The sequence below is a fragment of the Bifidobacterium choladohabitans genome (assembly GCF_016102005.1).
GTDB classification, from domain to species: Bacteria; Actinomycetota; Actinomycetes; order Actinomycetales; family Bifidobacteriaceae; genus Bombiscardovia; species Bombiscardovia choladohabitans.
The window spans coordinates 518411-576081 of the sequence record NZ_JACFPL010000001.1 but is presented as its reverse complement, the minus strand read 5'-3'; the positions used below and the strand labels follow the sequence as shown (position 1 = coordinate 576081).

Here is a 57671-nt window from a genome sequence, read left to right as displayed (position 1 = left end):
ATTGGTCATTATTTGTTTCATTTAATGGGAGCTGGATATAAGGGGGAGCTACATACGGAAACTCAGAAGATGACGCTATATAATCCATTTCAAATATTGAAATAAACTCTTAAAACTAGAGTAATACAAGAATTAGTTTTGGGCTAAATAACTTACTGGTAGCGGGGTCAGGATTTGAACCTGTGACCTCTGGGTTACTGACCCAGAGGTCACAGGTTCACCGCCCCGGCGGCGAACCCTACGAGTTCATTCTAACGGCGTGATGACATGGCTTCATGTCAAGGAAGAAAGCCCCTGCGCCCCAATGGCGCGAATGCATAGATAAATGGATTGAAACCCTCCAGGCCGGCAGTCTCTCTGCCCTGAGTGTCGACACCAGGCGCCGGCAGCTCACGAAGCTCAGTAACGACTTGAGAGGGTCGCCGCAAAATGTCACCGCAGAAGAGCTGGTGCACTGGTTCGCGGCGGGAAACTGGAAGCCGGAGACCCGTAAAGGGTACAGGAACGCCGCCTCATCCTTCTTCGGATGGCTTTATAGGCCAGGCCGGGCCGAGCAGGACATATCCAAGGATCTGCCCAGTATCCGGCGGCCCCACGCCCATCCGAGACCATGCCCCGACCGGGTCATCCTGGTCGCGCTGAGCAAAGCCAACGAAACCGAGATGCTCATGATCAGGCTGGCCGCCGAATGCGGGTTGCGACGGGCCGAGATAGCCCAGGTGCGCAGCGACGACGTCATGGACGACCTGCTGGGCCGGACCCTCATAGTCCATGGCAAGGGCGGCAAGCAACGCCTGGTCCCCCTGCCTGACGACCTGGCCCAGAAGATCATCGACCGGCATGGCTGGCTGCTGCCCGGCCGCTGGTCAGGGCACGTAGAAGCCAGCTATGTAGGCAAGCACATCGCCCGCCTGCTGGGCGGCGAATGGACCGCCTACAGCCTCCGCCACCGGTACGCCACAATGATTTACCAGGAGACCCACGACCTGTATCTGGTCAGCAGGCTGCTGGGGCACGAGTCGGTCGAGACAACGCAGAGGTACGTAGCCATGCCCGATTCACGTCTCAGGGCCGCTCTGGCGAGTGCCAGGCTGGTCAGCTGACCTATTTGCCGGCCATGCGAATGGGGTTATAGACGACTCCGAAACCGGCGGCGAGATAGCCGCCCACCGTGGTCAGCCAGTCGCCCAGGGCAGGGTTGGCGAAGCTGTGTACCCCGCTGCCGATGATGACCAGGGCCATGGCCACGATATAGATGGCGGTCCTGGTCCGTTCGCTGAACAGCGGCTTATATTCCTCGGCGGGTCCTGCAGAATGCTTCGGGTCGCTCATGGCTTGACCTCCTCGACAGTGATATGCAGTTGGTCGAGCTTGTTCTTGACCGCCTGCTGGACTGTGGCAGCGATGTCGGCTGGATTCGCCCCGACTGCTCTGGTCAGGGTATCCATAGTCGCTCCTTGCGCTGTAATGAGGGTCTTAAACTCGGCGATTTCATTGCGGGCCTGGATGACACCGTCCAATACGTTACGACCGTCAAGAACGGTTTGCAGTATAAGTCCCTTTTGCGCCCCTTTCTGGACGCAACCCCGTATCCAGTTTGTGTGCCACTCGTTCGTCATTTTTTATCGATTGCCTTTTCTGCGCCCTTTTGGGCTCTGTTGCGAGTCCAAGCCGAGTCGAAGCTGTCATACTTCATTGTTTCTCCTCCGTATCGGAGATATGCATTCCAGGGATAGTTATAATAGGGCTTCACGTTTGTTTCGCTGCCAGTCTGATCGCCTGAAAGACCTTTAATTCCGCCATTCTCAGAGATAGGTGCTTGAGCCAACAAACCGTGGCCTAGATATATCGCCACATGTCGCTTGTCGTTGAGCAATAAGTCACCTGGTTTTGGATTGCCATCAGGGTGCAGACGCAACCAGCCTCTTACCGTAAGTTCAAAATTTAAATTCATGGTGGCAGCGGCGTTCCCGTGTCAAAACCCGCTTTTTGCAGGCAATGGACTACGAGACTGGAACAATCGCAGTTGCCTCCGGGGCGTATATTCCATCGGTCTATCCGGCTATATCCGAGACTCACGGATTCACACCAAGAGCGTATCCGGTCGGTTAATTTGTTAATATCGCATATTCTGATTTTTCAGTCATGATTGAGCAGTCCATCAGGAGGCCCTGGGGGAGGTGGAGGAGCTCGTCGATAGCTATGCTTTACAAGATTTCAGTTCCATCGTCAAAACAAGGCGTTAGGATTCTGCGTTCGTTGTGCTAAACGATAGGCTTTCAGCTTGTCGCGGACTGCTGACGCCACCGCTTTATGATTCCTCCCAACGCCACACCGGCCGATCCAAGGATTGCCGCCCACTGTCCCACTCATTGCGCTACAGGCCAGCAGATATCCGGCATCCCTACGCCTTTGCCGGCTGACCCATATATATTGTTAATTAGGCAAACCCCGTCTGAAGCTGACACTTTGATGAGCAGGGGTGTCGCGCCGTAGGCAGTGTATCCGAGAACATATCGATCGGATGCTGGTCTCGCTGGGGCCGGAATGGTAGTGAAGTCCCAGCCAGTATAGACTGGACTTGGAGAGTTAAATTGCCCTTCGATATGCACCATTCCGTGATTGATCAGGACTGAAGCTGTGGTGGGCTGGCTAAAATTCCTGGCTGGCAGCAGTTGTTTCGCCAACGTGATAGTAGTTTGTCCCCCTAGCAATGCTTGTTGGGCGTATCTGGATATTGTTAAATACCCATTATCATTCGGATGCATATCAAGTACTCCGCCGCCAAGGTCATAAGCCCATTCTGGATGCCCGTAAAGCCATGTCCATGCATCCCAAACAACATAGACACCAGTGTTATATGCAGCTGATCGTATCTCATCTGCGCGTGCAAGAGCATCTGTTGTGACTGCTGTGCAATCCCACATAATTGGGATTGTGACAACCTTGGCCGAAGGCCAAGAGTTATGCAAATAATCGAAAAGTTCTTGTGCTCTTCCTATAACATCGGCCTTTCCGTCATTACGGCCGCCAGCTACGATTATTACATCTGGTTCGAGCTTCTGCTCTCTAGCGTATTTAGCTTGGTCTAAAAAGGTGCGTCCTTCCAATCCTGGAAGGCTAAACCCGCTCCCTCCGGATGCGAAATTATATTCGTTCCAGCCCATGGCTTTTGCAAGAAGCGTACTCCATCTTCGCGAGCTGCTTGAAGCTCGTAAACCTTCGGTATATGAATCACCAATGAAAAGACAGCTCCTACCGTAAAGGGCTCCTCTCGTTTCTGATCCCACATCTCTGATCAATGTCGCTAGGCCAATATCTTGTAGATTGCCAGATGTGGCTGTGAAGGATGCTGTCTCATCTTGCCATTTCTTAGTATCCGTAGCAGTTGTCGTGTCAATATCAGTTACCTGGGAATGAAGATTATCGATATTATCATCGATGCTCTCTGCCATTGTCCGGAACTGGTTACTCGTATTTTTTGCGATGTTCGTTCTGGCAGGGTACGTGATGTGGTGTTGCGGGGTCTTCAACATGGTGTCTCCTTTTATCGTTGTTATTGTTGGAAGTAGGTGATTTGTGAGAACTCACTTCAGGCGATGGGTAGGGCTCTCCTATGCAAGTTGATGGGTTCCAGGTTCTGCGAGTGGCGATCGTATATGCTTTGTTCAGTGTTTTAGAGCGGTATCGAGCATGGGCTAGTGGACTCTTCAACGGCCTGGCGGGAGAAAGATGCGTAACCTCGCAAGTCTTGATGCCAGTGGTCTGGGTGCCAAACCTGATCTTGCCGAAGGGCTGGGCGCAGCCTCTGCCGCTCTGCTTGAAAGACTTCGGGGCGTCCCAAGTGTTGATAATGTTGCCGAACGGAGTCGGCAGCCCATCGGGCATGTCGTCTGGGCTTCCTCGCCCGGAGTCATCACCCTGCCTACAATCTTCACGCGTTGCCATAGACCCGTTCCGCTCATGGCACCAGTGATAGCCGTTCTGAAACGACTTAGCAAGGATACCGGGTTCAGCTAGATCCAGATGGTTCACAAGGGCGCAGGCAGGGTCAGCAAGTTTGAGGCGTCCAGATGGTGGCGGACTCGTCCAGCTCTTCATCGGTGGCGTGGAGTGCTATCCCGTTCTGTAAGCAGAATACGAAGGCCTAGCCGGCGGCCATGTAGTCGCCAACTGTCATTTGTGCGAACCGGATGGCAGGGTCACTCACCCGATCCGTCGTAGCTTCCAGCCGGCGTGCAGGTCGGTGTTCGGTCCTCGGTCATCCAGCACAGGGAGCATGACAGCAGATGCAGAAGTGGCGCATCTTGTCGGGAGTCCGGCACGGTGAGCAGTTGGTTGGCGGTAATGCCATCAATCCCGCGGATGTTGGCTACGGTGTCCTTGCCTCAAGGTGGCAGGGCCGGATGTGGCCGTCATCCTCGCAGTGGGTGGCGAAGTCCGGCAGGTCGATTCAGCATTCGTTGCCGTAAATCCTTATCACCTCAGCCTCTATGAGTAGGGTGATAGTCTACCGGCGGCCCATCAGTTGACCCTCTTGCGCCGGTCGGCAACCCTCTGGTCCAGCGTCCATAACTCATAACGGATCATACGGGACGGTTCAAGTCGGATGCATGCAGGCTCGGTTCGGCTAGCCCGTGTTCGCTTCATAGTCGATACCGATACACCGAGATAGATCGCCGCCTGCTTGGTGCTGGGCTTAGCTCTAGGGTTCATGATTGCCTTCCTAGAGCATCAGCTGCTGGCTAAAAGTCGATGACGGCTGATTGATTGTTTTGACTTGAATCTCGGCAACTCGGTCATTGATCCACCGGCGGAACTGCCGACCGTCTAGGCACCAATTTTCGCCACGTCTGTAGATCATAAGATCTTCAGCCTGCAATCCCCGGAATTCAATGAACAGTATTCAGCCCCAAAGGGCGACAGCATTCCCCGGCCGTTAATTCAGTGGAATCGCAGCGGCTCGCTGCCTTGTCAATTCTGTCAGCCAGTACCATTAGTGAGTGGACTTTATTAACCGGTTGTGAATATGGGCTCAATGCTTCGCCGATAGTTACTTTCGTTGCCATCAGCCCACCACTAGGTACTCGTAGGAGCGGCACCAGCGGGCCAGCATTCATAGTGTGGTCTCGACGTCATAGGCTTTCTGGCCGCGGACTTTCAAAGTGTGCCGGGACATGTGATTGTCCTGTATCAGCTTCTGGAGCTCGTTGTCGGACATACCAGATCGACGGATGATGGCCTGTCTGGTGAGATACTTGACGCCCTGCTGCTTGAGTGAGTCCAGATAGGGCAACAGGCTCCTGGTCTGCTGCCTGAGCGTTTCTTCGAAGGTGAGTTTTCAGATTCCAATGGTTCGGCTCCTTCCCTAGGTTGTGTTTGTGAGGACTCTTGGGCGGTGAGGTTAGAGAAGTCAAGACCTAGTCAGGCTCAGTAGCGATAGTTTCGGCTGGGTCTGACTGTGTAGGGCTTGGCAATGGCTTTCGGTATGGAGTCGGCCGTCGATTGCAAGAGCGTCCGAAGACGCCGGGAATGGTCCCGATGAGCAGACCACATGCATGGTAGAGCTGCCAGATTCCGCCTTAATCTGCGTTACCCACCGGTCTGGAGTAGAACTTCGTCTCGAAAATAGCGTGACTGCCACACGCCTGGCGTACCGGATGCTCAATCCCGGCTAAGCGCCTAGGGCTCCGCCACGCGGCCCATCAATGGCGTTCGGTTGTGCATCGCTCACAGCCGAACTCGGCTACTGAGGCACCCAGTGCCTCGGCCAGCCGCCATGGACCAGCCTGTTATTCTTTGCAATAGCGTCGCTGGACTGAGCATTGAACGCTTTCAACTGGTCCATCGTCAGGACCATCACCTGGCGAATATCGCCGATAAAAATCTCCACAGAACACATCAGGGTAATCCCGGTACATCGTTACATTCGTCTTCGTAGGCCTGGCTTATCGCCTTTCTCTCTCAGGCTTCAAAGCAATGACGATGGGAGTACACAGCGATCGCAGAAGTTTCTCCATGATTGTCAGGAGACGGCAATTCGTACCTGTCTTGTTCTCTATTTTGATATAGGAGCAACTAATGAGTTTATAACTAGTCTTCATGCCCGGCCTCCTGAAATTGAGACCTTCCTTCGCCGTACACTATGAGATGCATAAACAAATATCCGTCGTAGACGACGGAGGAAGGAAGGGTGCACATGTTGAAATTTGTAGGGGGCACTACTGAAATCGAAAATGTTAGTTATGAACTCACTTGCACGGAGGAAGAAATAAACCGCATACTTGGTGACGCAATTAGGAGTGCCACACAAAAAAGAGTTTATCGAGCAGGTACCGCTCCTGTCGTAAGAAATAGTAGCTATACGAATGGCATCATCCGCCTCCCGGTCGTTTATAAGGACGAAGATAAAGATATTGTCTTCGTAAATTTGAACCAGTTGTTGTGGTGGAAAATCGAGAAATCGTGAAGATGAGTAATCAATCCTCATCTTCGACTTCCGATCTAATCTGAACTTCACAGTCAAGTTGGGCAACAATGTCCTTCTTGGCTGTTTTCAGTTCCTTGGATGATTTGTTGTTACCAACAAATACCCGGACCTTGCCGGCGGCGTAAGAGAATAACTTGTGCCCGAAAGGTGAGCACTCGACTGTCACTTTTGCCATTATTTGGCCTCCATTGATTCACGACCGAGCAATGCGTCGACGCTGACATGAAATAGATCAGAAAGTTCTAGAACATCGACTAGGGTGAAACGAATTCGTCCCCTTCATTTTCTGTGTGATAAGCGAAGGTGTGCATCCCATCTCGTGTGCTAGATCTGTTCGCGACATACCTTGGCTGAGGAGTAGCTTATCTGGTCTTGCTATCAGACCTGTGTAATTACATTCATGTTCTTTAGCTACGCTAAAACTATAGAGCCTTTTTGCTTACTGGCAAACTATGAATGTCCGTTAGATTGAAGTTCATTTTTAATTATTGCTACAAAAGCTGTGGAGCAGAAAACAGCAAAAACATCGCTGGAGAGCATCATAAGCATCAACATGAAAGTCGCTCTCGCTGTACGCAACAAGAGCCAGGCAGACCTTGCTCGCGGCTTAGGAGTCTCTAGTGGTGTTATTTCTCAAAAATGCGTGGAAGGAGTACCTGGATAATTCCAGATATTGAAAAGGCCGGTGAATTCCTAAGGATTCAAGCGGCCAAGTTCCTCAAACCCAACGGACTTTTGGTAGCGGGGTCAGGATTTGAACCTGAGACCTCTGGGTTATGAGCCCAGCGAGCTACCGAACTGCTCCACCCCGCGTCGGCTGTTCAACACAGCAGTTATCTATGTTACGGATTCCAGCGCACTTGTCAAGTCCGTGTGTGGGAAGGCCTGCGCTGGGTCATAATAGAGTCATGCCTATCACCATCCCCACCGGATTGCCGGCCAGATCCATCCTGGATTCGGAGCGCATCTTCGCCCTGGAAAGCCACGAGGCGGAGCGCCAGGAGATGCGTCCGCTCAGGCTGGTCATCCTCAACCTGATGCCTACCAAGGTGGAGACCGAGACCCAGCTGCTGCGCCTGATCTCCAAGTCACCGCTTCAGGTGGAGATCGACTTCATGAAGACTTCCACCCATCAGGCCGTGCACACCAGCATGGATCACCTGGTCAAGTTCTACGAGAATCTGGACTCTTTCAAGGACAACTGTTATGACGGTCTTGTCGTGACGGGCGCCCCGGTGGAGCAGATGGACTTCGAGCAAGTCGACTACTGGGATGAACTGACCCGCATTCTGGATTGGGCCTCTACCCACGTCTTCTCCACTATGTATCTGTGCTGGGGGGCCATGGCCGGGCTCTACTACCGCCACGGCATCGCCAAGCGCGACCTGGATCGCAAGGTCTTTGGGGTCTTTCCCCAGTATCTGCAGGACGAGTACTGCTTCATCACCAATGGCTTCGACGAAATCGCCCTGCAGCCCCACTCCCGCTGGGCCGGGGTGGACCAGGACCAGGTGCGGGCCTGTCCGGATCTACAGGTGCTGACCTGGGGTCCCCAGTCCGGTCCCGGGCTTATCAGCACCCAGGATTTCTCAGAGATTTTCGTGCTGGGTCACTGGGAGTACGACCGTGACACCCTGGCCCACGAGTACCAGCGTGACATGGCCAAGGGCCTGGATCAGGTGCCTTTCCCGGTCAACTACTACCCTCACGACGACCCGACGTTGGAGCCGGTCTTCTCCTGGCGAGCCCACGCCAACCTGCTCTGGCGCAACTGGCTGAACTGGGTCTACGAGACCACCCCCTACGACTTGGACCAGGTGCCGACTCTGCGGGCTGCTGGCCGGCTAGGCACCGACCGATCCATCAGACACGCCCCTGGCTGCCCACGCACCGACGGTTATCGGCCCTTGACGGGTGACGGGTATGGGCTTATTCCGGGTGCTGTCAAGAGTTGATGACGGTCGCATTACATTCGTCATCGACCTGTCCACGTCGCGGTGCGGATTGGACCTGCGGCCACTATTTGTGACACACTGGATGAATCTATGGTTACCGTGGCTCCTGGTGTGGGCTACACTACCCATACGGTGCAGCCATGAGTCGCATACGCGCTATAGTGTTCACTGTGTCGTTCAGGAGGCGATAGATGCTAGAGGCAATGGGAAGTGAAGCTTTCAGTCTGGCCATGGCCAAGCCGAGTGAGCTGCCTTCCATCGATGATTTCCTGCCTCCTGAGATTCTTTTCCAGGGAACGCCTTTTGCCATGAACCGAATCATCCTGATCAGATTCGTGGCCATGGTCATCATTCTTCTGGTGCTGGGGATCACTGCCGCAAGGGCCAAGCTGATTCCATCCCGCTGGCAGGGGGCAATCGAGTGGGTCATCGAGTTCATCCGTGACTCGGTCGTCTATGACACCTTGGGCGAGATTCGTGGCAAGCGCTACGTGCCCATGATCACGACCATCTTCCTGACCATCCTGGTCTTCAACCTCTGTGGCATCGTGCCAGGCATGAACATAGCTGCTACGGCCACTATCACCATGCCTCTGGTCTTCGCCATCTGGACTTTCTGCCAGTACATGGTAACGGGATTCCGGGAGCAGGGTGTCTGGGGCTACTTCAAGTCGGAGCTCTTTCCAGCTGGTGTGCCCTGGCCTCTCTATATTATTCTGACGCCCATCCAGCTTCTGGAGATGGTCATCGTCAAGCCGGCCTCTCTGACCATCCGACTCTTCGCCAACATGATTGCCGGCCATCTGCTGGTGGCGGTTACCCTGGCCTTTACCCAGTTCTACATTGTTGAGGTCAGCAATAAGGCTTTGGCACTGGCTGGCGTCGGCTGGTTCGTTCTGGGCTTCGCCCTGACGGCCTTTGAAATCTTTGTGGCGGCCCTTCAGGCCTACATCTTCGCCATCCTGACCACGGTTTACATCTCCATGAGTTACCCTGAAGAAGGTTGAGCGAAAAGAACAAGCCGCGGTCGGCGTTTTAAGCGGTCGCAGCCCACATATTCGTTGGTTCCGACCAGTAGACGGGGGTCGGGGCCGAACCACAATCCAAGAACCGGCAACGGTGGAGGAAAGGAAAATAAATGGACATCATCACACTTGCTGAGGTCTCCGGCAATCTGAGCATCCTGGGATACGGCATTGCAGCTCTCGGCCCCGCGCTGGGTCTGGGCATCGCCGTCGGCAAGACCGTCGAGAGCATGGCTCGCCAGCCTGAGATCAGCGGACAGCTGCGCACCACCATGTTCATCGGCCTGGCTCTGATCGAGGTGCTGGCCCTGCTGGGCTTCGTGGCGCTCTTCATCGCCTGAGCCGTGTGATTCTTGCATGATCCGGCTTCGATAAAGGAAAGGAGGAGCCAATGTACGCTCTAGCGGTAGGCAAAGGGATCAAGCTGTTTATTCCTCCGATCTACGACATCTTCTGGTCGCTGGTCATCCTGGTCATCCTGGCCGTCTTCTTCTACAAGTTCTTCATGCCTAAGTTCCAGGCCATCTTCGATGAGCGCTCGTCCAAGATCGAGGGCAACATCCAGAAGGCCGCCAAGGCTCGTGAAGAGGCGGATCAGGCCCGTAAGCAGTATCAGGATCAGCTGGGCAAGGCTCGTGTTGAGGCTTCCCAGATCCGTGATGACGCCCGCGCCGAGGCCTCCAGGATCGTGGCGGATGCCAGGACCCGGGCCGAGACCGAGGCCAACCAGATCACCGAGAACGCCCAGCGATCCCTCAAGACCCAGCAGCAGCAGGCGCTGGTCTCGCTCAAGGGCGAGGTGGGCACGCTGGCTACGGCTCTTGCCGGCAAAATCCTGGGCTCGCAGCTTCAGGATGATGCCGTGCAGTCCTCCATGATCGACTCGATCATCGCGGACCAGGGCTCGGACAAGCGGCAGGCAGGATGACTGATTGGCGGACGATGGGAACGTTGATTCCGCGAAAGGGGAGGTGACATGCGAGGAGAGACTTCGCTGAGCTCCGACAAGGAGACCAGGGCCAAGTATGCCCCTTTGCTCAAGAGCAAGGGGAAGGATGCCCTCCGTGTGGCCATGGAGCTCTATACCTTCGTGACCCTGCTCGATGCCAACAGGCCCCTGGAGCGTGCGCTGACCGACCCCTCCCGTCCTGCTGAGGACAAGTGGCGGGTGATCGACACCATCCTGGGTGATAAGGCCGATCCGCTGACCGTGGATATCCTCCATGATCTGACCGATCATCAGTGGAGCCGTGTGGTGCACATCGCCAACGCGGCCGAGGACATGTCAGTGGATGCCACCGCCTATTACGCCGATGCTCTGGGCATCACCAACCAGGTGGCCGGCGAGTTGGCTGAGATCCATTCGGCCCTGCTCGGGATGCCTCTGGTACTCTTCCGGCTCTCGGACGTGTACAGTGATTCCAAAGCCCGGGCCGACCTGCTCAGGGCGCTCCTTGACGGGCAGCATATGCATCCGGTCACCGAGCAGATGGCCCTGAACGCCACCATCGACCTGCGCGGACGGCGCTTCCCAGACACTATCGTTTGGTTGGTGGATCGCTTCTCCGAGCACATGGACCAGGTCATGGTCACCGTCACCACGGCGGTCTCCATGAAGGACGAACAGGTCAGCCGTCTGCAGGAGGTCTACGGGCACAAGCTGGGCAAGCCGGTCCACATCAACTCGGTGGTCGATCCTTCGGTCATAGGTGGCATGAAGGTCCAGTACGGCTCGGTCTCCACCGACGGCACGGTGGCCACCCAGCTGAAGCACCTGAAGCGGCGGATGGCCGTGGCAGGATGAGCAGGGGACCAACAGACTTGAACAAGAACAGAAATAAGGAGTGATCATGGCAGAAATGACCATTGATCCCGCCGTGGTGCGCAAGGCGCTCGACCAGTTCGTCGAGTCCTACAAGCCGACGGACACCCCCACCCAGGAGGTGGGCTACGTCCGTACGGCTGGTGACGGCATTGCGCATGTGGAGGGACTGCCTGGTTGCATGGCCAACGAGCTGCTGACCTTCGAGGACGGCACGCTGGGTCTGGCTTTCAACCTGGACGCCCGAGAGATCGGCGTGGTCATCCTGGGCGACTTCGCAGGTGTCGAAGAGGGCCAGGAAGTCCACAGGACCGGTGAGGTGCTTTCGGTGCCCGTCGGCGACGGCTATCTGGGGCGTACGGTCAACCCCCTGGGCGAGCCCATCGACGGCCTGGGCGAAATCAAGAGCGAGGGCCGCAGAATCCTGGAGGCTCAGGCCCCCGACGTCATGCACCGGCATCCCGTCGATGAGCCCCTGGCCACCGGCATCAAGGCCATCGACGCCATGACACCCATCGGCCGCGGTCAGCGCCAGCTGATCATCGGCGACCGGCAGACCGGCAAGACGGCCATCGCCATCGATACCATCATCAACCAGAAGCGCAACTGGGAGTCCGGAGACCCCAAGAAGCAGGTGCGGTGCATCTACGTGGCCATCGGTCAGAAGGGCACCACCATCGCCTCGGTCCGTTCCTCCCTGGAAGAGGCCGGCGCCATGGAGTACACCACTATCGTGGCCTCCCCGGCTTCCGACTCCGCAGGCTTCAAGTACATCGCCCCCTACACCGGTTCGGCCATCGGCCAGCACTGGATGTATGGCGGCAAGCACGTCCTGATCGTCTTCGACGACCTGAGCAAGCAGGCCGAGGCCTACCGGTCCATCTCCCTGCTGCTGCGTCGTCCGCCGGGGCGTGAGGCTTACCCTGGCGACGTCTTCTACCTGCATTCGCGTCTGCTGGAGCGCTGCGCGAAGCTCTCCGATGACCTGGGCGGCGGATCCATGACCGGTCTGCCCATCATCGAGACCAAGGCCAACGACGTTTCGGCCTACATTCCGACCAACGTGATCTCCATCACCGACGGCCAGATCTTCCTGCAGTCTGATTTGTTCAATTCCAACCAGCGTCCCGCCGTGGACGTGGGCATTTCAGTCTCCCGTGTGGGCGGCGCCGCACAGACCAAGGCCCTGAAGAAGGTCTCCTCGACCCTGAAGATCTCCCTGGCCCAGTACCGCTCCCTGCAGTCCTTCGCCATGTTCGCCTCGGATCTGGATGCGGCCTCCAAGGCCCAGCTGACCCGCGGCGCCAGGCTGACCGAGCTGCTCAAGCAGCCCCAGTTCACGCCTTACTCCATGGAGAAGCAGGTCGTCTCGGTCTGGGTGGGCACCCATGGCAAGCTGGATGATCTGGACCTGGAGGACGTGCTGCCCTTCGAGTCAGGGCTCCTGGACTACCTGGACCACAACACCGACATCCTCAAGACCATCCGCGACACTGAGGACTTCACCGACGACACCGAGAAGGCCCTGGATAAGGCCGTGGACGAGTTCGCCAAGACCTTCGTGACCCACAAGGGCCAGACCCTGGATGGCCACAAGGCCGATCAGGACCAGGAGCAGCCTGTCGCCGTCCAGCAGGAGAAGCTGGTGGCCGACGGCAAGAGCGGCAGCAAGGCCGGGAAGCGGTAGACCATGGCCTCACAACTCGCATTCAAGTCAAGGATCGCCTCCACTTCGGCATTGGAGAAGATCTTCAATGCCCAGGAGATGATAGCCTCCTCGCATATCGCCAAGGCCAGGACCGTGGCCCTGGAAGCGAAGCCTTACTCCGATGCGATCTTCGATGCAGTCCAGGCCCTGGTGGCCCATACGGACGACATCCGCCATCCCATTGTCAGGAAGGACGAGAAGAACCCGCGCGTGGCTGTGCTGGCGCTTACAGCCGACCGCGGCATGGCAGGGGCCTATACCTCCTCGGTCATCCGCGAGACGGAGTCCCTGCTGGCCCGACTGGACCAGCAGGGCCGACAGCCCCAGCTCTTCGTCTACGGTCGTCGCGGTGTCTCTTACTACCGCTACCGCAACCGCAGCATCGTCAAGACCTGGGAGGGCGACAGCGATCGGCCCGGCGTGGATGTGGCCAGGGAGATCTCCCAGGCACTGCTGGAAACCTATATGACTCCAGCGGCCAAGGGGGGCGTCTCCGAGCTCTACATCGTCTACACCGAATTCATCAACATGGTGGTGCAGAAGGTCCGGGTGTTGCGTATGCTGCCTCTGGAGCTGATCAGGCCGGACCAGGAGCAGCCTGAGGAGGCCATCGATGCTCCCGTGCCGGACGACGAACATGGGCGCCAGGGTGACCGCTATGCGGCCCTCTACGACTTTGAGCCCAACTCCCAGGAGGTGCTGGATGCCGTCCTGCCCAAGTACATTCAGTCGCGCATCCATGAATGCCTGCTCACTTCGGCCGCCTCGGAGACAGCCAGCAGGCAGAACGCCATGCACACCGCCACTGATAACGCCAAGGGGCTGATCGACGACCTGACCCGCAGGCTCAATGCCAGCCGCCAGGCGGCCATCACGCAGGAACTTACCGAGATCGTCGGCAGCGCCGATGCGCTCAACAAAGAGGAAGAGTAGGAACGCCAATGGTTGCACAGCAAGAACAGCCGACCACAGCGAGCCGCAAGCCGGATTCGGCCTCCAAGGGGCGCGTCACCCGAGTCCAGGGTTCGGTCATCGATGTGGAGTTCCCGGCAGGTCACCTGCCGGACATCTACAATGCCCTGACCGTGAATCTGAGCCAGTCCTCGAACACCGAGGGCGAGTCGCTGACCACCATCATGCTGGAGGTGGAGCAGCACCTGGGCGATTCCACGGTCCGCACCGTGGCCCTGAAGCCCACCGACGGCCTGGTCCGCGGCGCCACAGTCACCGATACGGGCGGGCCCATCATGGTGCCCGTGGGCGACGTGACCAAGGGACATGTCTTCGACGTGGCCGGCAACATCCTCAACAAGAAGGAGGGTGAGCAGATCAAGGTCACCGAGCGGTGGCCCATCCATCGCAACCCGCCTGCATTCGATCAGCTGGAGTCCAAGACCCAGATGTTCGAAACCGGCATCAAGGTCATCGACCTGCTGACCCCCTACGTGGAGGGTGGCAAGATCGGCCTGTTCGGCGGCGCAGGTGTGGGCAAGACCGTGCTCATCCAGGAGATGATCCAGCGTGTGGCGCAGAACCACGGCGGTGTCTCCGTCTTCGCAGGCGTGGGCGAGCGTACACGTGAGGGCAACGACCTGATCGGCGAGATGGACGAGGCCGGCGTGCTGGAGAAGACCGCACTGGTCTTCGGCCAGATGGACGAGCCCCCGGGGACCCGTCTGCGTGTGCCCCTGACCGCCCTGACCATGTCGGAGTACTTCCGTGACGTGGAGAACCAGGATGTGTTGCTCTTCATCGACAACATCTTCCGATTCACCCAGGCCGGCTCCGAGGTCTCCACCCTGCTGGGCCGTATGCCCTCGGCCGTGGGATACCAGCCCAACCTGGCCGACGAGATGGGTGCCCTGCAGGAGAGAATCACCTCAACCCGTGGCCATTCGATCACCTCCCTGCAGGCCATCTATGTGCCGGCCGATGATTACACCGACCCGGCCCCTGCGACTACCTTCGCCCACTTGGACGCAACCACCGAGCTCAGCCGTGACATCGCCTCCCAGGGCATCTACCCGGCTGTGGATCCGCTGGCATCCACCTCCAGGATTCTGGACCCGCGCTACGTGGGGCAGGCCCACTACGACTGCGCCAACCGGGTCAAGGCCATTCTGCAGAGGAACAAGGAGCTCCAGGACATCATCGCTCTGATCGGCATCGACGAGCTGGGCGAAGAGGACAAGACCACCGTCAACCGCGCCCGCAAGATCGAGCAGTTCCTTGGCCAGAACTTCTACGTGGCTGAAAAGTTCACCGGTCGCAAGGGCTCCTATGTGCCTGCGGACGAGACCATCGAGGCCTTCACCCGCATCTGCGACGGCGCCTATGACGACGTGCCCGAGCAGGCCTTCTCCGGCATCGGCGGCATCGACGACCTGGAGCACAAGTGGCACGATATGCAGAAGGAATACCGGTAGTCATGGCGGACACGGGCAAGGCCTCCATGCAGGTCAACATCGTCTCGGCGGACAGGCCCATCTGGTCGGGTCAGGCGCGGTCGGTCACCGTGCCTGGCACTCAGGGGTCCATGGGCATCATGCCCGACCACGAGCCGGTGCTGGCACTGCTGCAGGAGGGCAACATCCGGGTTCAGGCCACCGATGGCGGTCGTCAGTCCTTCCATGTGGACAGCGGATTCGCCTCCTTCGACAGCAACAAGCTGACTGTGGCCGTGGACCACTACCTGGAGGATGCCGATCAGGGGCAGCAGTCCTGACTCCCTTTCCTCTTCCGCCCGGCTGGTGCACTCGCATCGGCCGGGCCTTTTCTTTCTCGGCCGGAACAGCGACTGATATATTGGCACCTGTGCGAATCATTGTTGCCGACTGCTCCGCCGAATACTCCGGGCGTCTCAATGCCAGCCTGCCGACGGCCAGGCGCGTTCTGCTGATCAAGGCCGACATGAGCTGTCTGATCTTTTCGGAACTGGGCTCCTACAAGCCCCTGAACTGGATGTGCGCCCCCTGCACCATCAGGGAGATCGAACCCGAGGAGACGAGCAGGGACGACGCAGATGCCAAGGCTGATCCCGCGGCCGGGACCGGGCCGGACGAGGTGGTCGAAGCCGCCGCGCCCGATGCACTGATCGCCCAGGAGCAGGATCAGGACCAGTCTCGGCCCGTCCGTAAGGTTCTGCGTGTCTCGGCCGTCAAATCCAGCGATGTGCTCACCATCAGGCTCTACCAGGTCTATGCCGACGACAGTTACGACCTGGGGGTGGATCCGGGATTGGTCAAGGACGGTGTGGAAGCGCATCTGCAGCGCTATCTGGCCGAACAGATCGACCGGATCGGCCCGGGGGCCACCCTGGTGCGCAGGGAGTATCCCACGCCCATCGGTCCGGTGGACATCATGGCCGTGGACGGCCAGGGACGGCATGTGGCCATCGAGATCAAGCGGCATGGGGGTATCGACGGAGTGGAACAGCTGACCCGCTATTGCCGCCTGCTCAACCGCGACCCCCTGCTGGCTCCTGTCCGCGGGATCTTCGCGGCCCAGACCATCACCCCCCAGGCCAGGGTCCTTGCCGAGGACAGGGGATTCGAGTGCCTGATTCTGGACTACGAGGCCATGAAGGGCGCCGACAGCGACGAACTGACCCTCTTCTGAGGCAGTGTTCAGTCTTGCATGGACTTGCACAGGCAATATGTCGGGCAGCTCACATAGATTCTCGGTTGGTTCGAAAAGACCCGAAAAGCTACTAGATATTGGGGTTTATGGCCTGACACGCCACTACAGGTGGTATTGTGCTCACGCCTGGGAGTGTGTAGAGTGCAATCAACAGGTTCCAAGCAGAGGGCTATGGAGCTTGGAAGACACGGCTACATTTACGGGAGAGGCGATTATGTCCATCACGGTCTACACCAAGGCGCACTGTCCCCAGTGTGACGCCACCAAGCGTCAGTTGACCAAGCAGGGGCTGGAGTTCGAGCAGGTGGATTTGACCGAGAATCAGACCTTGATCGACCAGTTCATCGCCCAGGGATTCAAGCAGACCCCCATCGTAGTCACTGACCAGGAGACGTGGAGCGGGTATCGCCCCGATCTGATCAGGAAGGTAGCGCAGAGCGCCAAGGTCTTTGCCTGATCAAAGTACTCGGAGCCCGGTTCACGAATATGTGGACCGGGCTTTTTTCATGGCTTGGTGAGCAGTGGGGCTAATCAAAAACGTGGAATCTACTGCCAGTTTTCGGCAGCCACGATCTGAAGGCGTCGGTCAGCCTTTGCCGACTGAAGCCATCCCATCAGTACTGCCCAGTTGCTGTATGAATTGTCTGGCAACGCGGGCGGTCTCGGCATGATTGCGGATTGTCGTTCAGGTTGCTGTGAGCGCGGATGATAACGCGGTATCCGGTATTCGTATATCCAAAAGCAGAGGAAAGCGGCCCGCCTTCCCTAGGATTGTCGACTATATGCCGCGGTCGACGGGAAGCGGGCGGGAAGCGGTGAAGAGAAGACGATGAACAAGATGCGAGCAAGTAGGGAGGTGAGGGCATGAATTGGACCTTTATGGCGCAGAATCTGCATTTCTTCGTCAATGCGGCCTATGTAACGGTCTTCATCTCCTTCTTCGGCGTGGTGCTTTCCATGCTGATCGGGCTGGTCTGCGCCGGGCTGGAGGTCTTCAGGATTCCCCTGCTCACGCAAGTGGCCAGGGTATACATCGAGCTGTCAAGAAACACCCCGCTCCTGGTTCAGCTCTACTTCCTCTATTTCGGGTTGCCCAAGCTTGGGGTCAACTGGAGCGCCCAGACCTGTGCCATCGTCGGGCTGGCCTTCCTGGGCGGCTCCTACATGGCCGAGGCCATGCGTGGCGGACTGGAAGCGGTGCCTCGGGTTCAGATCGAGTCCGCCCGCGTCCTGGGATTCACGCGAGCCCAGACCCTGTCCAGAATTGTGCTGCCCCAGGCCCTGAGCAGCGCCATACCGGGCGTGGTGGCCAACATCATCTTCCTGATCAAGGAGTCCTCGGTGGTCTCGGCCATCGCTCTGGCCGACGTCATGTATGTCACCAAGGATCTGATGGGCACCTCCTACGACACCTATGAGTCCCTGACCCTGCTCATCGTCACCTATCTGGTAATTCTGCTGCCCATCTCCGTCATTGGAACCGTTCTCGAGCGGAGGTTCGACTATGCAAGGCGTTGAGGTGCTCTTCCAGCCGGGGGTCATCCCCAGGCTCTTCCAGGGGCTCTGGGTGACCGTCTGGATAGCCGGCGTCTCGGTCCTGCTCTCCCTGCCCCTGGGGTTGGTGGTCGGATGGCTGATGACCCTGCGCAACAGCCTGGTTCGCTTCCTGATGAGGATCTACCTGGACTTCATCCGCATCATGCCCCAGCTGGCCCTGCTCTTCATCGCCTTCTACGGGCTGTCCAGGGCTTGGAACCTGAATCTGGACGCCACCGGCGCCTGCCTGCTGGTCTTTGTGCTCTGGGGCGGGGCCGAGCTGGGCGACCTGGTCCGCGGGGCCCTGGAGTCCATTCCCCGCACCCAGGTGGAGTCGGCCTATGTGCTTGGGCTGGGGTCCTGGCAGACCTTCTCCAGGATCATCCTTCCGCAGGCCCTGCGCCGACTGCTGCCGGCCAGTGTCAACCTGGCCACCAGGATCGTCAAGACCACATCCCTGGCTGCTCTGCTGGGCGTCATCGAGGTCATCAAGGTGGGTCAGCAGATCATCGATGCCAACCGTTTCGCCTATCCCCAGGCGACCCTGTGGATCTATGGGGTGATTTTCTTCATGTATTTCTTCATCTGCTGGCCCCTGTCCCTGGTGGCCCGGCATCTGGAAAAGAGGTGGGCCCATGACTGAGGGGCAAACGACGGCGAACCAGCCACAGGACGAACAGGCGGAGCGGGCGGTGCTGACCGTCGAGCATCTGGTCAAGCAGTATCCGCAGGCGCAGAGCCCTGTGCTCAATGACATCTCCTTCCAGGTGCCCAAGGGCAAGGTCTTTGTGGTCCTGGGTCCCTCGGGCTCAGGCAAGTCCACCCTGCTGCGGACCATAGCCGGACTGGAACCCATACAGGGTGGCCGGATTCTTCTGGACGGTCAGGTGGTGGAGACCGGTCATCCCCTGGGCAAGCGCAGCGGAGGTCCTGGCGGCCTGATGTCGGGCAGCCGCAGCTCCGATCTACGCACCAGGATCGGCATGGTCTTCCAGAGCTACGACCTCTTTCCCAACAGGACGGTGCTGGACAACGTGACACTGGCACCTGTCCTGGTTCAGAAGCGCAAGCGGGACCAGGCGCGTCAGGAGGCTCTGGAGCTGCTGGACCGGGTGGGGCTGGCCGACCGCCGGGATGCTTGGCCCAGCCAGCTCTCGGGCGGCCAGCGGCAAAGGGTGGCCATCTGCCGGGCGCTCATCCTCCATCCCGAGATCATGCTCTTCGACGAGGTGACCGCGGCTCTGGATCCTGAAATGGTCCGCGAGGTTCTTCAGGTCATTCTGGAGCTGGCCGACCAGGGGTTGACCATGATGATCGTCACCCACGAGATGGCCTTCGCCAGGGGCATCGCCGACCATATCGTCCTTTTGGATGGAGGCACCCTGGTCGAACAGTCCGACGATCCGGAGGCCTTCTTCACCCACCCGACCACTGACCGGGCGCAACGCTTCCTGTCCACCTTCACCTATGAGCGCAGGCGGAATCAGGACCAGGATCAGGAGTCCCGATGAGGACTCCACATATTCGTCCGGCGGTCTTCGCCGGAACCGTCCCCAGGGGCGGCCATAGGAAAGAGAACAGGAAAAGAGGGATCATGACCGCAAGGGTAATGAACCGATTGATACGGGCGGCGCTGGCCACGGGGGCGACGATCGCGATGATGGCTTCCATGGCGGCCTGCGGCCCTTCGGCGGCCACCCCCAGTGACGCTGGAAGCGGTTCGGGGGGCAGCTCGGGCTCCTCGGCGGCATCCGGGTCTGCACGCACCCCGGAGCAGATCACCAAGTCCGGGAAGCTCAAGGTGGCGGTCTTCACCGACAAGGCCCCCTTCGGCTACGTGGACAAGGATGGCAAGAACCAAGGCTACGACGTGGTCCTGGCCGAGCGCCTGGCCAAGGACCTGGGTGTCAAGCCCGAATACACCTCGGTGGACCCGGCCGCCCGGGTGGACGTGCTGTCCAGTAACAAGGTGGACGTGGTCCTGGCCAACTTCACCGTCACTGATGATCGCGCTCGCAAGGTGGACTTCGCCAAGCCTTATATGAAGGTCTTCCTGGGCGTGGTTTCCCCGGATTCGGCGCCAATCAAGGATGTCAAGGAGCTGAACGGCAAGACTCTGATCATCGCCAAGGGGACCACGGCCGAGCCCTACTTCGAACAGCACTACCCGGAAGTCAAGCTGCAGAAGTACGACCAGTACGCCGATGCCTACAACGCCCTGCTGGACCACCGTGGTGACGCCATGAGCACCGACAACACCGAGGTGCTGGCCTGGGCCAAGGCCAACAAGGGCTTCTCGGTGGGCATCACCAAGCTCGGGGACGAGGCGGTCATCGCCCCGGCCGTGCGCAAGGGGAACAAGCCCTTGCTGGACTACATCAACAAGGAGCTGGTCAAGCTGGGCCAGGAGCAGTTCTTCCATGAGGACTACCGCAAGACCCTGGAGCCGGTCTACGGCAGCGCAGCCAACCCCGATGAGATCGTGGTCGAGGGTGGCAAGGACTGACCCGACCATCTGGTTTATGACAGGGGCCCGAACCCATCCGAATGCGACTGGATGGGTACGGGCCCCTGCTTGTCTGATCCGTCTGAGTTGGTGGATCGGCTGGTCAGTAGGCGGCCAGGATGTCGACCACGAAGATCAGGGTCGAATTGGCCGGGATGCTCTGCTGTTTCTGGCTGCCATAGCCCAGCTCGGGCGGGATGACCAGAAGAACCTGAGAGCCTACGGTCTGTCCAGCCAGACCCTGTTGCCAGCCCTTGACCACCTGGTCCAGGCTGAAGTCGCTGGCCTCACCCCTGTCCCAGGAGGAGTCGAACTGCTTGCCGTCGGAGGCCAGCCAGCCGGTGTAGTTGGCGCTGACGCTCTGATGCTCGCCGACCTTGGCCCCCTCGCCCTTGATCAGGGGCTGGACGACCAATCCTCCCTTTGGTTTGTATCCGTTGAGATCCAGGGAGGGCTTGCCCTTGTCGTCCAGGCTGATCTTGGGCAGGTCGCTGGGCAGGTCGGTCACCTTCTTACCCTGGGCGCGGGTCAGGTTCTTCGATCTGGAGACGAAGGTCAGGGCCATGATATAGGAGTCGGTCGCCTGGCTGCTGCCGGAGCCTGACTCATCGATGCCCACGGCCACGGTGGAGTTGACCTTGAGGCCTTTGAAGGTGTCATAGTAGGCCGGGATGGATTTCCTGCTGATGACGATGGAGCATTCCGGGCTGCTTTTGTCCCAGGTGGAGTTGATCACCTTGCCGGTCTTGGCATCCAGGGCCAGGCTCCTTGTACATACACGGTCCCCGTCGCGGATGACTTCGCCGTTGCCCTCCTGGATGACCTGATGGGTTTGGTTCTCGACCTTGAAGGGCGTCTTGAAGCTGATGTCGGGCTTGCTGCCAGGCTTGCCGCTGGCTGATACTCCCTGCATGGTGTCGCCCGAGTGCCCGCCCCCGTCGGATTCCCCGCCGCAGGCTGACAGTCCGAGGCATAGGGCCAGAGCGGTCATGGCGCCCAGCAGACGCTTGCTGCCTGATTTCCTTGCGATGATGGTCATGGAAGACCAGTTTAGGGCTTATGGGTGATTTCCCGGTGCTGGAAACCATCTCATAGGGTGCCGACGGTAGAATGTGGATGATATGGAGCAAGTACCCGAGGAAAAAGATGAGATGACGCGGCCCGGCAAGCCCTCGCGTCACAGCATGATCATGCGCGGCATCGTCACCCCCATCTTCGGACTGTTGGCTGTAACGGCCATAGTGCTGGGTATCTTCAACGCCACGGTCTGGAAGCCTTCGGCTCATGTGGATGCGCATGCGCGTACGAAGGCGGCCTATGTGGTGACCGATCCAGGTGTGCTTCCCCTGGTGGACAGCAAAGTGACCATGCGAGTGGATGCGGCATCAGCTGGAACTGCCGCGTCCGCAGATCAGGATTCACAGAAGCCTACCATCTGTATGGCCCTGACCACGGCCAAGGATGCAGCTGGCTGGACAGCCGGGCATGATGTGGCCCGGGTGCGCGGCCTGGGTGATTGGCAGACCCTGTCCGTCGGCAGGGACACCAGCCCTGGCAAGGCCGTCAAAAGTGATCAGGGCGTGGCCTTTCAGGATTCGGATATGTGGCAACAGGTCACCTGCTCCGACAGCAGCGTGTCAATGTCCCTGAAGACCGACGATCCGCAGGCCGTCCTGCTGGTGGCGGTTCCCCAAGGCGCTCATTCCTTGGGGCTGGAGATGCTTTGGCAGCGTGACAAACTGCCCAACTTCGCCATGCCCTTCTACTTTGCCGGCGGGCTTCTGGCCCTGCTGGCTGTTCTTTCGGCTACGGTCTTCGCCATGGATCCGGTCAAGCGCCGTAAGCAGACCGAGCCTGAACAGGAGGCTGAAGAGACTCCCGAAGTCAGCGTGGCCCAGGCTTTGGGCAACGCCATTCTGCCTGGTCTCGGGAATCGGCGTAGCCCGGCTTCCGGCCGACGCCTACGTCACGCCCGCGGCCAGGCGCGGCAGGGGGATCCAGGACCCCCGCCCAGGCCGCCTGTGGTGATTGATCCACGCAATCGGAACCTGGTCGCTGACCAACAAGAGGGTGACGACCGGAGAGCCGATGATATGTCGTCCACCAGGGTCATCAGCAGCAAGGAGATGGCCTCCTACCTAGCCAGGCTTGCCCACGAGGGGGAGGAGGGGCGCCAATGAGTATGAACAAATCGATGAACAAGGTGGCGGTTGCAGCTGCGCTGGCCTTGTCCTTGGCTCTTTTGCCAGGTCTGTCCGCCTGTGAGGGGCAGGTTCCCCAGGCCCGCCGGACAGAGCCTCAAAGCACTGCAACCACTGCTCCCGCGCCCAACCTGACCCCTGCCCAGGAAGCTCGTATCCGCAAGAGCATCGGGGCTGTTCTGGACCAGGCCAACGAGGCCAAGGACCCTGCCGGGCTGGACCAGCGGGTCAGCGGTCCCCAGCTGGAGATCCGCACCAGCGAACTGACCATAGCCCGGGCCACCGGGCAGCTGGATCCCAAGACGACCATCCCTACCACCATCGCCCAGACGGTCATCCCCGGCGATCCAGGCTGGCCTCGCTCGGTCTTCTCGATTACCACTACCACGCAGGATCAGCAGTCCAAGCGCCTCCTGGTTCTGGACCAGGAGTCCGCCCATGAGAACTACAAGCTTTGGGGCGTGGCCCGACTCTTCCAAGGAGCCCAGTTGCCCAAGTTCCCGGTGGCCACCATCGGCGCCAGGATGGGGCAGGGCGACGACCAGGGGCTCAAGGCTACGCCGGTGGAGGCCGTGCGCCGCTATGCCGACCTCCTGCAGAACCCCCAGGGCAGCAAGTATGCCAAGGAGTTCGCCCAGGACGACTTCCGCAACTCCCTGGGCACGCTGACTCAGGTGGTCCAGCAGGGGATCGAAGCCAACAAGGGCAGTCAGTCCCAGACCTTCACCCCGGCGCAGGGGCAGCTGCGCGTCATGCACTCCTCCGATGGGGGCGACCTGGTCGTGGCCCGAATCGATTCGGTCTGGACCAGGCAGGCGGGGGAGGGCCGTGAATCCTCGCCGGCCTCGGATGCCGAGACGGCCCTCTTTGGGCAGGGCAAGCCCACCAGCACCATGAAGGTCACCTATGTCAATGTAATCGCTCTTTACGTGCCTTCGGCGGACTCGCATGAGCCCATCAGGGCCGTGGGCGCCGAGCGTGAGCCCATCAAGGTGGAAGCGGTCTGAGGGGCGGGATTGCGCTGGGTGAACGCCCGGGCCTTGGACTAGATTGGCTTTCAGGAGTTTGCAATCGAGGGCGGGCCGAAGCTGCAGTCGGCGACCGCGGGGTTAAGGAGGACTGACATGGCGAACAAGAACGGGCAGGGGCAGCCGGGCGTCTCGTTGGCAGGAGCGGTCGACCTGGGCGCGCTCAAGCACCAGGTCGATGCCGAGCCAGGCCAACAGGGAGGGGCGCCCGCGGCCGGCGGCTACGTGATCGATACCACCGAGGCCAGTTTCCAGGCCATGGTCCAGACCTCGACCACCTTCCCCATTCTGATCCTGCTCTGGGTGCCCACCGACGACCGTCTCTTCCCCCTGGCCACCCGTCTGGCCCAGGCCGTCAACGCCCAGGAGGGGCGCATTCAGCTCTCCCGCATCGACATCGCTTCCAATCCGCAGATCGCCCAGACCTTCCAGGTGCAGGGCGCCCCGGCCCTCTTTGCCCTGCTGGCCGGCAGGCCCATGCCCATCCTGCAGGGGCTGCCCACAGACGAGGAGATGAACCAGATCACCGATCAGCTCATTCCCCAGGTGGTTCAGATGGCACAGAAGGCCGGCATCACCGGCAGTGCCCCCTACCAGGAGACCAACGACCAAGGGCAGGATGAGCAGGCCGGCCAGTCAGCGGCTGATGCCATCCCCCCTGCCCATCAAGAGGCCCACCGGCTGGCCCAGGAGGGCGACTATGCAGCTGCAGCCGAGGCCTATGGCAAGCTGGTCCAGGCCGACTCGACCGACGATCTGGCCAAGCGTGAACAGGCCAAGTGCCTGCTGATGGCCAGGTCGGCCAAGGCTGATGTCCGCAAGGTCCGTCAGGCTGCTGCCGATGCCCCTGACGACCTGCAGGCCCAGCTGGATGTGGCCGATGTGGACATGATCGGTGGCCAGATTCAGGATGCCTTTGATCGCCTGCTGGACTTTCTGGCCGGGCACCGGGATCAGACAGATCCCATCCGTCGCCGTCTGCTGGAGTACTTCGTCATTCCCGAACCGACCGATCCCCGGCTGGCCAAGGCCCGTCGCCGTCTGTCCACGCTGATGTACTGAACCGCTCTTGGGTCAGGATTCGCGGTTCCCGTCGAAGTTGGTCAGGAAGCGCGGTCCGCTGGCCTTCAGCTCCCGGTCGAAGCCGGTCGCCCAGTCACCGAAGGGACGGTCGGCCAGCCCGTCGTTGGAGAACCGCGGATCGTCGGTGATTTCCGTGGTGCAGAAGTCGGGGATGGTCAGGTCGGTCACCGGACCGGTCCGTTCCACCTCGGCCACCACCAGGGGGGTGTTGCCGTCCCCGAAGACATCCAGGTTCCACCAGTCCTCGTCCAGCCAGACTCCATATCGGTTCTTGACGATGGGAACGCCGCCGCGCAGAACCAGCTCCAGGGCGATTCCCGGGTCTATGGCCCGTTCGGCCTCGTAGCGGGTGCCGCCGACAGAGGGGCCCTTGGCCGTCATTGAGGCGGCCTCGAAGTGGTCGCCTTCCTCAAGCAAGGTGTGGAGGGCATCGGTCCGGGCAGTCATGGGCACCACCGGGTCCACCTGTCCCTGAAGGCGAACACGCAGGGCGAAGTTGTCCTCATGTACGTAGTAGCTCTGCACAATAAGGGTCGGCCGACTCTCCCCGAGCAGCTCCCGGGGGAGGTCCCGGCAGAAGAATCTGCGCTCGAACTCGAAATCGTCCTCGTCCTCATTCATGGCCATGTCTCCCATGGTACGGTAGGCCTGTCGCGTCCACCATTTGCCGTCCACAGCCCATCAGACTTGTCCAGGTATGTGAAGGCCGCTTGTGATGGCCGGGTGAAGGAACTACAGTGGAGACTATCCCGAGAGAAGATCATCCGGGAATGTTGGCGGCTTCGCGCCACCGCATGAGGATGCAATGGCGCAACCGGGGCGGTGGCACGAAGCCTTGCCATCACGATACCTACGAAACGCCCGGAATTTTGCGGCAACACGCCGAGAGTGGCTGGAGCCGGACCGACACGTCAGGACGCGCATGGGTGCGAAAATGTGCAAAGTGTCCTAGTATGGTCTCTGTTGTCCACTGGAAAGTGGCTGTCGGGTTCGTAGCTCAGCGGATAGAGCGTCTGTCTCCGGAACAGAAGGTCGAGGGTTCGAATCCCTTCGAGCCCACCAAGATGAAATCCCTAGGGCCAGGAAGAGCGCAGGGTTTTCGCTATGTGACTCCGGTCTGTCATCGTGCCCGGGATTATGATTACGGCACTGACTGGATGAAGTAAGCGCACCCCCCCCCCCTCCCATGCGTCACGATATGTGTGGTGAATCACTAAGCTTTTGAGGAACATGGCCCTTGGCCCGCTCGTGTCTTCGTTCTCAGGTGCCATAGTGAAAGGGTAAGACCGAACGTCGGGGAGGACCGACGCTTCCGCGTTGTGGCGGAGCCTCCTTTCCCCGGTGAAGCAAAGGAGTTCACATGGCCAATCGAATCAATGCAGGGGATGCTGTCCTTCACGTCCTGGAGCAGTGGGGGGTGCCGCGCATCTATGGCCTGCCCGGCGGTTCCTTCGACTCCATGATGAACGCCATCCACAACGAGCGCGAGCGCATCGACTTCATCCAGGTCCGTCATGAGGAGGCCGGAGCCCTGGCTGCCGCCGGCGAGGCCAAGCTGACTGGCCGGATTGGTGTCTGCTTCGGCTCGTCGGGCCCAGGGGCTGTCCACCTGCTCAACGGCCTCTATGATGCCCGCGAGGACGGCGTGCCGGTGCTGGCCCTGGTGGGCGAGGTGCCCCAGGCCTTTATGAACATGGACTTCTTCCAGGCCATGGACGAGGTGCCTATCTTTACCGATGTGGCCGTATTCGCCCGGGCCGCCACCAACGCCCAGGGGCTGCCGACCCTGGTGGACGAGGCCATCCGCCGCGCCTATGCCAGCAACGGGGTCTCCGTGGTCATCATTCCCAAGGATCTGGCCTGGGCCGAGATCGACGACCGCCCGGTGGCTTCTGCGCCTAACTTCCGTAAGCCTGAGCCTCTGAAGCCCGCGGCCGACCAGGTCAGCAAGGCGGTGGAGATCATTCAGTCCGCCAAGGCGCCGTTGCTCTACTTCGGCCAGGGCGCTGCCGGGGCCCGCGATGAGCTGGTCGCCATGTCCGAGCGTTTCAAGATGCCCATGGTCTCCACCTTCCCGGCCAAGGGGATTGTGGAGGACACCTATCCTGCCTACCTGCAGTCGGCCGGCCGTGTGGCCACCAAGACCGCCACGGAGGCCATCTACACCTCGGATCTGACGGTCTGGGTGGGTTCGGACAACCCCTTCGGGTCCATGTTCGTCACTCCCAACACCAAGGTCATCCAGATCGACCTGAACCCGGTCAAACTGGGCAAGCGCTTCCAGGCCAACGTGGTCCTGGCCATCCAGGCCGACGCCCGCGAGGCCCTCAAGGCAATAACCGCCGCCGGCCAGGACCAGGAGGAGTCAGTTTTCTATAGGGCCTGCCTGCGCAGCAAGGAGAACTGGGACCAGTGGCTGGCCTCCTTCAACGAAGACACCCGTACACCCCTGCGGCCCGAGCCCGTCTACCACGTCATCGATCAGCAGCTTGAGGACAATGACATCGTCATCCCCGACGTGGGCAATGTGGACATCGATTTCCTGCGTCTGCTGCATCTGAAGCCCACCAACCGCTGGACCGTCTCCGGCAAGCACGCCACCATGGGCTATGCCGTGCCGGCCGCCCTGGCTGCCAAGCTGGAGCATCCTGAATCGACCGTCTACTCCCTGAGCGGCGACGGCGGATTCGCCATGCTCGGCGAGGAGGTGCTGGCCCAGCTCAAGTATCATGCACCGGTCATCAACGTGGTCTTTTCCAACCGGTCCCTGGGCTACATCGAGGCCGAGCAGCGCGACGACAGCCATCAGCCTCTGAGCGGAGTGGATCTGCCCGACACCGACTGGGCCAAGGTCGGCGAGGGCATGGGCGCATTGGGCTTCACCGTGCGCACGGTGGCCGATGCCCGCCACGCCTTCTCCGAGGCCCGCAAGGCCGACAGGTCTTCGGTCATCGATGTCAAGCTGACGGGAGCCAGCCCTCTGGACACCCGCTACATGCGGTTCCCGGAGACCTGCTCGGATCCGGACCAGGTCGAGAAATTCGTCAAGACCTACGAGGCCGGCGATCTGCGCTCCCTGGCCTACTGGATGGGCCAGGAGGCTCGCAAGGGCTGAGACTGGTGCTGCTTCTACCGGGCGGGCGCTCCTATAGTGGACGGTGTCCGCCCGGGGCTTCGGCCCGGCATGGGTGCGGCGGACCTGAAGAAAGGACGGACTCATGGAAGATGGACCGGAAGAGATCGGCACGCCATATGCGCCCCAGGCCTTGGGGGCTTACAGCCAGGCTGTCAAGGCCGGGGGCTTTGTCTTTGTCTCCGGACAGCTGGGCATCGACCCGGGAACAGGCGAGCTGGTGGAGGGTACTGCGGCTGACCAGGCCACCCAGGCGCTGAAGAACGTCAAGAACATCCTGGATGCAGCCGGCACCGGCATGGAGAGGGTGGTCAAGGCCACCATCCTTATGCGGCGGGTGGAGGATTTCACCCAGGTGGACCAGGCCTACTCCCAGGTTTTCATCGGCTCGGTGCGGCCGGCCCGCGTGGCTTTCGGTGGCGCTGACATCCCCAAGGGGGCCCTGGTCGAGATCGAGGTGGTGGCTCTGGCCTGAGACGGGCCGGCTGCTGGTCCCCGCCATCGCTAGACTTGAGGGCATGAGTCCTGAAGCACTTGCCCGTATCATCTCTTCGACAGCCGTCAAGTTGGCCCAGTCAGGCCGCCTGGGAGGCCTGGAGCCCGACATGGTTCCTGACGCCGACCATCTGGCGGTCATGCGCCCCAAGGACCGCTCCCACGGGGACTGGTCCACCAACATAGCCATGCAGCTGGCCAAGAAGGCCGGCATGAGGCCTGTCGAACTGGGACAGGCCCTGGCTGAGGCCCTGCGAGAGGCCGACGGGATCGCCCAGGTGGACGTGGCAGGTCCCGGCTTCATCAACATAACCCTGGACTCGGCCTCGGCGGCCGCTGTGGTCGATGCGGTCCTGGAGGCGGGTTCCACCTATGGGAGCAATGACCACCTGAGCGGGCGAACGCTCAATCTGGAATTCGTCTCCGCCAACCCCACGGGTCCCATCCACATCGGCGGCACACGGTGGGCGGCTGTGGGCGACTCCATGGCCCGCGTCCTGGAGGCCAACGGCGCCAAGGTGGTCAGGGAGTATTACTTCAACGACCACGGCACGCAGATCGACCGCTTCTCGCGTTCTTTGGTGGCGGCGGCCCACGGCGAACCTGTGCCTGCTGACGGCTACAAGGGTTCCTACATTGATGAGATTGCCTCTCGGGTGGTCAAGGAAGCGGCCGACGAAGGGCAGGACATCCTGGCCATGCCCAGGGTGCGCGACCAGGACGGCGCCGAGGGTGACAGCCCCCAGCGTGAGGCCTTCCGCACCCGGGCCGTGCCCATGATGTTCGCCGAGATCCAGCAGTCCATGCGTGACTTCCGGGTCAACTTCGATGTCTGGTTCCATGAGAACAGCCTGTATGAGTCCGGTCAGGTGGACCGGGCCATCGACGAGCTGCGGGCCAAGGGCGACATCTTCGAGAAGGACGGGGCTACCTGGTTCCGCTCCACCACCTACGGCGACGACAAGGACCGGGTGATCATCAAGTCCGACGGTAACGCAGCATACGTGGCGGCAGACATCGCCTACTACCTGAACAAGCGGCGCAGGGCCAAGGATCCCTGCGACGAGGCCATTTACATGCTGGGTGCCGACCATCATGGCTACATCGGCCGGATGATGGCCATCTGCGCGGCCTTCGGAGACACCCCCGGCGTGAACATGCAGATCCTGATCGGCCAGATGGTCAACGTCATCAAGGACGGCCAGGCCGTGCGCATGAGCAAGCGGGCAGGCAACGTGGTCACCATCGACGACCTGGTGGATGCCGTGGGTGTGGATGCCGCCCGGTATTCCCTGGCCCGTACCGACTACAACCAGAGCGTGGACATCGACCTGGATCTGCTGGCCTCGCATACCAATGACAACCCCGTCTACTACGTGCAGTACGCACACGCCCGCTCCAAAAACGTGGATCGTAACGCAGCCCAGGCGGGTATCGACCGGTCCGGGGCCGACCTGTCCCTGCTGGACACTGCCGCCGACAACGATGTTCTGGGCGTCCTGGCCCTCTATCCCAATGTGGTTCAGACCGCCGGCGACCAGAAGGCCCCTCACCGGGTGGCCCACTACCTGGAGCAGCTGGCTGGGGTCTATCACCGCTGGTACAACCTGGAGCGCGTGGTGCCCATGGAGCCCACTGGCCGGGCGGATTTGGACCAGGACGAGGACAGGAATCCACAGCCGGCCCGTGCGGCGGCGCGTCTACGGCTCAATGACGCTGTGCAGCAGGTCATCGCCAACGGTCTGGGTCTGTTGGGCGTCCAGGCCCCGGACCGTATGTAAGCCTGAAGGTCACCGGGAGGTCGTCGATGGAAACAGGGATGTGCGGGCTGGGGCCCGACGGGTTCTGGCCAGAGTCTTTGCAGCGGGACCACCAGGGCATGCTGACCATGCACGGGTGCTCCATGGAGGACCTGGCCAAGCGTTACGGCACCCCCATGTATCTGATGGATACCGCGATGATGGCGGAACGGGCCTCGGCCTTCCGTCAGGCGGCCCTGCGGGATCTGGGTGGTGCGACCACCAGGGTCAGCTACGCCGGCAAGGCCTTCCTCAGCAAGGAGACCCTGCGGATCATGCTGCGCCAGGGGCTGGATATCGACACCTGCTCCCTGGGCGAGATGCTGATTGCCCAGGCCGCCGGCGCCCCTGGCCGCCGCCTGGTCCTGCACGGCAACAACAAGTCCGACCAGGAGATCGACCTGGCTGTGAAGGAGGGCTACAGGGCCATCGTCATCGATGCGCCTGACGAGCCTGCCCGAATCGCTGCTGCCGCAAGGGCGCAGGGACGTCGCGCCAAGGTCATGCTCCGGGTGACCGTGGGGGTGCACGCAGGCGGCCACGAGTACATCTCCACTGCCCACGAGGATCAGAAGTTCGGCATCCCCCTGCTGCCCCAGGGCACCGATGTGGGCCTGCTGGACCTTGGGCCTGGGCCTGGTTTCTCCCAACAGGCTGGGGCAGCGACTTCGGTGGCCACCAAGAACAACGGTTCCTCGACTCCTGTCGATTCCGTGCTCTCACCCTCCTCTTCGGCCCTGTATTCGGCTGCCAACGGGCCCGCTGAACCGGCCGATCCCGCACGGATCAAAGCCATGTCCGCCCTGGCCAACGGACCGGCCATCGCCCTGCTCAAGGAGATTCGCTCCCACGAGAAGGAACTGGAGCTGGTGGGCATCCATACCCATATCGGCTCCCAGATCCATGACTCTTCGGCCTTCATCGAGGCCGCCCGGCGCATGATGCTGCTGCGGCACACCTTCTGGGCCACCGACGGTTACCTGATGCCCGAAGTGGATCTGGGCGGCGGTTTCTCCGTGCCCTATACCCCGGATGAGGACCGGATGGACCTGGACCAGACCCTGACCAGTCTGGGGGCTGACATGGTCGCCATCAACCGTCGCCTGGGCATGCCCATGCCGGTCATTGCCTTCGAGCCCGGCCGCTGGATCGTGGCTCCCTGCGGCATGAGCCTGTACCGGGTGGGCACCGTCAAGCCCGTCCCCCTGTCTGACGGAAGCGTGCGCACCTACGTTTCGGTCGACGGCGGCATGAGCGACAACATCCGTCCGGCCCTCTACGGGGCCGAATACACCGCCGTCCTGGCCAACCGACGTGACAGCGGGGACCGGATCCAGGCCCGTGTGGTGGGCAAGCACTGTGAATCGGGGGACATCCTGGTGCAGGATGTGGCTCTGCCTGCGGACATCCGCCGGGGTGACCTGCTCCTGGTGCCGGTGACCGGCGCCTACGGGCGGACCATGGCCAGCAACTACAACCAGGCTCTGATCCCTCCTGTGGTGGGCCTGGACCAGTCCGGTGCCCATCTGATGCTGCGGCGGCAGACCATGGATGACCTGCTGGCCTTGGACCAGGGATGAGTCCCGTTCCGGATGGAAACGGCCGCCGGGGTGGATACGGGTGTCGGATTGGCTTTCTAAGATGGAGCAACACACGGTGACCGGCCCCGTTGGGGCGGATGGAGGATCCATATGCCCACGAATACGCAGCAGCAGGAGGCCGTCAGGCCTATCCGCATAGCACTTCTAGGGGCAGGGACCGTGGGTTCCCAGACCGCTCGCCTCCTGGTGGAACAGAGCCAGGATCTGGCCAGCCGAGTGGGTCGTCCCCTGCAGCTGGTGGGCATCGCCGTCCTCCACCCCGACAAGGTCAAGGCTGATTGGATCGATCCGTCCCTGCTGACCACAGACTCAGCCGGTCTGGTCACCCGGGCGGACATCGTCATCGAACTGATCGGCGGCATCGAGCCGGCCCGCACCCTGCTGCTCAAGGCCATTGAGTCCGGAGCCAGCGTGGTCACCGCCAACAAGGCCCTGCTGGCCCAGCACGGTCCCGAGCTCTACCGGGCTGCCGAAGAGCGGGGCGTCGATATCTACTTCGAGGCGGCCGTGGGCGGGGCCATCCCCATCGTACGGCCCCTGCGCGAATCCCTGGTGGGTGACGGCATCACCAGCCTGGTGGGCATTGTCAACGGAACCACCAACTACATTCTGGATGAGATGACCACCAAGGGTCTTCAATTCGACCAGGCCCTGCGCGACGCCCAGGCCAAGGGTTTCGCCGAGGCGGACCCCACTGCCGATGTGGACGGGCTGGATGCAGCCGCCAAGGCCGCCATCATGGCCACGCTGGCCTTCCATACCGATGTGCGCCTGGATGATGTCCCCGTGGAGGGCATCCGCGCCATCACCGCTGACGATATTGCGGCAGCACAGACCGAACACCGGGTCATCAAGCTTCTGGCCGTGGCCGAACGTGGCGAACAGGGCATCTCCGCCCGGGTCTACCCGGCGCTGATTCCCGACAGCCACCCTCTGGCCTCGGTCCATGGCAGCTTCAATGCCGTTTTTGTCACCGCCAGGGCCGCCGACGACCTCATGTTCTACGGCCGGGGTGCCGGGGGAGCGCCCACAGCATCAGCCGTTGTGGGGGACGTGGTCACCGAGGCCCGCCACATCGTCCAGCATGGCATGGGTCCGGGGATCCCCATGTACGCCAACATCCCCATGGCTCCGCTGGATGCATCCCGGGCCGCCTTTGCCGTCCGTTTCCTCATTCACGACAAGCCTGGCGTGCTGGCGGCCATCGCCCAGGTCTTTTCCGAGGCGGGCATCTCCATCAACGGAGTCAACCAGGACATCAAGCCCACCCTGCATGACCCGGGCTACAGCGGCGAGATCCAGCAGCTGCGCGTGGTCACCCACCTGTGCGACGAGGTGACCCTGCGGCGGGTGGTCGAGCGGATTTCCACCTTCGATTCGGTCACCGGGCAGGCATCCATCCTGCGTGTCTTCGATCGGCAGGCCCAATGATGACCGCTGCTGCAGAGGGTCCATCCACTGTGCGGGTGCGTGTGCCGGCCACCAGCGCCAACCTGGGATCAGGTTTTGACGCGGTCGGCCTTGCGCTGGACTACCATGACGAGATCGTCTTCACCTGTTCCGTGGACCCGGGCGACACCACCGCCTATGTCGTTATCAAGGGTGAGGGCGAGCGGACCCTGCCCCGAGACGAGACACATCTGGTCGTCTCCGCCTTCCGGCGGGCCTGCCAGGTCTTCGGGCTGCCAAGGTTCGGCTTCATCATGCGCGCCGTCAACCGCATCCCCCAGGCCAGGGGGTTGGGATCCAGCGCCGAGGCCATCGTGGCCGGGATCGCGGCGGCTGCGGCCTTCGCCCACGCCGGTCCCCTGCGTCGTGATGCCGTCTTCGCACTGGCCGCCCAGATCGAGGGGCATCCCGACAACGTGGCGCCTGCCGTCTACGGGGGTCTGACCGTCTCCTACGATCTGGCCACCGGCGAGGGTGTGGGTTCCCTGCCCATAGCCGGGGGTGCGCCCTTGGAGGGCGGCTACCACACCCTGCGCTACAAGGTGGACCCGGCCATCAAAGCCACCATCTTCGTCCCTGGCGCCCATCTGTCCACGCAGAAGGCCCGGCAGGCCCTGCCCAACCGGGTGCCTTACGCGGATGCCGTCCACAATCTGTCGCGGGTGGCCCTGATCCCCGGCGCTCTGAACCCCGGGTCCCTGGATGACCTGACGACAGAGGCAGCCGAGCAGCCTGCCAGGACCAACGCCCTGCTCTTCGTAGCCACCCAGGACCGGCTCCATCAGCCATACCGGGCCGGGCTCATGCCCTCCTCAACCAAGCTCCTGCAGCTCCTTCGCCGTCAGGGCTATGCGGCGGCAGTCTCCGGAGCCGGGCCCTGCATTATCGTCCTGCACTACGGGGATGCTGAAAACGAGCTGCGGATCCTTGCCAAGGACTATCTGGATTCCGGCCGCTGGCGGATCCTGTCCTTGGACGTGGATGGCAAGGGGGTCCAGGTGGAACGGGACCAGGAAGGCAATCGTGAACACTGAAGACAGGCATATTCCGCTCATCCTGGCATCATCCTCCCCCTCAAGGCGTCGGCTTCTGGTCCAGGCGGGCATCGACCCCATCATCCGACCCTCAAAGGTGGATGAGCCGGCCGTCCTGGCGGAACGGGCCCGTGAACTGGGCTGTCACCTGGACGACCTGGATGTGCGCGAACGGGTCAGCGTCCTGGCTGAGGCCAAGGCTTCGGCTGTCCAAACGACCATGGATGCCGTCAAGGATGCCGAAAGGCGCTCGCGGGGCGACCTGGTCACTTTTAGGCCTCTGAGCCAGGACGATTCGGATGTATCCTCCAGGGATCCCATGAGCCAGGTCATCGGGACCTGGGGCGGGATGCTCGGAGCCGGGCGTGGGCCCCTCCTGCTGGGGTGCGACTCGCTGTTCAGTGTGGACGGCGCCGTCATGGGCAAGCCCCATAAGCCGGAGCGTGCTCTGGAGCGGCTGATGGCCATGCGCGGCCGAACAGGCACCCTGGTCACCGGCCACTGTCTGATTGATCTGGCCACCGGCCGACGGGTCCGGGCGGTCAGCAGCGCCCAAGTGACCTTCGGAGACTATGACCGGGCCTCCATGCAGGCCTATGTGGCCACCGGCGAACCCCTGGAGGTGGCCGGCTCCTTCACCCTGGAGGGATTGGGCAGCGCTTTCATCCAGGGCATCAAGGGCGATCCCAGCGGAGTGATGGGATTGAGCATGCCCACCCTGCGCGCCCTGGCCCAGGAGCTGGGCGTCTCCTGGCCTGACCTGTGGGCCCAGCGGGTCCTACCAGAGCGGCGGCAGCCGGGCGGATCGACGCATGGCTCTGAAGGGCTGGTCGCCCCTGCGGAGAACGTCCACCAGCCTGGCGACGGGTGGGTGGAGTGTGCCTGTGGCAGGCGGCACTGGGGGCTCAACGGGGCTGCCGGCGTCTTGCTGGCCAGGCGTGATGCCCGCACGGGCGCACCCGTCAGCGTGCTTCTGCAGCACCGGGCCCGCTGGAGCGCCGAGGGCGGCACCTGGGGCGTGCCGGGCGGCGCCATCTCCGACGGGGAGAATCCCCTGGAGGGCGGCCTACGCGAGAGCTATGAGGAGGCCAACATCCGCCCGGAGGACATTCAGGTGGTGGGTTCCTACCTGGAGGACCACGGTCCCTGGGGTTACACGACCATCCTGGCCTTCGAGCGTCCCGGCCACCAGGTCGATCCCCGCATGAATGACGACGAGAGCATTGCCCTGGAATGGGTGGACCTGGACAAGGTCGTGGACCTGCCCCTGCTCAAGGCCTTCGGACAGGATTGGCCGCACTTCCGGCAACGCTTGGAGGCCCTGGCGGCCGAAGGCTGAGCAGGAGGCCTTGCTCAGGCGTATCAGCTCAGGAGCAGGGCGACCAGGGCGATGATCACGGGCGAGCTGATCGTGCTCAGCAGGATGCCATCCCTGGCGAAGGTGGTTCCCACCTCGTAGCGGGCCGCATAATTGTAGACGTTCTGGCCGGTGGGCAGGGCCGCCAGAACCACGCACCCGTACAGCTCAGCCCCGCTGAAGCCCATCATGAACCGGGCCAGCAGGTAGGCGATCATGGGCATGACCAGATTCTTCAGGATCACCGCGCACAGGGTGGCACGACGGTCGGTGCCCTGGCCCATGGGTCGCGAACCCCGCAGGGACATGCCGAAGGCCATGAGGATCATGGGCACGGCCGACTGCCCGATCATGTCGATGGGCTTGTAGACGAAGTCGGGGATGACGAAATGACCGACCTGGGCGCTGATGGCCGATATCACTATGCCGTCTATGGAGCCGATGAGGATGGGCTGCTTCAGAGGCTGTTTGAGGATGGTTTTGACCGAGAGCTTGCCGGAGGTGGTCGCGTCCAGAACGGTCAATCCGATGGGGGTGAACAGGGCCTGTTGCATGACCAGGATGGGTGCCACCAGTGTGGGATTGCCCAGAATATAGGTGGCTACAGGCAGCCCGATGTTGTTGGAGTTCAAATAGAGGGAGTCCAGAGCGCCGATGGTGGCTTCGGCGGCCGGCAGGTGGAAGCTGGTCGCGTTCAAGGCCACGAAGAGCAGACCCACGGCCGCCGCCGACAGGAAGGCCACGATGATGCTGGGGTGGAAGATGACCGACAGCTTCTGTTTGGAGAGGATGGCGAACATCAGGCAGGGCGTTGACACAAAGAAGGAGTATTTGTTGAGCACCAGCTGGGCCGTGGGACCGCCTACATGGAAGCGGGCGGCCACATAGCCCACGGCGATGACCACGCCGATGATGAAGAACCCTTCCATGGCACTGAGCAGTCCAGGCACTCCGGCATCCTCCTCGTCTCGCATGGTGGACGGCGGCCTCCCAGGCGGAGGGCCACCGCTTCCGTCGTCCCTATTGTGCCACCCGGAGCCCATACTTGCGGCTGCAGGTCCATCCGCGCTCCTTCGGCCCGCTAGCATGGCACTATGGCCAAGAACACACAGACGGATATTGATCTTCTCGCCGGCGCCCGGGGGGCAGAACCAGCCCAGGCCCTGGCAAGCATACTGGAGGCCATGACCGCCCTGAACTCGGTCAGTGGTCAGGAAACCGCCCTGGCCGATGCCGTCCAGAGGGCCCTGTCCTCATGCTCTGGCCTCTTGGTCCGTCGGCTGGGCGACACGGTCGTGGCCTCCACCCAGCTGGGCCGTCCCCACCGCATCGTCCTTGCCGGGCATCTGGACACCGTGCCCGTGGATGGGAACTTGCCCCCGCGCTGGCTGGAGCCCGGCGATCCGCATATCCGCACCGATCCGGCCGCCGCCCACCCCGGATCCCGGGTGCTCTACGGCCGGGGTACCGCCGACATGAAGGCCTCGGATGCCGTCTTCCTCCATCTGGCGCTCACCCTGCAGGAGCCGGTCTATGACCTGACCTTCGTCTTCTACGACCATGAGGAGGTCCAGGCCGACCTGAACGGGCTGGGTCGGGTGGTGGCCGCCCACCCCGACTGGGTGCAGGGGGATTTCGCCATCATCGGCGAGCCCACCGACTGCGCCATCGAGGCCGGCTGTAACGGAACCATGCGATTCGACCTGATCACCCACGGTACGGCGGCCCACTCCGCCCGTTCCTGGATGGGCAGCAATGCCATCCACGCGGCCGCGCCCATTCTGGACCGGCTGGAGCAGTATCGTCCGGCCACGGTTCGGGTGGACGGCCTGGACTACCGGGAGGGGCTCAACGCCACCATGATCGAAGGCGGTCTGGGCACCAACGTCATTCCCGACCGCTGCCGGGTGCATGTCAACTACCGGTTCGCTCCCGACAAGAGCCTGGCCCAGGCCAAGGAGCTGATGATGGGCCAGGGGACAGGCGCCGAGCTGGGCAATGGCGAGCATATGGCCCGCGGCGGGGTCTTCCAGGGATTCTCGGTGCGCATGTGCGATGAATCTCCCGCGGCCCGTCCGGGTCTGGATTCGCCATGGGCGCGTTCGCTGGCGGACCTGGTTGCCCGGACCACGGGTCAACAGCCTCGCGCCAAGCTGGGATGGACCGATGTAGCGCGGTTTTCAGCCCTCGGCCTACCAGCCGTCAATCTGGGCGCGGGGAACCCCCTGCTGGCCCACAAGGCCGACGAACAGGTGCCCCTGGATGACCTGGTCAGGCTGGAAGCGATACTGGTCGAGTGGCTCAATGGACCTGATGGCCGCTGAACTGTGCCATACTAGATGACGGTGGTTCTGCCTGACCACTTGCAGCGTAGGCGTTGATCCCCCCGGACGGAGACCCAGTGATCCGTACGGGCGTCGGTGTCCGCCTGCGTCAGGAAGACTTTTTGCCAAGGCGTTTCGAACGGGCGTACGTAGGTGCGCGGTTGCAGTGAGAGTGCAGCGTGAGGACGGATCGGAACCGTGAGAGCGGCGCGAGGCGGCGTGCCGCAAGGAGCATTGTGCCCGAAAAAACGAATAATGAGGATACCCAGGAGAATAGGCCCGCCATCAGTGATGGGCAGGGGCGGCAGGTCGACCAGACCACCGGTTCCGGCACTCGTCGCCGCTCTGGACGGCGTGTGGTCAGGGTGGCCGGTGCCGCTGGTGCCGACGTGCCCGTGAAGGTCGAGGCCGAGAAGCACAAGACCTCCCGCAAGCCCAAGGAGGAGGACGAGTCCAAGCCCTCCGCCACCCGTCGTCGTCGCACCCGCAAGCCCAAGGAGGATCAGGCTGCCGATCAGAGCGTGCAGGAACACTCCAGCCAGGATGCCCAGGAGGATGAGAGCGAGTCCAAGCCGACCAGGACGACCACTCGTCGTCGCACCCGAACCACTGCCCGTCGACGCACCGAAGAGCATGCCCCGGAGGGCGAACCTGATCAGGACCGTCAGGAACGTGCCCTCGAGGCTGTGGAGGCTCTGACCTCGGGCCGCAGCCAGAGAACAGGCCGGAAGGCCGAGGAGCAGGATGAGCGTCCGCGCGCCGCCCGTGCCTCTCGTCCCCGCCCCATGACATCCCTGCTCTTCCAGGAGCCCGTCATACCCGCCTCCCGGCCTGAGCAGGATGAGCGCGAGGAACGGGATGAGGAGGACGAGGATACCGAGCAGTCATCCAAGACCTCCCGCCGGAGCAGATCCAGGAACACTTCGGAGGGCGGCTCGCGCCGTTCCCGCAGGCTCAACGCCGAGGAGCGCAGGGCCGCCGACGAGGTGGAGCGCATCGAGGAGGATCTGGACCACGAGGGCATCACCTTCGTGGTCGACGGGGACCAGGAGCAGGACGAGGACCAGCAGGAGTCCGGCACCCATACCCGTCGCCGCCGCCGTTCCAAGAGCGATGACGAGGACTCCGAGAAGTCCGCTCCCACCCGTCGCCGCCGTCGCGGGCACGAGCAGGAGAAGGACAAGGATGACGAGGACGAGGCTCCGCTGACCCGTCGCCGTCGCCGTCGCAGGGGTTCCAAATCCGCTGAGGGCGAGTCCGAGGAGTCCGGCACCCGCCGTTCGCGCAAGCAGCAATATATCGACGAGATCACCGACGTGGAGGGCTCCACCCGCCTGGAGGCCAAGAAGCAGCGTCGGCGGGACAACCGCCGCGAGCGTTCCCGTCAGTCCCAGCTGGTCGAGCAGGACTTCTTGGCCCGCCGTGAAAACGTCAACCGTCTGATGGTGGTGCGCGAAAAGGAGCACCACACCCAGATCTCGGTCATCGAGGATGACATCCTGGTCGAGCACTATGTCTCCGACATCCAGGAGGTCTCCACTGTCGGCAACATCTACCTGGGCCGGGTCCAGAACGTCCTGCCCAGCATGGAGGCCGCCTTCGTGGACATCGGCCAGGCCCGCAACGGCGTGCTCTACGCCGGCGAGGTCAACTGGGACTCCACCCGTCTGGAGGGCCAGCCCCGGCGGATCGAGCTGGCCTTCAAGTCCGGCGACCCCGTGCTGGTCCAGGTCACCAAGGACCCCATCGGCCACAAGGGCGCCCGCCTGACCTCGCAGGTCACGCTGGCCGGCCGTTTCCTGGTCCTGGTCCCCTCGGGCGGCATGACGGGTGTCAGCCGCAAGCTGCCCGACCATGAGCGTTCCCGCCTCAAGAGCATCGTCTCCAGGGTGGCTCCCAAGGACATGGGCGTCATCATCCGAACCGCGGCAGAAGGGGCCAGCGAGGAGGCCCTGACCAAGGACCTGGAGAACCTGCAGCGTCAGTGGAGCAAGATTGAGGACAAGCGCAAGGAGTTCCTGCACGGCAAGCGCCCCAAGCTTCTGCAGGGTGAGCCGGACGTGGCCATCCGCGTGGTCCGCGACATCTTCAACGACGACTTCGCCAAGCTCGTGGTCCAGGGCCAGGGGGTCTACGAGAGGGTCCGCAACTACCTGGAGACCATGGCGCCCGACCTGGAGGAGAAGCTCGAGCACTGGGATCCTGCCGAGCACCAGGGCAAGGATGTCTTCGACCGCTGGAGCATCGACAGCCAGCTGCGCAAGGGTATGGAGCGCCAGGTCTACCTGCCCTCCGGTGGCTCCCTGGTCATCGACCGCACCGAGGCCATGACCACCATCGATGTGAACACGGGCCGCTTCATCGGCAAGGGCAAGTCCCTGGAGGAGACGGTGACCCGCTGCAACCTGGAGGCCTCCGAGGAGATTGCCCGGCAGCTGCGCCTGCGCGACATCGGCGGCATGATCATGATCGACTATGTGGATATGGTCATGCCGGCCAACCGCGACCTGGTCCTGCGCCGCCTGGTGGAGTGCCTGGCCCGGGACCGCACCAAGCATCAGGTGGCCGAGGTCACCTCCCTGGGGCTGGTGCAGATGACGCGCAAGCGTGTGGGCCAGGGTCTGGTCGAGGCCTTCTCCGAGGAGTGCCCCACCTGCCATGGCCGAGGCTTCATCCTCCACGACAAGCCGACCATCTCCGCCTCCTATGCCGATCCATACGCGGTCAAGGGCGGCGATCCTTTCGTCAAGACCAACAAGCATGGGCATGGCTCCTCTGCCAAGGAGACCCTGTCCACAGGTTCGACTCCTGCCGTCAAGGCCAAGCTGGCCAGGATCGCTGCGGCGGCCCAGGCGGCGTCGGACGAGGACGATGCCCAGGCTGGGACGGCGGATGTCGCCAAGGAGTCATAAACTGAATTTCGTTTTGTCGGCGGGGCAGGCACATTTGACGACGCGGTGTGTTTGCTTCTATACTGGTTAGCTGGTGTCTGGACGGGTTCGTCAATTGCATGGCAGGACTCGGATGCCGGGCGCATACAGCTTTGGACAACAGGCAAGGTAGGGCTATGTACGCGATTGTGAAGGCCGGAGGCCATCAGGAGAAGGTCGAGGTCGGTGACCAGATCACGGTCAACCGTCTGGCTGCCAGGAAGGGCGAGTCGGTCGAATTTCCGGTCGCGCTGGTCGTCGATGGATCCAAGGTGACCATGGCCGCCAAGGATCTGGCCAAGATCTCCGTCAAGGGCGAGGTCGTGGACGATGAGGCCAAGGGCCCCAAGATCAACATCCAGAAGTTCAAGAACAAGACCGGCGTGGCGCGCCGCAAGGGCCACCGCCAGAAGCAGACCGTGGTCAAGATCACGGCCATCGCCTGAGGGCCTAGGTCGAGGTAGGAAAGGAACCAGACATGGCACATAAGAAGGGCGCGTCCAGCTCACGCAACGGGCGCGATTCGAATGCACAGTACCTGGGCGTCAAGAAGTTCGGCGGCGAGGCCGTAGTGGCCGGCAACATCATCGTTCGCCAGCGTGGCACCAAGTTCCATCCCGGCCAGAACGTCGGCCTGGGCAAGGACCACACCCTCTTCGCCCTGACGGACGGAACGGTTCGGTTCGCCAACCGGCGTGACCGCAAGGTCGTTGACGTGCTTACCGCCTGATTGCCCCTTATCGGCATCGGCCAAAGGCCATCCCTGTCATAGGGGTGGCCTTTTTGTATATGTTCTGCCTATGTATGGAGATGCCGGGCATTCAGCTCTCAGGGGCCGCATGTCAGGCCGGATTGAGTACCATGGGCCCCTATGAGTGCATTTGTGGATCAGGTCACCGTCCATGTCAAGGGTGGCGACGGCGGCAATGGGGCTTCCTCCATCCGCCGCGAGAAGTACAAGCCTCTGGCCGGACCCGATGGGGGCGATGGCGGCCAGGGCGGCTCGGTCATTCTTCAGGCCGATGCCAACGCCACCAGTCTGCTGGACTACCGCTTCCTGCCGCATCGCCAGGCCGAATCAGGCACCATGGGTCTGGGTGGCGACAAGGACGGCAGCCGTGGCCAGGATCTGATTTTGCCGGTCCCTGTCGGCACTGTGGTCTTCACCGCCAAGGGCGGCCAGGGCGAGCGCAAGCAGCCGGGTGAGCGCCTGGCCGATCTGGCTCATGCAGGGGACCGGTTCGTGGCGGCCCAGGGCGGCGTGGGAGGCCTGGGCAACCGCTCCCTGGCCACCAAGGCCAGACGTGCCCCCGGCTTCGCACTGCTGGGGGACCCCGGGCAGGAACGCGACCTGGTGCTGGAGCTCAAATCCATCGCCGATGTGGCCCTGGTCGGTTTCCCCAGCGCAGGCAAGTCAAGCCTGGTGGCGGCCATGAGCGCGGCCCGGCCCAAGATCGCCGACTACCCATTCACTACCCTGGTACCCAACCTGGGCGTGGTCCAGGCAGGGGAGAGCCGTTTCACCATGGCCGATGTGCCAGGGCTGATTCCGGGGGCGTCCCAGGGCAAGGGCCTTGGGCTGGAGTTTCTGAGGCACATCGAGCGCACCGAGATCATCGCCCACGTCATTGATTGCGCCACCCTGGAGCCTGATCGGGACCCCATGGGCGACTATCGGGCCCTGGAGGAGGAGCTCTCCCGCTATGCCGACCGCCTGGAGCTTCCGCTGGGGGCCATCCCCATGGCTGAGCGGCCCAGGGTGATCATCCTCAACAAGGCCGACCTGCCGGAGGCCCGCGAACTGGCCGAATTCGTAAGGCCTGACTTCGAGGCCCTGGGTCTCAAGGTCTTCATAGTCTCCACAGCCTCGCATCAGGGGCTCAAGGAACTGGGTTACTACCTGGCCGGTCTGGTGGACCGTCTGCGCAGGCAGCTGCAGGAGCAGCAGGAAGCCAGGCAGCAGGAGCGCGTGGTCATCCACCCCCTGGAGCGGCGGCGCAGGAGAGGCGACCGGTCCGGCGATTTCACTCTTGAGCGGCATCAGACCCGGTCCGGACAGACCTGGTTCAGGGTCTGCGGAGCCAAGCCCGAGCGCTGGGTGCGCCAGACCAACTTCGACAACGAGGAGGCCGTGGGCTATCTGGCCGACTGCCTGGCCCGGATGGGTGTGGAGGATGCCCTGCGCAAGGCCGGAGCCAGACCCGGGGACGAGGTCCGCATCGGTCCTGGTGACGATGCGGTGGCCTTCGACTGGGATCCGAGCGTGGCTGCCGGGGCCGAAATGCTGGACGGCACCCCCCAGGTGGCCCGGGGCCGTGACCTGCGTCTGGAGGAGAGCCAGGGGCTCAACCGCCGCCGTACCAACAGCGAACGCCGCCGCCAGTACCACCAGATGATGGACGCCCGGCAGGCGGTGCGTCAGGTCATGGAGCAGGAGCGGCGCCAGGGACACTGGGCCGACCCCTCCGTGGACGACGATCCCCACGACAGGCAGGGTCTGCTGGGGCGCGGGGACTCGGAGTCCGCCGGTTCGGAGGAGGCCGGGCAATGACCGGAGGGGAGGGATCCGACGAGGCAGCGGTCCGCTCCCGGGTGGCCCAGGCCCGCACCATGGTGGTCAAGGTGGGATCCAGTTCCCTGACCGATCCCCACGGGCACCTGGACCTTGGCCGCCTGCGCTCGCTGGTAGGGGCCCTGGCCTCGGCTGCTCTGGATGGCGCTCGCCTGGTCCTGGTCACCTCCGGGGCCATCGCCGCCGGCTTCGGCACCCTGGGGTTTGACCAACGCCCCGGTGACGTGGCCACCCAGCAGGCTACGGCCTCGGTGGGCCAGGGTCTGCTCATGGCCCAGTACGAGACCGCCTTCGCCCGCTATGGCCTGCGTGTTGGCCAGATCCTGATCACCGCCCGTGACACCACCCATGCCGTCCAGTACCGCAACGCCCGGCGCACCCTCTGCCGTCTGCTGGATCTGGGGGTCACCCCCATCGTCAACGAGAACGATGCCCTGGCCAGCAATGAGATTCGATTCGGCGACAACGACCATCTTTCGGCCTTGATTGCCAACATCGTCAGCGCCGATGCCCTGGTCCTGCTCACTGATGTGGATGCCCTCTACACCGAGCCCCCATCCAGGCCAGGGGCGCGCAGAATCGGCTTCGTGCCCGATGTGGCGGCCATCATGGACCAGGTGGATGCCCAGGGTTCCGTCTCCGGACTGGGAACCGGGGGCATGTCCACCAAGCTGGAGGCGGCTCGGATTGCTGCGGCCTCCGGCATGCCCGTGGTCCTGACCCGCGCCGACCTTGCAGGTCCTGCCCTGGCCGGGGATCGGGTGGGCACCCTCTTCGCCCCCATCCGTCCGCGGGGCTCCTCGCACCGGCTCTGGATCAAGTTCGCCTCCCGGCCCCGGGGTGGCTATCTGGTGGATCAGGGGGCTGTCAAAGCCCTGCGCGGCGGAAGGGCCAGTCTGCTGGCAGCTGGTGCCAGATCGGTCCAGGGTGAGTTCTCGGCCGGGGACCCGGTCTGGATCCACGATGAGTCCGGTCACCAGGTGGCCAAGGGCCTGTCCGGCTACGACTCCGAGGAGGCCCAGGACATGCTGGGCCTGAACACCAAGGAGCTCCGCCGCCGACTGGGTGCCCACTATGCCCACCCGCTGGTGCATCGGGACTCTCTGGTCCTGGTCTGAGCACAGCCCTGGGGGTGCTGGGCGGTAGCATGGCAGCATGACTATGGCGCAATGGCAGACCCTGAGCAGACGCATAGATGCGGTGGCCCCCAGTGCCACCCTGGCCGTGGATTCAAAAGCCAAGGCCATGAAGGCCCAGGGCATGAATGTGATCAGCTTCGGTGCCGGCGAACCCAACTTTCCCACGCCTGACCACATCGTGCAGGCGGCGGCCCGCGCCTGTCTGGATCCGCGCAACCACCGCTATACGCCTACGGCTGGTCTGCCCCAATTGAAGCAGGCCATCGCCGACAAGACCTTGCGCGACTCGGGCTACCGGATCGACCCGGATCAGGTGGTGGTCACCAACGGCGGCAAGCAGGCCGTCTACGAGACCTTCCAGATCCTCTTGAACCCCGGCGATGAGGTCATCATTCCCGCACCCTATTGGACCAGCTATCCCCAGATGGTCCTGCTGGCTGGCGGTCGGCCGGTCCCGGTGCTCAGCGGAGCCGACCAGGGCTATATCCCCAGGCTTGAACAGCTGGAGGCGGCCCGGACCGAGCGCACACGTGCCATCATTCTCAACCTGCCTGCCAATCCAACCGGGGCGATTTGGGACGACGACCTGGTGGCTGCCGTGGACCGCTGGGCCATGGAACACCAGATCTGGGTGATCAGCGACGAAATCTATGAGCACCTGACCTACCAGGGGGCGGGTACCCCCTATCCGGGCGCTCTGGTGCCGCAGGTGCGCGATCAGCTGATCGTGGTCAACGGTGTTGCCAAGACCTATGCCATGACCGGCTGGCGGGTGGGCTGGCTGGTTGCACCCCTGCCGGTGGCCCAGGCGGCCGCCAAGCTTCAGGGGCATATGACCTCCAACGTGGCCAACGTCTCCCAGCAGGCGGCTCTGGCTGCCCTGACCGGCGGTCTGGAGGACGTTGAGGCCATGCGGTCGGCCTTCGCACTGCGTCGACGGGCCATCGTGGATGCCTTGAACGCCATGGAGGGGGTGACCTGCCCTGAACCCCTGGGCGCTTTCTACGCCTTTGCCGACGTGACCGGTCTGCTGAATCGGCCAGTGGGTCCGCAGGGCACGGTCTGCGCCACCTCGGGCGAGCTGGCCGAGGTCATCCTGGAGCAGATCCAGGTGGCGGCCGTGCCTGGTGAGGCCTTTGGTGCGCCCGGCTGCCTGCGCTTCTCCTACGCGCTGGCCGACGACGACCTGGCCGAGGGCATGCGGCGACTTGGGGAATGGGTCAGCGTCTGATCCGGCTCCTGGGCAAAATGCTATCGGGGCAACACGGTTGGACTCAATCCACCCTTTAGGCTAAACTAGCGATTTGGCGGTTTTTCCTCCCTGCCGAGTAGGCTGGTGGAAAGTTCCGATAGGGAAGTGGCGCAATTGGTAGCGCAACGGTCTCCAAAACCGTAGGTTGTGGGTTCGAGTCCCGCCTTCCCTGCCAAGGCTTGCAGCAGATGATGCAGAACAAACGAAGGACGGATGACCATGGCACAGAAGGATGGGGCTGAGGAAGCCAAGCCGAACTTCTTCATGCGTATCGGGCTCTTCATCAAGCAGGTCATCGATGAGATCCGCAAGGTCGTGACCCCCACGGGCAAGGAACTGGTGGGCTGGTCCGTGGCCGTCTTCATCTTTGTGCTGCTGCTGATGGTCTTCGTGACCGTGATGGACTTCGGGCTGGGCAAACTGGCCTTCCTGATATTTGGCTGAGCCGTGACAAGGTAGAAGGTGGAGTGATCCATGAGTGATGATCTGACCAGAGAGGGATTGGACCCCGATCAGGCCGCCGAGTCGGTCCCGTCGGCGTCCGACGATGCCCCCACGCAGGAGGATGCCCAGGTCCAGGATCAGTCTCTCGGGTCCCCTTCTGAACAGGCCGGGCAGGACGGCACACCCGCCGAATCCGCCCAGGCCAAGGACACCCAGGACGATTCTTCCGATTCCGACGACCAGGCCGACCAGGAGGATCCCGGTCAGCGTGCCGTGGACGAGTTCTCCAAGAAGCTACGCACCCTTGAGGGCAAGTGGTACGTTCTGCACACATACTCGGGCTACGAGAAGCGCGTCAAGGCCAATGTGGAGTCCCGCGTGGCCTCCTTCGGCCTGGAGGACAAGGTCTTCCAGGTGGAGATTCCCATGGAGGAGGTCGAGAAGCACACCGACAAGGGCAAGAAGGTCGTCACCCGCGTGCGTGTGCCCGGCTATGTGCTGATTCGCATGTGGCCCGACGAGAACGCCCGCCGCATCATCCGCGATACCGAGGGCGTCACCGGGTTCGTCGGCCCCAGCAAGGAGCCGGCTCCGCTGACACGCAAGGAGGTCGTCCAGATGATGGCCCCAATGATTGCCTCCGAGGCCCTGAAGGCCGCTGGGGACAAGCCCGAGGCCGCCAAGAAGCGCACGGTGGAGGTCTCCTACGCCGTCGGCGATCAGGTCACCGTCACCGAAGGACCCTTCGCCACCATGGCCGCCGTGGTCTCCGACGTGGAGCCCACTACACAGAAGCTGACCGTTCTGGTCTCCATCTTCGGCAGGGACACCCCCGTGGAGCTGGGATTCGACCAGGTCGAGAAGATCGTCTGAGCGCCGTCGGCCGGTCCCCGGTCGATGCGATAATCGTTAGGCTTGCGCTCCCCTGTGGAGCGCATTTGGAAAGAACAGGTTGCGGGAGGGGACCGATGGTCTCCGACATCACCGCTTCGTAGAAAGAAGAACCAGCATATGGCTGCAAAGAAGAAAGTCACCGCGCTGATCAAGGTGCAGATAGAGGCCGGCAAGGCCAACCCCGCGCCCCCGCTGGGTCCGGCACTGGGTTCCCACGGCGTGAACATCATGGACTTCTGCAAGCAGTACAACGATGCCACCAAGGACAAGATGGGCCAGGTCATCCCCTGCATCATCACCGTCTACGAGGATCGTTCCTTCACCTTCGTCACCAAGACCCCGCCGGCAGCCGACCTGCTGCGCAAGGCGGCCGGTGTCTCCAAGGGTGCCGGCAACCCGCTGACCACCAAGGTGGGATCCGTCACCAAGGCCCAGGTCCGCGAGATCGCCCAGACCAAGATGGAGGATCTGTCGGCCCGTGACGTCGAGGCCGGAATGAAGATCATCGAAGGCACCGCCCGTTCCATGGGCATCACCGTCACCGACTGAAATTTTCGTTGTGAGCGGTAGGGCATACGCTTGCCCGCACCGCGACTGCTGATAGGAGAAGCAGATGACCAAGCGTTCCAAGAAGTACCGCGAGGCGGCCGAGAAGGTCGATCGCACCAACCTGTACACCCCCGAGGAGGGCATCGCCCTGCTCAAGAGCATGCCCAAGCGCGGGTTTGACGAGACCGTGGAGGCCGTCTACCGCCTGAACGTGGACCCCCGTAAGGCCGACCAGCTGGTCCGCGGCACCGTCAGCCTGCCCAACGGCACCGGCAAGACCGTGCGCGTCCTGGTCTTCGCCCGTGGCCCCCAGGCGACTGCAGCCGCCGAGGCCGGAGCCGACGAGGTGGGCGACGACGAGCTGGTGACCAGGGTCGCCGGCGGCTACCTGGACTTCGATGCTGTGGTGGCCACCCCCGACATGATGGGCAAGGTCGGCCGTCTGGGCCGCGTGCTTGGCCCCCGTGGCCTCATGCCCAACCCCAAGACCGGCACCGTGACCATGGATGTGGCCAAGGCGGTCACCGAAATCAAGGCCGGACGTATCGAGTTCCGTGTGGATAAGAACGGCAACCTGAGCTTCCCCGTGGGCAAGGTCTCCTTCGAGCAGCAGGCTCTGGAGGAGAACTTCCACGCGGTCGATGAGGAGATCAAGCGCCTGAAGCCGGCCACGGTCAAGGGCCGTTACATCACCAAGGCCACCGTCACCACCACCATGGGCCCGGGCGTCCCCCTGGACATCGCGGTGCTCTGAGCCGGTTCGGCTGATACTTCCAGGGCGGGAGACCTTCGGGTCCCCGCTCTTTTTATATCTTGGCCAGGTGCCAGTCAGTCGGCGCCCGGATGCGACCTGCGGATTCTGCCGATGATCAGGGCCGCCTGCAGGACGAAGGATTCTCGGGGGTCCATGGCGTCCCAGCCGGTCACCTCCACGCAACGCCTGAGCCGGTAGCGCACGGTGTTGGGATGGATTCCCAGCTTCTTGGCGGTGACCTCCAGCGAGTTGCCCGAGCGCAGGAAGGTGAGCAGGGTGGTCGGCAGGGGCCCGTCCGGATCCTGTCCGGCCAGGCTCAGATAGACCTCCTGGTAGAGCTGGTCGGCAGCGTCCCTGTCCCCGTTCAGGGCTCGTTCAGGCAGCAGGTCGTCGGCGTGCAGTGGTCTGGGCAGGGCGGCGGTGATGGGGTCGGCCACTGCTGGAGCCGCCGCATGGGTGCTCAGTGCGGCTCGGATGGAGGCTTCCGCACCGGAGATTCCATGGTGGAAAGGTCCCAGGCAGACAGCTGACTCGTCGGCGAAGAAGCGCAGGATGGATGCGCAGAAGTCGGCCGGGGTGCCCGACCGGTTGGGATCGATCAGAACCACCATGAGCCCTTCGTTCTCGCCCACCAGCGCCCTGCCGCCTTCATGAGCCACCGTGGTATGGATGGGCTGGCGGGCGTTCTCCATGCCCTGTCCCTCGTCGTTGCCTTGGGCCTCGCCAACGACGGCGAAGCAGTCGAACTCGGTCGGCCAGCCCAGCTGGGCCAAATCGTCAACGGTCCGTGTATCCGCCGTTTGCTCAATCAAATGCCGGATGATCCTGGACTCCGTTGTGGCCTTGCGTCCGTTTCTTGCCTCGGCCAGGTCGGCGTAGAGACCGGCTGCTGCGGTGGCGGCTTGACGGGCGTAGACCAGCGTGGACCGTTCCCCTTCGGCCTCCATGGTCCGGCCAGCCTCCTCAAGCATGTCCAGAATGACCCGGGTCAGCTCCATGGCCCGGTGCGGGCCCAGGCTCCTGGAGAGTTCGGCTGGCACGGGGGAGGGGACTTCGCCCTCTTCTTTGCCTTGGGAGTCGAGTCGGGTCAGCAGGTCGTCCAGAGCTGTTCGGATGGCCCCCTCCAAGGTTCTGCGCCCGTCGGCGGGCAGGGATCTGGCCCAGGGCAGCGCCTCCTCCAGATGGTCCAGCGTCTTTCGGAGGATCCGCTCCATGGCGGCATCGGAGGCGGCAGGTACCTGGCGAGCTTGCTGCGCCTCGGCAGGGTAGTCGTCCTTCGGTCTGGACCGCTTCGGCTTGCCGATCATGTCGGCCGGTCCATCAGGTTTGCGGCGCGGGCACGGCGGCTCTGCCGGACCATGTCCAGGATCAGGAAGGGCACCACCATGTCCACCGGCAGCATGTGCCGTTCGAAGTTGTTGGCTGGGGCCGTGATCATGACCCCCATGATCAGCAGGAGGGGGAACCAGCGGAGGGCCCCGCGCCAGTGACCGGCTGCCAGGCGGGCGACGATCAGCAGCAGGGCGGCCACCACCCAGAAGTTGGCACGCGCCACCAGGCCCAGCAGGGGGGTGTCAGCCCAGGTTCTGACGAATCCGGTCACCCCGTTGCGCCAGTCGTGGCACCAGGTCGCCAGCCAGGAGCCCGAGTTCTGCACGTAGCCGTTGTTCAGGTAGTAGGACATGGCCACGTAGGCAGGGTCGCCGGGGTCGAAGTAGCCGTAGGACTCGGCCATGAAGGCATCCAGGTAGATCACCGGGTTGCGCAGTCCCACCTGGAGCCAGGCCCGATTCAGCCGGGACAGCTGCTCAGGCGTGACGGTCCTCCAGCGATAGACGATCAGTTTGGGCTGGTTGCCCGAGGACTTGACCCGGTCGGCCTCCCAGGGGGTGTATTGGATGGCGGCATTGTCCAGGTCCATGATGGGCTCGAGGTCGGCCCTCGCCTGGGCCGGAATCCCCTGGGGGTTGCGCTGGGCCACCCGGGCGATCTGCTGCAGCTGGATGCTGCGGCTCTCCACAGGGTCACCCTGGATGACCGTCCCCGTAGCCGTCAGAGCCCCGGTCACCCCCGTGAACAGGACCAGGGGCAGCAGAAGCCCTATCAGGATGGTGGCCCATTGGCGATGGTGGACGATCAGGGCCAGGACCAGCTGGGCCAGGACGATGTAGAGGGCGTACTTGGCGCTGATCAGCATGATCAGGGTGCTCAAGGCGAGGGCGGGCCGCAGTCGGGCCACTTGGCTGGCGTAGAGCGGTGAGTTCTTGTCCACAGACTCCAGCTGGTGCCAGATGCCGAACCACCAGATGAAGGCGAAGGCGAAGAGGGGGGACTTGGTCAGGCTGAAGGTGCTGAAGACCACGAAGGGGGAGAGGAGGAAGAAGAGCATGACCAGGGTGCGGGCCAGTGCCCCGGTATGTTCGGTTCCGCTCCCGCGCAGGAAGCGGTCGGCAGTGACGGCGCAGCAGAAAGCGGCGAAGATCACCTGCAGCCCTGCCAGGAGCACGATGCCCGCATCATAGGATCCGGTCAGATGGTTGGAGGCCATGATGGTCATCCCGTAGAACAAGGTCAGCACCATGTTGTGCTGGTCGGTCAGGAAGGTGGGGTGCCCCGGCCACAGGTAGTGGCCTATGGGGTAGACGTCCATCTGGGTGAAGGCATTGCCGCCGTAGGGAGGCTGATCGCCCTGCAGCTGGGCCAGGAAGTTGGCGCATTCCTGGGCCTGTGCGTACAGGTCGGCCCCGTAGGCGGCCAGCAGGGTGAGAAAGGCCCAGGCCCATCCCAGCAGGAGCAGACGCATGATGGGCCGCCAGCCGCTGGTTTGCCGGGTGATGAAGGCCGCGTAGGCACGCATCCGCGGGCGCTGTGCCAGGGCGGTCAATCGCTGTGGCATCCTGATAGGCTCGCGACCCAGCAGAATCCGGCGGCAGACCAGCACTACAGCCAGACAGAGGGCCAGGGTGCCCAGCATGATCAGCACCTGGGGCAAGCCCACCTGTGTCAGCGAACCCTGCTGACGGTAGATGGGGCCCAGACCGGTGCAGAAGGCAACCCAGAGGCAGGCCAGCAGGGCCAGGACCAGGCCGACGGTCCGGGATGCACGGGAACCAGGCCTCCCGGTCTGCAAGGCGGATGTCTGCACAGGTTGTTGTTCGCCCGCCTCTCTCGCTTGCGCCCTTCCGCTGTCTGCGCTCAAAAGAACCCCTTTCGCGGGTCGTGCCTGGTCTACGGCTTCCCCATTTTATCCAGTGCCCATCCGAGGATGCGCTCAGGGCCATCCAGGGGTCCCCTGTGAAAAGATACAAAAACCGGCCGCCGCTTTTGTGGGTGGCTCGCTACCAGGGCTGACCCCTTGTGCCGTATAGTGGAACGCGTGCCTCATCAGAATATCAAGTGGCAGCCATCGGCATCGCTGGACAGTGGCGTAATCTCCTCGATCGTGGTGCTCGACACCGTCGATTCGACCAATACGCTCGTGGCTCATGCTCTGGAAGCCTCGACGTATTCGGATGCGCGCGACCGGGTCGAGCGGCTGTTTGGGGGCGGTGAATCGACGACGAGCACGGGGACCGTGAAGGGACTGGCCTCTGGCACAAGGGGAAAAGCCGAAGATAGGCCTCGAAAAAATGCCCTCCAGGGTGTTTCTACGACTACACGATACGAGGGAAGAGTCGCAAGTAAAGGTATTCGGCGATGGCCGGGCGCCGGGGGGAGCACCATGCCGCTGAGCGTAGCGGTTGCGGATGCGCAGTCCCGGTGCCGCGGTCGTCTTGCCCGAACCTGGGTCAATCAGCCTCGACGTTCCCTGCTGGCCACTTGGGCCCTGCCGCTGCCCACCAGCCTGCTGACCGGACCCTTTGGCGGATGGATGCCCATGGTGGCGGGACTGGCCGCTCTGGAAGGCCTCCAGGACGTGCTTGAGCACCACGGCTGCCCGCTGGCCGACGGCGGCGACCCTGAACGGGTCCTGACCCTCAAGTGGCCCAATGATCTGTTCTGCCGCGGGGCCAAGCTGGGGGGCATCCTCTGCGAACTGGTCCGGGTGGATCAGGACTGGTCGGCCCTGGCGGTCGGCATCGGCATCAACCTCCTTCTGCCCCGGCAGGCGCTGCCCATTGCGCAGTCAACATCCCTGCAGCTGCATTACCAGGGCCTGCCCGACTACCAGACCCTGCGCGACGATCTGGTCGACGCCATCAGCTGGCACCTGAGCGGGGAGATGGCCCCCTTCGGCATTGACGGGGCCTTGGACAGGACCTTGAACGGGCCGCAGGGACTGCGCTCGCGGATTGCCGCACTCAGCTGGACGCTGGGCAGGCGGGTCAGGGTCGTTCCTGTGGCCGGTGAGCCCGTGGAGGGCCGTGCCCTGCAGATCAATCCGGACGCCTCCCTGTGGGTGCGGTTGCCCGACGGCGGCCAGGTTGACGTGTCCACGGCAGACGTGGGCGTCCTGCCCGAAGTGGCCGCTGTGGGGGCCTAAATCCCCACCCTGTTCATACTTTTCGTCAGTCCAAATCACCCTTGAACAACCAGTGAGGAGAGGGGAATGAAAAAACTGCTGATCGCCAACCGCGGCGAGATAGCCCTGCGGGTTGTACGCACCGCCCAGGAGATGGGCATCGCCACCGTGGCCGTCTATGCCGACCAGGATCGGGATGCCCCCTATGCCCAGATGGCGGACGAGGCCTACCTGCTGCCTGGGGACACCAACATGGAGACCTATCTGAACGAGGATCTGATCGTCTCCATCGCCCGCAGGTCCGGCGCTGACGCCCTCCACCCGGGCTATGGCTTCCTGTCCGAGTTCTCCTCCTTCGCGCGCAAGGTGATCGAGGCGGGCATCACCTGGGTGGGGCCGGATCCGGAGGTCCTGGACGAGCTGGGTGACAAGATCACCGCCTGCAAGGTGGCCGAGCGGGCCCGGGTGCCCGTGGTGCCAGGCCTGAGCGAGCCCGTCACCGACATGCGCCCACTGCTGGACTTCGCCGACGAGCACGGCTATCCGGTCATGATGAAGAAGGCTGACGGCGGCGGCGGCCGGGGGATCACCCTGATCAACGACAGCGACGAGCTGCGCACCTTCTACATGAACCATGATGCCCTTCAGGGCGGCGACCTGGGCGACTACTTCATCGAGAAGTTCGTGGACCGGGCCCGGCATGTGGAGACCCAGTCCGGCAGGGACAGCCACGGACAGTTCACCGTCTATTCCACCAGGGACTGCTCGGTACAGCGACGCAACCAGAAGCTGGTTGAGGAGGCGCCGGCCCCCTTCCTCTCCGACGACGTGATCGCCCAGCTGGAGGGGTTCTCCCGCCGCCTGTTCGACACGGTGGGTTACGTGGGCCTGGGCACCTGCGAGTTTCTGGTCACCCCCAGGGACGACGTCTACTTCATGGAGGTCAACCCCCGGCTGCAGGTGGAACATACGGTCAGCGAGCAGGTCTGCGGACTTGACCTGGTCCGCGAGCAGCTGCGGATCGCCGACGGTGGCTCCCTGAACGTGGCGCCTCCGCCCCGAGGCCACAGTTTCGAGCTGCGCATCACCAGCGAGGATCCGGCCACCAACCTGACCCCCAGCTCCGGGACCATCGAGTCGATTCAGTGGCCCTCCGGCCCCGGCATCCGCGTGGATTCGGGTGTCGAGGTGGGCGACACGGTCTCGCCCAGGGACGACTCCATGATGGGCAAGCTGATCGTGACCGCCCAGGACCGTCCGGCGGCCGTGGCCAGGGTCCGTCGGGCCCTGCGTGAGATGAGCATCAGCGGGGTCCCCACCCCGGCCGGCCTCTTCCAGAAGATCTTCACCAACCCCGAGTTCACCGCCGAGGACGGGCACTCCTTCGACGTGTCCACCAAGTGGCTGGAACGGGTCTACCTGAACGTGGAGCCTGCCTCCAACGGGAGCGGCCAGCCCGCCTCGGTCTCCGGCGTTTCGGCCCAGGAACAGGACAGGGACAGCGATCCCATGGAGACCTACAACGTGGAGATAGACGACAAGAGGGTCAGGCTTGCTCTGCCCCAGTCGCTGCTTGGCGGCATGGGCGGCGTCGGCGGCCACGGCGGCATTTCCCGGCCCCGGCAGCCCCTGCGCGGGCGCGGGCTGCGCGATCAGGAGCCCGGCGCCCCCCGGCAGGATGCGGCCCGGTCCGGCGTCATCGTGGCCACCATGCAGGCGGTGGTCACCCGCATCAACGTGGCCCCCGACCAGGAGGTGGACAAGGGCGACCTGTTGGTGGTTCTGGAGTCCATGAAGATGGAGAACTACGTCTATGCCCCGGCCAAGGGCCGCGTGAAGACCATAGAAGTGTCCGTGGCACAAGGGGTGGATCCGGGTCAGACCCTGGTCACCCTGGATCTGGGCGGGGAGGAGCAGGCATGAGCGTCACCGAATCCACCTTGGGCTCCCAGCCGGTGCGCCAGGGCATCCATCGGGCCGCCGCCCTGGCCAAACAGGCCGAGGAGCACGCCCGCGACCGTCAGCATGCCAAGGGCAAGCAGACCGCCCGGGAGCGCCTGGATCTGCTCTTCGACAAGGACACCTTCGAGGAGGTGGGCCGTTTCGCCGGCGGCGACATCGCCGGGGACCGGGCGGGCTCTGCGGTCATCACCGGCTTCGGCCTGGTCTACGGGCGCAAGGTCGGCGTCTACGCCCAGGACTTCTCCGTTCGAGGCGGCACTTTGGGCCGGGCCGAGGGTGAGAAGATCTGCCGGCTCATGGACATGGCCCTGCGGATCAAGGTCCCCATCGTGGCCATGATCGACTCGGGAGGCGCCCGCATCCAGGAGGGTGTGGCCGCCCTGACCCAGTACGGACGCATCTTCCGCAAGACCTGCCAGGCCAGCGGCTTCGTCCCGCAGATCTCCCTGATCCTGGGCCCCTGCGCAGGCGGTGCCGTCTACTGCCCGGCCCTGACCGACCTGATCATCATGACCAAGGAGAACTCGGACATGTTCGTCACCGGTCCCGACGTGGTCAAGGCCGCCACCGGCGAGACCATCAGCATGGACCAGCTGGGCGGCGGCTACGTGCACAACACCCGTTCCGGCGTGGCCCACTACCTGGGCGAGGACGAGGCCGACGCCATCGACTATGCCCGGACCGTGCTGGCCTACCTGCCTGCCAACAGCGGCCAGGAGCCTCCCCGGTACGCCTTCATCTCCGGCCATGCCGAGCGCCAGGCCGCCAAACGACTGGCCACGGTCATCCCCGAGAACGACCGGCAGCCCTACGACGTGCTGGACGTCATCCATGCCATCGTCGACTACGGTGAGCTGGTCCAGGTCCAGGAGCTCTACGCCCGGTCTATCGTGGTGGGCTTCGCCTGCCTGGAGGGCCGTCCGGTGGGGATCGTGGCCAACCAGCCCATGGTGGACGCGGGCAGCCTGGATGTGGAATCCTCCGAGAAGCTGGCCCGTTTCGTCCGCCTCTGCGACGCCTTCAACCTGCCGGTCATCACCCTGGTGGACACCCCTGGCTACAAGCCGGGCTCGGACCAGGAGCACGCCGGCATCATCCGCCGTGGGGCCAAGGTCATCTACGCCTACGCCAACGCCCAGGTGCCCATGGTCACCATTGTGCTGCGCAAGGCCTTCGGCGGCTCCTACATCGTCATGGGCTCCAAGGCCATCGGCGCGGACCTCAACTACGCCTGGCCCTCCTCGCAGATAGCAGTGCTGGGGGCCCAGGGCGCGGTCAACATCATCCACCGGCGCGACCTGCAGGAGGCCAAGGAGGCCGGCCGGGACGTGGATGAGCTGCGCAACCGGCTGGCCCAGGAGTATGAAACCAGCACCGTCAACGCCAATCTCTCCCTGGAGATGGGCGAACTTGACGCCATGATCGACCCGGAGCAGACCAGACCGGTCCTGATCCAGGCCATGGACCTCCTGGCAGACAAGCAGCGCGTCAGGGTCAACGACAAGCACCACGGCAACCAGCCTCTATGAGCTTCCCCTCGTCATTATCAGCAATCCCCAACTCTCTATGAATAGGACATCATGACCAGTACATTCTTCATCAACCGTCTCGCCGAGCAGCCGCACGCGCTCATGTTCGCCGGCCAGTCCAACCCCTGGACCGTGGCCCTGGCCGATCTGCAGGGCGATCCCGACATCGACAAGGCCCTGAGGGAGCGGATGGCGGCGGCCACCGACCTGCTCAGGGCGGTCAAACCCGACCTGCTGGCCACCAACGGCCGTCAGTTGGACCTGTTCGGCTACAAGCCTGACCCGGTCAGACTGGGACCGGCCGCCGACGCGGCGGTCAGCGTGCCCGGCATCGCCCTGGTGCAGCTGGGTGCCCTCATGGACATGGACCAGCTGGGCTACGATGCGGCCCAGGCTCGTCCGGTGGCCCTGCTGGGGCATTCCCAGGGCATCATCGGCGTCCACATGGTCCAAGAGATCCAGGCGGCTGGGTCCCTCAAAGCCGCCCAGGGCGCCATCGACCAGATCCTGGCCACCGCCATGCTGATCGGCGCGGCCGGCACCCGTCAGGCCCGTCGTCTGGGCATCCACCGCCAGGGTGAGGCCACGCCTATGCTCTCGGTGCGCGGTGCCACCCGCCGTCAGGTGGAGGTCCTGATCGATCGGGTGCCCAGCGCTCGCGGCCCTATCAGCGTGGCCGTGACCAACTCGGATCGCAACCTGGTCCTGTCCGGCTATCCGGAGGATCTGGCCGCCTTTGCCATCGAGGCGGGCAAGGAGAGCGAGCATCAGCGCCAACTGCGCGAGGACAAGGTCCGTGGTGGAACCGCTTTCTCACCGGTTCTGGAGTACCTGGATGTGACCCTGCCCTTCCACTCGCCGCTCATGAAGGACGCCGTGGATCTGAGCGTGGATTGGGCCTCCCGCTGCGGTCTGGACACCGAGCGTGCCCGGGTCCTGGCCCAAGAGGTCCTGCTCAACCATGCCGACTGGGCCGGCCGGATCGCCGAGGTCATGGAC

General features: G+C 62.8%; 51 protein-coding genes, 3 tRNA genes and 1 pseudogene (1 of these 55 cut by a window edge). 44 read left to right on the top strand and 11 right to left on the bottom strand.

Features of this window, described 5'->3' with window-relative positions:
• The first annotated feature begins 449 nt into the window (after positions 1-449).
• Positions 450-1103: a tyrosine-type recombinase/integrase gene (locus H3S97_RS02495; protein WP_332468255.1), complete on the top strand. Its 654-nt coding sequence runs from the start codon at positions 450-452 to the stop codon at positions 1101-1103.
• A 1-nt stretch (position 1104) separates the two neighbouring features.
• Here H3S97_RS02495 and H3S97_RS02490 read toward each other — a convergent pair whose 3' ends face one another.
• The 4 genes from H3S97_RS02490 to H3S97_RS02475 form a co-directional block, all read right to left on the bottom strand.
• Complete coding sequence (locus H3S97_RS02490; protein WP_198219512.1) at positions 1105-1332, bottom strand: hypothetical protein; 228 nt, start codon at positions 1330-1332, stop codon at positions 1105-1107.
• 283 nt (positions 1333-1615) lie between these two features.
• The gene (locus H3S97_RS02485; protein ID WP_198219511.1) at positions 1616-1954 is read right to left on the bottom strand and encodes an endolysin-like domain-containing protein; all 339 of its coding nucleotides are present in this window, start codon (positions 1952-1954) and stop codon (positions 1616-1618) included.
• 415 nt (positions 1955-2369) lie between these two features.
• Entirely contained in the window at positions 2370-3536 is a 1167-nt protein-coding gene (locus tag H3S97_RS02480; protein WP_198219510.1) for an SGNH/GDSL hydrolase family protein, read from the bottom strand.
• A 1580-nt stretch (positions 3537-5116) separates the two neighbouring features.
• On the bottom strand, positions 5117-5296 hold the full coding sequence (locus H3S97_RS02475) for a hypothetical protein (RefSeq protein WP_198219509.1): 180 nt from the start codon (positions 5294-5296) through the stop codon (positions 5117-5119).
• Positions 5297-6199: 903 nt separating this feature from the next.
• On the opposite strand from H3S97_RS02475, the gene H3S97_RS02470 reads away from it, so the two are divergent.
• Positions 6200-6469, top strand: a complete 270-nt coding sequence (locus H3S97_RS02470; protein ID WP_198219508.1) for a hypothetical protein — start codon at positions 6200-6202, stop codon at positions 6467-6469.
• Between the two features lie 10 nt (positions 6470-6479).
• Here the strand turns inward: H3S97_RS02470 and H3S97_RS02465 are convergent, their stop codons facing one another.
• Together H3S97_RS02465 and H3S97_RS02460 are read right to left on the bottom strand one after the other, a co-directional pair.
• The gene (locus H3S97_RS02465) at positions 6480-6665 is read right to left on the bottom strand and encodes a hypothetical protein (protein ID WP_198219507.1); all 186 of its coding nucleotides are present in this window, start codon (positions 6663-6665) and stop codon (positions 6480-6482) included.
• Between the two features lie 561 nt (positions 6666-7226).
• Positions 7227-7303, bottom strand: a tRNA-Met gene (locus tag H3S97_RS02460).
• A 95-nt stretch (positions 7304-7398) separates the two neighbouring features.
• Between H3S97_RS02460 and H3S97_RS02455 the strand changes: the two genes are divergently transcribed.
• The 15 genes from H3S97_RS02455 to H3S97_RS02385 all read left to right on the top strand — a co-directional run bounded on the left by H3S97_RS02455 (position 7399) and on the right by H3S97_RS02385 (position 20681).
• Positions 7399-8445 (top strand): homoserine O-succinyltransferase, encoded by a 1047-nt coding sequence (locus tag H3S97_RS02455; RefSeq protein WP_198219506.1) that lies wholly within the window; start codon positions 7399-7401, stop codon positions 8443-8445.
• 191 nt (positions 8446-8636) lie between these two features.
• The gene (gene atpB, locus H3S97_RS02450) at positions 8637-9452 is read left to right on the top strand and encodes a F0F1 ATP synthase subunit A (RefSeq protein ID WP_154312856.1); all 816 of its coding nucleotides are present in this window, start codon (positions 8637-8639) and stop codon (positions 9450-9452) included.
• A gap of 131 nt (positions 9453-9583) precedes the next feature.
• Positions 9584-9811 carry an ATP synthase F0 subunit C gene (gene atpE, locus H3S97_RS02445; RefSeq protein ID WP_015022486.1) on the top strand — a complete coding sequence of 76 codons (228 nt, stop codon included), beginning with the start codon at positions 9584-9586 and terminating at the stop codon, positions 9809-9811.
• Between the two features lie 50 nt (positions 9812-9861).
• Positions 9862-10398 (top strand): F0F1 ATP synthase subunit B, encoded by a 537-nt coding sequence (locus H3S97_RS02440; protein WP_045935802.1) that lies wholly within the window; start codon positions 9862-9864, stop codon positions 10396-10398.
• Between the two features lie 48 nt (positions 10399-10446).
• The gene (locus tag H3S97_RS02435) at positions 10447-11274 is read left to right on the top strand and encodes a F0F1 ATP synthase subunit delta (protein ID WP_198219505.1); all 828 of its coding nucleotides are present in this window, start codon (positions 10447-10449) and stop codon (positions 11272-11274) included.
• A gap of 46 nt (positions 11275-11320) precedes the next feature.
• Positions 11321-12979, top strand: coding sequence for a F0F1 ATP synthase subunit alpha (atpA, locus tag H3S97_RS02430; protein ID WP_198178321.1), 1659 nt, complete (start codon positions 11321-11323; stop codon positions 12977-12979).
• 3 nt (positions 12980-12982) lie between these two features.
• Positions 12983-13933 carry a F0F1 ATP synthase subunit gamma gene (locus H3S97_RS02425; RefSeq protein WP_045935799.1) on the top strand — a complete coding sequence of 317 codons (951 nt, stop codon included), beginning with the start codon at positions 12983-12985 and terminating at the stop codon, positions 13931-13933.
• 8 nt (positions 13934-13941) lie between these two features.
• On the top strand, positions 13942-15426 hold the full coding sequence (gene atpD, locus H3S97_RS02420; RefSeq protein WP_198187914.1) for a F0F1 ATP synthase subunit beta: 1485 nt from the start codon (positions 13942-13944) through the stop codon (positions 15424-15426).
• Between the two features lie 2 nt (positions 15427-15428).
• Positions 15429-15725 (top strand): F0F1 ATP synthase subunit epsilon, encoded by a 297-nt coding sequence (locus H3S97_RS02415; RefSeq protein WP_015022480.1) that lies wholly within the window; start codon positions 15429-15431, stop codon positions 15723-15725.
• 89 nt (positions 15726-15814) lie between these two features.
• Positions 15815-16618, top strand: coding sequence for an endonuclease NucS (nucS, locus tag H3S97_RS02410; protein ID WP_198219504.1), 804 nt, complete (start codon positions 15815-15817; stop codon positions 16616-16618).
• Between the two features lie 235 nt (positions 16619-16853).
• Positions 16854-17096, top strand: a complete 243-nt coding sequence (nrdH, locus tag H3S97_RS02405; protein WP_198183060.1) for a glutaredoxin-like protein NrdH — start codon at positions 16854-16856, stop codon at positions 17094-17096.
• A 407-nt stretch (positions 17097-17503) separates the two neighbouring features.
• Positions 17504-18157, top strand: coding sequence for an amino acid ABC transporter permease (locus tag H3S97_RS02400; RefSeq protein ID WP_198177242.1), 654 nt, complete (start codon positions 17504-17506; stop codon positions 18155-18157).
• Positions 18144-18818 (top strand): amino acid ABC transporter permease, encoded by a 675-nt coding sequence (locus tag H3S97_RS02395; RefSeq protein ID WP_198219503.1) that lies wholly within the window; start codon positions 18144-18146, stop codon positions 18816-18818. The genes H3S97_RS02400 and H3S97_RS02395 overlap by 14 nt, the downstream gene beginning before the upstream one ends.
• Positions 18811-19686 (top strand): amino acid ABC transporter ATP-binding protein, encoded by an 876-nt coding sequence (locus H3S97_RS02390; protein ID WP_232356213.1) that lies wholly within the window; start codon positions 18811-18813, stop codon positions 19684-19686. The genes H3S97_RS02395 and H3S97_RS02390 overlap by 8 nt, the downstream gene beginning before the upstream one ends.
• Positions 19687-19769: 83 nt before the next feature.
• Positions 19770-20681 (top strand): cysteine ABC transporter substrate-binding protein, encoded by a 912-nt coding sequence (locus H3S97_RS02385; protein ID WP_198219502.1) that lies wholly within the window; start codon positions 19770-19772, stop codon positions 20679-20681.
• A 103-nt stretch (positions 20682-20784) separates the two neighbouring features.
• Here the strand turns inward: H3S97_RS02385 and H3S97_RS02380 are convergent, their stop codons facing one another.
• The gene (locus H3S97_RS02380; protein ID WP_198219501.1) at positions 20785-21720 is read right to left on the bottom strand and encodes an FKBP-type peptidyl-prolyl cis-trans isomerase; all 936 of its coding nucleotides are present in this window, start codon (positions 21718-21720) and stop codon (positions 20785-20787) included.
• Positions 21721-21802: 82 nt separating this feature from the next.
• Here H3S97_RS02380 and H3S97_RS02375 point away from each other — a divergent pair, with 82 nt between their 5' ends.
• The 3 genes from H3S97_RS02375 to H3S97_RS02365 all read left to right on the top strand — a co-directional run bounded on the left by H3S97_RS02375 (position 21803) and on the right by H3S97_RS02365 (position 24972).
• Entirely contained in the window at positions 21803-22861 is a 1059-nt protein-coding gene (locus H3S97_RS02375; protein ID WP_198219500.1) for a hypothetical protein, read from the top strand.
• A gap of 2 nt (positions 22862-22863) precedes the next feature.
• Positions 22864-23889: a hypothetical protein gene (locus H3S97_RS02370; RefSeq protein WP_198219660.1), complete on the top strand. Its 1026-nt coding sequence runs from the start codon at positions 22864-22866 to the stop codon at positions 23887-23889.
• Positions 23890-24006: 117 nt separating this feature from the next.
• Positions 24007-24972 (top strand): tetratricopeptide repeat protein, encoded by a 966-nt coding sequence (locus H3S97_RS02365; RefSeq protein WP_198187934.1) that lies wholly within the window; start codon positions 24007-24009, stop codon positions 24970-24972.
• Between the two features lie 12 nt (positions 24973-24984).
• Here the strand turns inward: H3S97_RS02365 and H3S97_RS02360 are convergent, their stop codons facing one another.
• Entirely contained in the window at positions 24985-25614 is a 630-nt protein-coding gene (locus tag H3S97_RS02360; RefSeq protein ID WP_198219659.1) for a CYTH domain-containing protein, read from the bottom strand.
• Between the two features lie 365 nt (positions 25615-25979).
• Here H3S97_RS02360 and H3S97_RS02355 point away from each other — a divergent pair.
• The 8 genes from H3S97_RS02355 (at position 25980) to H3S97_RS02320 (ending at position 35843) form a co-directional block, all read left to right on the top strand.
• Positions 25980-26055: transfer RNA gene (locus H3S97_RS02355), tRNA-Arg, on the top strand.
• A 298-nt stretch (positions 26056-26353) separates the two neighbouring features.
• The gene (spxB, locus tag H3S97_RS02350) at positions 26354-28108 is read left to right on the top strand and encodes a pyruvate oxidase (RefSeq protein WP_198219499.1); all 1755 of its coding nucleotides are present in this window, start codon (positions 26354-26356) and stop codon (positions 28106-28108) included.
• 103 nt (positions 28109-28211) lie between these two features.
• Entirely contained in the window at positions 28212-28601 is a 390-nt protein-coding gene (locus H3S97_RS02345; protein ID WP_198219498.1) for a Rid family detoxifying hydrolase, read from the top strand.
• Between the two features lie 43 nt (positions 28602-28644).
• Positions 28645-30402 carry an arginine--tRNA ligase gene (argS, locus tag H3S97_RS02340; protein ID WP_198219497.1) on the top strand — a complete coding sequence of 586 codons (1758 nt, stop codon included), beginning with the start codon at positions 28645-28647 and terminating at the stop codon, positions 30400-30402.
• A gap of 26 nt (positions 30403-30428) precedes the next feature.
• A complete protein-coding gene (locus H3S97_RS02335; RefSeq protein ID WP_198219496.1) occupies positions 30429-32000 on the top strand; it encodes a diaminopimelate decarboxylase family protein in 1572 nt (523 codons plus the stop codon).
• A 111-nt stretch (positions 32001-32111) separates the two neighbouring features.
• Complete coding sequence (locus tag H3S97_RS02330) at positions 32112-33452, top strand: homoserine dehydrogenase (RefSeq protein ID WP_045935783.1); 1341 nt, start codon at positions 32112-32114, stop codon at positions 33450-33452.
• On the top strand, positions 33452-34504 hold the full coding sequence (gene thrB, locus H3S97_RS02325; protein ID WP_198219495.1) for a homoserine kinase: 1053 nt from the start codon (positions 33452-33454) through the stop codon (positions 34502-34504). The genes H3S97_RS02330 and thrB overlap by 1 nt, the downstream gene beginning before the upstream one ends.
• Complete coding sequence (locus H3S97_RS02320) at positions 34494-35843, top strand: Maf family nucleotide pyrophosphatase (RefSeq protein WP_332468254.1); 1350 nt, start codon at positions 34494-34496, stop codon at positions 35841-35843. The genes thrB and H3S97_RS02320 overlap by 11 nt, the downstream gene beginning before the upstream one ends.
• A 23-nt stretch (positions 35844-35866) precedes the next feature.
• Here the strand turns inward: H3S97_RS02320 and H3S97_RS02315 are convergent, their stop codons facing one another.
• Positions 35867-36811, bottom strand: a complete 945-nt coding sequence (locus H3S97_RS02315; RefSeq protein WP_198219658.1) for an AEC family transporter — start codon at positions 36809-36811, stop codon at positions 35867-35869.
• A 144-nt stretch (positions 36812-36955) separates the two neighbouring features.
• Here H3S97_RS02315 and dapE point away from each other — a divergent pair, with 144 nt between their 5' ends.
• The 12 genes from dapE to rplA all read left to right on the top strand — a co-directional run bounded on the left by dapE (position 36956) and on the right by rplA (position 48719).
• Complete coding sequence (gene dapE / locus H3S97_RS02310) at positions 36956-38185, top strand: succinyl-diaminopimelate desuccinylase (protein WP_198219493.1); 1230 nt, start codon at positions 36956-36958, stop codon at positions 38183-38185.
• Between the two features lie 236 nt (positions 38186-38421).
• Positions 38422-41097: an Rne/Rng family ribonuclease gene (locus H3S97_RS02305; RefSeq protein ID WP_198219492.1), complete on the top strand. Its 2676-nt coding sequence runs from the start codon at positions 38422-38424 to the stop codon at positions 41095-41097.
• Positions 41098-41252: 155 nt separating this feature from the next.
• Complete coding sequence (rplU, locus tag H3S97_RS02300) at positions 41253-41561, top strand: 50S ribosomal protein L21 (protein WP_024626855.1); 309 nt, start codon at positions 41253-41255, stop codon at positions 41559-41561.
• A gap of 32 nt (positions 41562-41593) precedes the next feature.
• Complete coding sequence (rpmA, locus tag H3S97_RS02295) at positions 41594-41845, top strand: 50S ribosomal protein L27 (protein WP_015022457.1); 252 nt, start codon at positions 41594-41596, stop codon at positions 41843-41845.
• A gap of 141 nt (positions 41846-41986) precedes the next feature.
• The gene (obgE, locus tag H3S97_RS02290) at positions 41987-43666 is read left to right on the top strand and encodes a GTPase ObgE (RefSeq protein ID WP_198219491.1); all 1680 of its coding nucleotides are present in this window, start codon (positions 41987-41989) and stop codon (positions 43664-43666) included.
• The gene (gene proB, locus H3S97_RS02285; protein ID WP_198205712.1) at positions 43663-44805 is read left to right on the top strand and encodes a glutamate 5-kinase; all 1143 of its coding nucleotides are present in this window, start codon (positions 43663-43665) and stop codon (positions 44803-44805) included. The genes obgE and proB overlap by 4 nt, the downstream gene beginning before the upstream one ends.
• Before the next feature lie 43 nt (positions 44806-44848).
• The gene (locus H3S97_RS02280; protein ID WP_198205911.1) at positions 44849-46057 is read left to right on the top strand and encodes a pyridoxal phosphate-dependent aminotransferase; all 1209 of its coding nucleotides are present in this window, start codon (positions 44849-44851) and stop codon (positions 46055-46057) included.
• 120 nt (positions 46058-46177) lie between these two features.
• Positions 46178-46253, top strand: a tRNA-Trp gene (locus H3S97_RS02275).
• A gap of 44 nt (positions 46254-46297) precedes the next feature.
• Positions 46298-46522: a preprotein translocase subunit SecE gene (gene secE / locus H3S97_RS02270; RefSeq protein WP_029678149.1), complete on the top strand. Its 225-nt coding sequence runs from the start codon at positions 46298-46300 to the stop codon at positions 46520-46522.
• A 30-nt stretch (positions 46523-46552) separates the two neighbouring features.
• Complete coding sequence (gene nusG / locus H3S97_RS02265) at positions 46553-47395, top strand: transcription termination/antitermination protein NusG (protein ID WP_045935777.1); 843 nt, start codon at positions 46553-46555, stop codon at positions 47393-47395.
• A gap of 138 nt (positions 47396-47533) precedes the next feature.
• Positions 47534-47965 carry a 50S ribosomal protein L11 gene (rplK, locus tag H3S97_RS02260; protein WP_045935776.1) on the top strand — a complete coding sequence of 144 codons (432 nt, stop codon included), beginning with the start codon at positions 47534-47536 and terminating at the stop codon, positions 47963-47965.
• A gap of 64 nt (positions 47966-48029) precedes the next feature.
• Positions 48030-48719: a 50S ribosomal protein L1 gene (rplA, locus tag H3S97_RS02255; protein WP_029678147.1), complete on the top strand. Its 690-nt coding sequence runs from the start codon at positions 48030-48032 to the stop codon at positions 48717-48719.
• A gap of 74 nt (positions 48720-48793) precedes the next feature.
• Here the strand turns inward: rplA and H3S97_RS02250 are convergent, their stop codons facing one another.
• Positions 48794-50026, bottom strand: coding sequence for a PucR family transcriptional regulator (locus tag H3S97_RS02250; RefSeq protein WP_198219490.1), 1233 nt, complete (start codon positions 50024-50026; stop codon positions 48794-48796).
• A complete protein-coding gene (locus H3S97_RS02245; protein WP_198219489.1) occupies positions 50023-51918 on the bottom strand; it encodes a DUF6020 family protein in 1896 nt (631 codons plus the stop codon). The genes H3S97_RS02250 and H3S97_RS02245 overlap by 4 nt, the downstream gene beginning before the upstream one ends.
• 522 nt (positions 51919-52440) lie before the next feature.
• Here H3S97_RS02245 and H3S97_RS02240 point away from each other — a divergent pair.
• The 4 genes and pseudogenes from H3S97_RS02240 to H3S97_RS02225 all read left to right on the top strand — a co-directional run.
• Positions 52441-53202: a biotin--[acetyl-CoA-carboxylase] ligase gene (locus H3S97_RS02240; protein WP_198219488.1), complete on the top strand. Its 762-nt coding sequence runs from the start codon at positions 52441-52443 to the stop codon at positions 53200-53202.
• A 66-nt stretch (positions 53203-53268) separates the two neighbouring features.
• Positions 53269-55104, top strand: coding sequence for an acetyl/propionyl/methylcrotonyl-CoA carboxylase subunit alpha (locus tag H3S97_RS02235; RefSeq protein WP_198187951.1), 1836 nt, complete (start codon positions 53269-53271; stop codon positions 55102-55104).
• Positions 55101-56672, top strand: coding sequence for an acyl-CoA carboxylase subunit beta (locus H3S97_RS02230; RefSeq protein ID WP_198183016.1), 1572 nt, complete (start codon positions 55101-55103; stop codon positions 56670-56672). The genes H3S97_RS02235 and H3S97_RS02230 overlap by 4 nt, the downstream gene beginning before the upstream one ends.
• Before the next feature lie 51 nt (positions 56673-56723).
• Positions 56724-57671, top strand: a pseudogene (locus H3S97_RS02225) (fatty acid synthase subunit beta domain-containing protein) (its annotated part continues 6292 nt past the right edge of the window); the annotation flags it as partial.

Excerpts from the sequence above, each read along its gene's own strand:
- H3S97_RS02490 (WP_198219512.1), bottom strand. The coding sequence starts at position 1,332 with ATGAGCGACCCGAAGCATTCTGCAGGACCCGCCGAGGAATATAAGCCG.
- H3S97_RS02485 (WP_198219511.1), bottom strand. The coding sequence starts at position 1,954 with ATGAATTTAAATTTTGAACTTACGGTAAGAGGCTGGTTGCGTCTGCAC.
- H3S97_RS02480 (WP_198219510.1), bottom strand. The coding sequence starts at position 3,536 with ATGTTGAAGACCCCGCAACACCACATCACGTACCCTGCCAGAACGAAC.
- H3S97_RS02470 (WP_198219508.1), top strand. The coding sequence starts at position 6,200 with ATGTTGAAATTTGTAGGGGGCACTACTGAAATCGAAAATGTTAGTTAT.
- H3S97_RS02465 (WP_198219507.1), bottom strand. The coding sequence starts at position 6,665 with ATGGCAAAAGTGACAGTCGAGTGCTCACCTTTCGGGCACAAGTTATTC.
- H3S97_RS02455 (WP_198219506.1), top strand. The coding sequence starts at position 7,399 with ATGCCTATCACCATCCCCACCGGATTGCCGGCCAGATCCATCCTGGAT.
- atpB (WP_154312856.1), top strand. The coding sequence starts at position 8,637 with ATGCTAGAGGCAATGGGAAGTGAAGCTTTCAGTCTGGCCATGGCCAAG.
- atpE (WP_015022486.1), top strand. The coding sequence starts at position 9,584 with ATGGACATCATCACACTTGCTGAGGTCTCCGGCAATCTGAGCATCCTG.
- H3S97_RS02440 (WP_045935802.1), top strand. The coding sequence starts at position 9,862 with ATGTACGCTCTAGCGGTAGGCAAAGGGATCAAGCTGTTTATTCCTCCG.
- H3S97_RS02435 (WP_198219505.1), top strand. The coding sequence starts at position 10,447 with ATGCGAGGAGAGACTTCGCTGAGCTCCGACAAGGAGACCAGGGCCAAG.
- atpA (WP_198178321.1), top strand. The coding sequence starts at position 11,321 with ATGGCAGAAATGACCATTGATCCCGCCGTGGTGCGCAAGGCGCTCGAC.
- H3S97_RS02425 (WP_045935799.1), top strand. The coding sequence starts at position 12,983 with ATGGCCTCACAACTCGCATTCAAGTCAAGGATCGCCTCCACTTCGGCA.
- atpD (WP_198187914.1), top strand. The coding sequence starts at position 13,942 with ATGGTTGCACAGCAAGAACAGCCGACCACAGCGAGCCGCAAGCCGGAT.
- H3S97_RS02415 (WP_015022480.1), top strand. The coding sequence starts at position 15,429 with ATGGCGGACACGGGCAAGGCCTCCATGCAGGTCAACATCGTCTCGGCG.
- nrdH (WP_198183060.1), top strand. The coding sequence starts at position 16,854 with ATGTCCATCACGGTCTACACCAAGGCGCACTGTCCCCAGTGTGACGCC.
- H3S97_RS02400 (WP_198177242.1), top strand. The coding sequence starts at position 17,504 with ATGAATTGGACCTTTATGGCGCAGAATCTGCATTTCTTCGTCAATGCG.
- H3S97_RS02395 (WP_198219503.1), top strand. The coding sequence starts at position 18,144 with ATGCAAGGCGTTGAGGTGCTCTTCCAGCCGGGGGTCATCCCCAGGCTC.
- H3S97_RS02390 (WP_232356213.1), top strand. The coding sequence starts at position 18,811 with ATGACTGAGGGGCAAACGACGGCGAACCAGCCACAGGACGAACAGGCG.
- H3S97_RS02385 (WP_198219502.1), top strand. The coding sequence starts at position 19,770 with ATGACCGCAAGGGTAATGAACCGATTGATACGGGCGGCGCTGGCCACG.
- H3S97_RS02380 (WP_198219501.1), bottom strand. The coding sequence starts at position 21,720 with ATGACCATCATCGCAAGGAAATCAGGCAGCAAGCGTCTGCTGGGCGCC.
- H3S97_RS02375 (WP_198219500.1), top strand. The coding sequence starts at position 21,803 with ATGGAGCAAGTACCCGAGGAAAAAGATGAGATGACGCGGCCCGGCAAG.
- H3S97_RS02370 (WP_198219660.1), top strand. The coding sequence starts at position 22,864 with ATGAACAAATCGATGAACAAGGTGGCGGTTGCAGCTGCGCTGGCCTTG.
- H3S97_RS02365 (WP_198187934.1), top strand. The coding sequence starts at position 24,007 with ATGGCGAACAAGAACGGGCAGGGGCAGCCGGGCGTCTCGTTGGCAGGA.
- H3S97_RS02360 (WP_198219659.1), bottom strand. The coding sequence starts at position 25,614 with ATGAATGAGGACGAGGACGATTTCGAGTTCGAGCGCAGATTCTTCTGC.
- spxB (WP_198219499.1), top strand. The coding sequence starts at position 26,354 with ATGGCCAATCGAATCAATGCAGGGGATGCTGTCCTTCACGTCCTGGAG.
- H3S97_RS02345 (WP_198219498.1), top strand. The coding sequence starts at position 28,212 with ATGGAAGATGGACCGGAAGAGATCGGCACGCCATATGCGCCCCAGGCC.
- argS (WP_198219497.1), top strand. The coding sequence starts at position 28,645 with ATGAGTCCTGAAGCACTTGCCCGTATCATCTCTTCGACAGCCGTCAAG.
- H3S97_RS02335 (WP_198219496.1), top strand. The coding sequence starts at position 30,429 with ATGGAAACAGGGATGTGCGGGCTGGGGCCCGACGGGTTCTGGCCAGAG.
- H3S97_RS02330 (WP_045935783.1), top strand. The coding sequence starts at position 32,112 with ATGCCCACGAATACGCAGCAGCAGGAGGCCGTCAGGCCTATCCGCATA.
- thrB (WP_198219495.1), top strand. The coding sequence starts at position 33,452 with ATGACCGCTGCTGCAGAGGGTCCATCCACTGTGCGGGTGCGTGTGCCG.
- dapE (WP_198219493.1), top strand. The coding sequence starts at position 36,956 with ATGGCCAAGAACACACAGACGGATATTGATCTTCTCGCCGGCGCCCGG.
- rplU (WP_024626855.1), top strand. The coding sequence starts at position 41,253 with ATGTACGCGATTGTGAAGGCCGGAGGCCATCAGGAGAAGGTCGAGGTC.
- rpmA (WP_015022457.1), top strand. The coding sequence starts at position 41,594 with ATGGCACATAAGAAGGGCGCGTCCAGCTCACGCAACGGGCGCGATTCG.
- obgE (WP_198219491.1), top strand. The coding sequence starts at position 41,987 with ATGAGTGCATTTGTGGATCAGGTCACCGTCCATGTCAAGGGTGGCGAC.
- proB (WP_198205712.1), top strand. The coding sequence starts at position 43,663 with ATGACCGGAGGGGAGGGATCCGACGAGGCAGCGGTCCGCTCCCGGGTG.
- H3S97_RS02280 (WP_198205911.1), top strand. The coding sequence starts at position 44,849 with ATGGCGCAATGGCAGACCCTGAGCAGACGCATAGATGCGGTGGCCCCC.
- secE (WP_029678149.1), top strand. The coding sequence starts at position 46,298 with ATGGCACAGAAGGATGGGGCTGAGGAAGCCAAGCCGAACTTCTTCATG.
- nusG (WP_045935777.1), top strand. The coding sequence starts at position 46,553 with ATGAGTGATGATCTGACCAGAGAGGGATTGGACCCCGATCAGGCCGCC.
- rplK (WP_045935776.1), top strand. The coding sequence starts at position 47,534 with ATGGCTGCAAAGAAGAAAGTCACCGCGCTGATCAAGGTGCAGATAGAG.
- rplA (WP_029678147.1), top strand. The coding sequence starts at position 48,030 with ATGACCAAGCGTTCCAAGAAGTACCGCGAGGCGGCCGAGAAGGTCGAT.
- H3S97_RS02250 (WP_198219490.1), bottom strand. The coding sequence starts at position 50,026 with ATGATCGGCAAGCCGAAGCGGTCCAGACCGAAGGACGACTACCCTGCC.
- H3S97_RS02240 (WP_198219488.1), top strand. The coding sequence starts at position 52,441 with ATGCCGCTGAGCGTAGCGGTTGCGGATGCGCAGTCCCGGTGCCGCGGT.
- H3S97_RS02235 (WP_198187951.1), top strand. The coding sequence starts at position 53,269 with ATGAAAAAACTGCTGATCGCCAACCGCGGCGAGATAGCCCTGCGGGTT.
- H3S97_RS02230 (WP_198183016.1), top strand. The coding sequence starts at position 55,101 with ATGAGCGTCACCGAATCCACCTTGGGCTCCCAGCCGGTGCGCCAGGGC.